Origin of the sequence: Dickeya chrysanthemi NCPPB 402, from assembly GCF_000406105.1 — a bacterium.
GTDB classification, from domain to species: domain Bacteria; phylum Pseudomonadota; class Gammaproteobacteria; order Enterobacterales; family Enterobacteriaceae; genus Dickeya; species Dickeya chrysanthemi.
This window is the reverse complement of record NZ_CM001974.1, coordinates 4140805-4198475: the sequence shown is the minus strand read 5'-3', so window position 1 is coordinate 4198475 and position 57671 is coordinate 4140805. Positions and strand designations below refer to the sequence as shown.

Annotated in this window: 48 protein-coding genes, 1 tRNA gene and 2 pseudogenes (1 of these 51 running past the window's edge); 25 read left to right on the top strand and 26 right to left on the bottom strand. The window is 54.4% G+C overall.

The genetic code is table 11. The features are described 5' to 3' along the window. A protein-coding gene (exbD, locus tag DCH402_RS18545; RefSeq protein WP_015848069.1) for a TonB system transport protein ExbD crosses the window boundary here: on the top strand, positions 1-323 show its 3' portion. 97 nt of this gene lie to the left of the window's left edge; only the last 323 of its 420 coding nucleotides appear in the window; its start codon lies off the left edge, out of view; its stop codon occupies positions 321-323. Between the two features lie 81 nt (positions 324-404). Here the strand turns inward: exbD and DCH402_RS18540 are convergent, their stop codons facing one another. The 5 genes from DCH402_RS18540 to DCH402_RS18520 form a co-directional block, all read right to left on the bottom strand. Next, positions 405-1424 carry a substrate-binding domain-containing protein gene (locus DCH402_RS18540; protein ID WP_040002739.1) on the bottom strand — a complete coding sequence of 340 codons (1020 nt, stop codon included), beginning with the start codon at positions 1422-1424 and terminating at the stop codon, positions 405-407. Positions 1425-1473: 49 nt separating this feature from the next. Then, positions 1474-2886, bottom strand: a complete 1413-nt coding sequence (locus DCH402_RS18535) for a sucrose-6-phosphate hydrolase (RefSeq protein ID WP_040002737.1) — start codon at positions 2884-2886, stop codon at positions 1474-1476. Then, a complete protein-coding gene (locus tag DCH402_RS18530) occupies positions 2886-4256 on the bottom strand; it encodes a sucrose-specific PTS transporter subunit IIBC (RefSeq protein WP_040002735.1) in 1371 nt (456 codons plus the stop codon). Before DCH402_RS18530 ends, DCH402_RS18535 begins: the two co-directional genes overlap by 1 nt. Before the next feature lie 70 nt (positions 4257-4326). Next, entirely contained in the window at positions 4327-5943 is a 1617-nt protein-coding gene (locus tag DCH402_RS18525) for a carbohydrate porin (protein ID WP_081642188.1), read from the bottom strand. 194 nt (positions 5944-6137) lie between these two features. Further along, positions 6138-7061, bottom strand: a complete 924-nt coding sequence (locus DCH402_RS18520; protein ID WP_040002734.1) for an aminoimidazole riboside kinase — start codon at positions 7059-7061, stop codon at positions 6138-6140. Positions 7062-7727: 666 nt separating this feature from the next. Here DCH402_RS18520 and casA point away from each other — a divergent pair. The 3 genes from casA to DCH402_RS18505 all read left to right on the top strand — a co-directional run bounded on the left by casA (position 7728) and on the right by DCH402_RS18505 (position 10399). Beyond that, the gene (casA, locus tag DCH402_RS18515; protein WP_040002732.1) at positions 7728-9254 is read left to right on the top strand and encodes a type I-E CRISPR-associated protein Cse1/CasA; all 1527 of its coding nucleotides are present in this window, start codon (positions 7728-7730) and stop codon (positions 9252-9254) included. A 203-nt stretch (positions 9255-9457) separates the two neighbouring features. Further along, complete coding sequence (locus DCH402_RS18510; RefSeq protein ID WP_233276303.1) at positions 9458-9748, top strand: hypothetical protein; 291 nt, start codon at positions 9458-9460, stop codon at positions 9746-9748. Positions 9749-9946: 198 nt separating this feature from the next. Further along, complete coding sequence (locus tag DCH402_RS18505) at positions 9947-10399, top strand: YhbP family protein (RefSeq protein WP_040002731.1); 453 nt, start codon at positions 9947-9949, stop codon at positions 10397-10399. Positions 10400-10506: 107 nt separating this feature from the next. On the opposite strand, the gene nrdG is transcribed toward DCH402_RS18505, so the two are convergent. Further along, positions 10507-10971 (bottom strand): anaerobic ribonucleoside-triphosphate reductase-activating protein, encoded by a 465-nt coding sequence (gene nrdG / locus DCH402_RS18500; RefSeq protein WP_040002729.1) that lies wholly within the window; start codon positions 10969-10971, stop codon positions 10507-10509. 98 nt (positions 10972-11069) lie between these two features. Further along, positions 11070-13208 carry an anaerobic ribonucleoside-triphosphate reductase gene (gene nrdD, locus DCH402_RS18495; protein ID WP_040002727.1) on the bottom strand — a complete coding sequence of 713 codons (2139 nt, stop codon included), beginning with the start codon at positions 13206-13208 and terminating at the stop codon, positions 11070-11072. Between the two features lie 393 nt (positions 13209-13601). Here nrdD and DCH402_RS18490 point away from each other — a divergent pair, with 393 nt between their 5' ends. The 8 genes and pseudogenes from DCH402_RS18490 to DCH402_RS18460 all read left to right on the top strand — a co-directional run bounded on the left by DCH402_RS18490 (position 13602) and on the right by DCH402_RS18460 (position 21192). Then, entirely contained in the window at positions 13602-14510 is a 909-nt protein-coding gene (locus tag DCH402_RS18490) for a homocysteine S-methyltransferase family protein (RefSeq protein WP_040002725.1), read from the top strand. A gap of 70 nt (positions 14511-14580) precedes the next feature. Continuing rightward, entirely contained in the window at positions 14581-16122 is a 1542-nt protein-coding gene (locus DCH402_RS18485) for an ABC transporter substrate-binding protein (RefSeq protein WP_040002723.1), read from the top strand. Between the two features lie 70 nt (positions 16123-16192). Further along, on the top strand, positions 16193-17137 hold the full coding sequence (locus DCH402_RS18480; RefSeq protein ID WP_015848055.1) for an ABC transporter permease: 945 nt from the start codon (positions 16193-16195) through the stop codon (positions 17135-17137). Between the two features lie 27 nt (positions 17138-17164). Beyond that, complete coding sequence (locus DCH402_RS18475; RefSeq protein ID WP_040002721.1) at positions 17165-17980, top strand: ABC transporter permease; 816 nt, start codon at positions 17165-17167, stop codon at positions 17978-17980. Continuing rightward, a complete protein-coding gene (locus DCH402_RS18470; RefSeq protein WP_040002719.1) occupies positions 17977-19572 on the top strand; it encodes an ABC transporter ATP-binding protein in 1596 nt (531 codons plus the stop codon). Before DCH402_RS18475 ends, DCH402_RS18470 begins: the two co-directional genes overlap by 4 nt. A 103-nt stretch (positions 19573-19675) precedes the next feature. Next, positions 19676-20156 (top strand): annotated as a pseudogene (locus DCH402_RS21745) (Hcp family type VI secretion system effector). A 59-nt stretch (positions 20157-20215) separates the two neighbouring features. Next, positions 20216-20815 (top strand): pesticin C-terminus-like muramidase, encoded by a 600-nt coding sequence (locus DCH402_RS18465; protein WP_040002718.1) that lies wholly within the window; start codon positions 20216-20218, stop codon positions 20813-20815. Then, on the top strand, positions 20812-21192 hold the full coding sequence (locus DCH402_RS18460) for a lysozyme inhibitor LprI family protein (RefSeq protein WP_040002717.1): 381 nt from the start codon (positions 20812-20814) through the stop codon (positions 21190-21192). The genes DCH402_RS18465 and DCH402_RS18460 overlap by 4 nt, the downstream gene beginning before the upstream one ends. Before the next feature lie 118 nt (positions 21193-21310). Here DCH402_RS18460 and DCH402_RS18455 read toward each other — a convergent pair whose 3' ends face one another. The 4 genes from DCH402_RS18455 to DCH402_RS18440 all read right to left on the bottom strand — a co-directional run bounded on the left by DCH402_RS18455 (position 21311) and on the right by DCH402_RS18440 (position 25306). Further along, entirely contained in the window at positions 21311-22045 is a 735-nt protein-coding gene (locus DCH402_RS18455; protein ID WP_040002716.1) for a proteasome-type protease, read from the bottom strand. 80 nt (positions 22046-22125) lie between these two features. Beyond that, on the bottom strand, positions 22126-22947 hold the full coding sequence (locus DCH402_RS18450; RefSeq protein ID WP_040002713.1) for a transglutaminase family protein: 822 nt from the start codon (positions 22945-22947) through the stop codon (positions 22126-22128). After that, the gene (locus DCH402_RS18445) at positions 22944-23873 is read right to left on the bottom strand and encodes an alpha-E domain-containing protein (RefSeq protein WP_040002712.1); all 930 of its coding nucleotides are present in this window, start codon (positions 23871-23873) and stop codon (positions 22944-22946) included. The genes DCH402_RS18450 and DCH402_RS18445 overlap by 4 nt, the downstream gene beginning before the upstream one ends. Further along, on the bottom strand, positions 23867-25306 hold the full coding sequence (locus tag DCH402_RS18440) for a circularly permuted type 2 ATP-grasp protein (RefSeq protein WP_040002711.1): 1440 nt from the start codon (positions 25304-25306) through the stop codon (positions 23867-23869). The genes DCH402_RS18445 and DCH402_RS18440 overlap by 7 nt, the downstream gene beginning before the upstream one ends. Before the next feature lie 443 nt (positions 25307-25749). On the opposite strand from DCH402_RS18440, the gene DCH402_RS18435 reads away from it, so the two are divergent. Beyond that, a complete protein-coding gene (locus DCH402_RS18435; protein ID WP_040002709.1) occupies positions 25750-27441 on the top strand; it encodes an NAD(P)/FAD-dependent oxidoreductase in 1692 nt (563 codons plus the stop codon). Positions 27442-27525: 84 nt separating this feature from the next. Continuing rightward, positions 27526-28866 (top strand): amidase family protein, encoded by a 1341-nt coding sequence (locus DCH402_RS18430; RefSeq protein WP_040002708.1) that lies wholly within the window; start codon positions 27526-27528, stop codon positions 28864-28866. Between the two features lie 361 nt (positions 28867-29227). Here the strand turns inward: DCH402_RS18430 and DCH402_RS18425 are convergent, their stop codons facing one another. The 5 genes from DCH402_RS18425 to pyrB form a co-directional block, all read right to left on the bottom strand. After that, positions 29228-29947 carry an isopentenyl transferase family protein gene (locus DCH402_RS18425; RefSeq protein WP_040002707.1) on the bottom strand — a complete coding sequence of 240 codons (720 nt, stop codon included), beginning with the start codon at positions 29945-29947 and terminating at the stop codon, positions 29228-29230. A 15-nt stretch (positions 29948-29962) separates the two neighbouring features. Further along, a complete protein-coding gene (locus tag DCH402_RS18420; protein ID WP_040002706.1) occupies positions 29963-30472 on the bottom strand; it encodes a hypothetical protein in 510 nt (169 codons plus the stop codon). Between the two features lie 650 nt (positions 30473-31122). Further along, positions 31123-31509 carry a 2-iminobutanoate/2-iminopropanoate deaminase gene (gene ridA, locus DCH402_RS18415; protein WP_040002704.1) on the bottom strand — a complete coding sequence of 129 codons (387 nt, stop codon included), beginning with the start codon at positions 31507-31509 and terminating at the stop codon, positions 31123-31125. A 113-nt stretch (positions 31510-31622) separates the two neighbouring features. Further along, positions 31623-32087, bottom strand: coding sequence for an aspartate carbamoyltransferase regulatory subunit (pyrI, locus tag DCH402_RS18410; protein ID WP_013316086.1), 465 nt, complete (start codon positions 32085-32087; stop codon positions 31623-31625). A gap of 16 nt (positions 32088-32103) precedes the next feature. After that, on the bottom strand, positions 32104-33039 hold the full coding sequence (pyrB, locus tag DCH402_RS18405; RefSeq protein ID WP_040002703.1) for an aspartate carbamoyltransferase: 936 nt from the start codon (positions 33037-33039) through the stop codon (positions 32104-32106). Positions 33040-33451: 412 nt separating this feature from the next. Here pyrB and DCH402_RS18400 point away from each other — a divergent pair, with 412 nt between their 5' ends. Further along, positions 33452-33919, top strand: coding sequence for a YhcH/YjgK/YiaL family protein (locus DCH402_RS18400; RefSeq protein ID WP_040002702.1), 468 nt, complete (start codon positions 33452-33454; stop codon positions 33917-33919). A gap of 221 nt (positions 33920-34140) precedes the next feature. Beyond that, positions 34141-35577 carry a 6-phospho-beta-glucosidase gene (locus DCH402_RS18395; RefSeq protein WP_040002701.1) on the top strand — a complete coding sequence of 479 codons (1437 nt, stop codon included), beginning with the start codon at positions 34141-34143 and terminating at the stop codon, positions 35575-35577. A 95-nt stretch (positions 35578-35672) separates the two neighbouring features. Here DCH402_RS18395 and argF (DCH402_RS18390) read toward each other — a convergent pair whose 3' ends face one another. Continuing rightward, positions 35673-36689 carry an ornithine carbamoyltransferase gene (argF, locus tag DCH402_RS18390; RefSeq protein ID WP_040002699.1) on the bottom strand — a complete coding sequence of 339 codons (1017 nt, stop codon included), beginning with the start codon at positions 36687-36689 and terminating at the stop codon, positions 35673-35675. A 162-nt stretch (positions 36690-36851) separates the two neighbouring features. On the opposite strand from argF (DCH402_RS18390), the gene rraB reads away from it, so the two are divergent. Continuing rightward, positions 36852-37280, top strand: coding sequence for a ribonuclease E inhibitor RraB (gene rraB / locus DCH402_RS18385; protein ID WP_040002698.1), 429 nt, complete (start codon positions 36852-36854; stop codon positions 37278-37280). An 82-nt stretch (positions 37281-37362) separates the two neighbouring features. Here rraB and DCH402_RS18380 read toward each other — a convergent pair whose 3' ends face one another. After that, positions 37363-37866: a GNAT family N-acetyltransferase gene (locus DCH402_RS18380; RefSeq protein ID WP_040002697.1), complete on the bottom strand. Its 504-nt coding sequence runs from the start codon at positions 37864-37866 to the stop codon at positions 37363-37365. Positions 37867-38140: 274 nt separating this feature from the next. Here DCH402_RS18380 and DCH402_RS18375 point away from each other — a divergent pair, with 274 nt between their 5' ends. The 4 genes and pseudogenes from DCH402_RS18375 to DCH402_RS18360 all read left to right on the top strand — a co-directional run bounded on the left by DCH402_RS18375 (position 38141) and on the right by DCH402_RS18360 (position 42475). Next, positions 38141-38728, top strand: coding sequence for a helix-turn-helix domain-containing protein (locus tag DCH402_RS18375; protein ID WP_040002695.1), 588 nt, complete (start codon positions 38141-38143; stop codon positions 38726-38728). 27 nt (positions 38729-38755) lie between these two features. After that, on the top strand, positions 38756-39238 hold the full coding sequence (locus tag DCH402_RS18370; protein ID WP_040002693.1) for a GNAT family N-acetyltransferase: 483 nt from the start codon (positions 38756-38758) through the stop codon (positions 39236-39238). A 283-nt stretch (positions 39239-39521) separates the two neighbouring features. After that, a pseudogene (locus tag DCH402_RS18365) lies at positions 39522-40588 on the top strand (alpha/beta fold hydrolase). A gap of 267 nt (positions 40589-40855) precedes the next feature. Further along, on the top strand, positions 40856-42475 hold the full coding sequence (locus DCH402_RS18360; protein ID WP_040002692.1) for a methyl-accepting chemotaxis protein: 1620 nt from the start codon (positions 40856-40858) through the stop codon (positions 42473-42475). Between the two features lie 214 nt (positions 42476-42689). Here DCH402_RS18360 and DCH402_RS18355 read toward each other — a convergent pair whose 3' ends face one another. The 8 genes from DCH402_RS18355 to pepA form a co-directional block, all read right to left on the bottom strand. Continuing rightward, positions 42690-43193, bottom strand: a complete 504-nt coding sequence (locus tag DCH402_RS18355) for an arginine repressor (protein WP_040002690.1) — start codon at positions 43191-43193, stop codon at positions 42690-42692. Between the two features lie 157 nt (positions 43194-43350). Beyond that, positions 43351-44754, bottom strand: coding sequence for a YfcC family protein (locus DCH402_RS18350; protein ID WP_040002689.1), 1404 nt, complete (start codon positions 44752-44754; stop codon positions 43351-43353). A 108-nt stretch (positions 44755-44862) separates the two neighbouring features. After that, a complete protein-coding gene (argF, locus tag DCH402_RS18345; protein WP_040002688.1) occupies positions 44863-45867 on the bottom strand; it encodes an ornithine carbamoyltransferase in 1005 nt (334 codons plus the stop codon). 99 nt (positions 45868-45966) lie between these two features. Beyond that, positions 45967-46926: a carbamate kinase gene (gene arcC, locus DCH402_RS18340; RefSeq protein ID WP_233276301.1), complete on the bottom strand. Its 960-nt coding sequence runs from the start codon at positions 46924-46926 to the stop codon at positions 45967-45969. Positions 46927-46948: 22 nt separating this feature from the next. Beyond that, positions 46949-48169, bottom strand: a complete 1221-nt coding sequence (arcA, locus tag DCH402_RS18335; protein ID WP_040002687.1) for an arginine deiminase — start codon at positions 48167-48169, stop codon at positions 46949-46951. Between the two features lie 700 nt (positions 48170-48869). Continuing rightward, positions 48870-51737, bottom strand: a complete 2868-nt coding sequence (locus DCH402_RS18330) for a valine--tRNA ligase (RefSeq protein WP_040002686.1) — start codon at positions 51735-51737, stop codon at positions 48870-48872. 13 nt (positions 51738-51750) lie between these two features. Next, positions 51751-52200 carry a DNA polymerase III subunit chi gene (locus tag DCH402_RS18325; RefSeq protein ID WP_040002684.1) on the bottom strand — a complete coding sequence of 150 codons (450 nt, stop codon included), beginning with the start codon at positions 52198-52200 and terminating at the stop codon, positions 51751-51753. Positions 52201-52313: 113 nt separating this feature from the next. Further along, positions 52314-53822 (bottom strand): leucyl aminopeptidase, encoded by a 1509-nt coding sequence (gene pepA / locus DCH402_RS18320; RefSeq protein WP_040002682.1) that lies wholly within the window; start codon positions 53820-53822, stop codon positions 52314-52316. 282 nt (positions 53823-54104) lie between these two features. Between pepA and lptF the strand changes: the two genes are divergently transcribed. The 4 genes from lptF to DCH402_RS18300 form a co-directional block, all read left to right on the top strand. After that, complete coding sequence (gene lptF / locus DCH402_RS18315) at positions 54105-55208, top strand: LPS export ABC transporter permease LptF (protein ID WP_040002680.1); 1104 nt, start codon at positions 54105-54107, stop codon at positions 55206-55208. Between the two features lies 1 nt (position 55209). Continuing rightward, on the top strand, positions 55210-56280 hold the full coding sequence (gene lptG / locus DCH402_RS18310) for an LPS export ABC transporter permease LptG (RefSeq protein ID WP_040002678.1): 1071 nt from the start codon (positions 55210-55212) through the stop codon (positions 56278-56280). Between the two features lie 223 nt (positions 56281-56503). Beyond that, a tRNA-Leu gene (locus DCH402_RS18305) sits at positions 56504-56588 on the top strand. Between the two features lie 217 nt (positions 56589-56805). Continuing rightward, positions 56806-57671: tyrosine-type recombinase/integrase (locus DCH402_RS18300; protein WP_040002676.1), on the top strand; the 866-nt coding region annotated here is incomplete at its 3' end.

Sequence of the window (57671 nt, the reverse complement as noted above, 5' to 3'; positions counted from 1 at the left end):
TCTTCATGGTGGCCGCGCCGCTGGCAACGGTAGACGTGCGGGTCAATTTGCCGGCTTCCAGCGCTACGCCGCAACCGCGCCCGGAAAAACCGGTGTTTCTGACGGTGAAAGCGGATAAACAACTCTATCTGGGTGACGATGCGATTACCGAAGCGACGCTGGCCCAGGTGTTGGAAAGCAAAACGCAGGGTAACAAAGACACCACTATTTTCTTTCAGGCGGACAAAAGCGTCGATTATGAAACCCTGATGCGGGTGATGGATTCGCTGCGTGAAGCGGGGTATCTCAAAATCGGCCTGATGGGGTCGGAGAAAGTGCGCTGAGACGTCTTTGGCCCTGCTGAACAGAACCACCGCCTTGGCGGTGGTTTTTTTATGCGTAAGATTTTGTGGCCGTCGTCACCTTCAGGCTCGAGAGTCAGGATGACGCCAGTGCGGACGGGTGGGGACGTAGATCCGGCTTTCTGTCAGCGGCCGCCCTTCGATAAGCGTCGTGATCATCTCAAAGCTGTTGCGTGCCAGTGTCTCGCAATCCTGAGATACGGTATCGATTTTCATCGTCAGGCAATCGAACAGATAGTGATCGTCGAAGCTGCACAACCGCATGTCGCAATCCATCAGGTTATGCTGATTCAGGTAACGCAAAACCCCTTCCAGCAAACCACAAGCAGCGGTGAATAAGGCGCGGGGCGGACGGCCAAGATGGGCGCACAGTTGGGCGAACATTTCGTAACCGGCGCTGGAATGGTAGTTGCCGTGGATGATCCACTCCGGACGGCACTCAACACCAGCGCGCTCCAGCCCAAGCTGGAAACCGGCCAGCCGGTCGCGGGTCGGTGATATGCGGGATGGCCCGCCGATAAAATAGAATTCGTCCTGGTGCCGCCGCGCAATGTTTTCCACCAGCGCAGCGGTGGATTCCACCGCTTCGGAAACGACCATCGGCAAGTCGGAATCGCCGATGGCCCGGTCGAATTGCAATACCGGCAACTGCTGGTTGATCTTCTGATATTCAGCGTCGCTCAGCATACTGGAGGCAACGATCAGGCCGTCTACCTGACGTTGAATCAAACTGTTGACCGCCATCATTTCCTGACTGGCGTTTTCGTCGGTACAGGCGATCAGCAACTGTAATCCGGCTTCCCGACACAGACACTCCAGCTCGCGCGAGATCATCGCAAAACCGTAGTTGGTCATTTCCGGTACCACCAGCCCCAGCGTGTTGCTTCGGCTGGAGCGCAGAGAACGGGCATGAATGCTGGGTTGGTAGCGTTGTTGTTGCGCCAGCGCCAGCACCCGGTCACGGGTTTCGTCCGAAACGCGGAACTCTTTGCTGCGGCCATTGAGAACCAGACTGGCAGTGGATTTGGATACCCCCGCCAGTCGTGCGATGTCGCTGATTGTGACGCGTTTGGTTGGTTTCACCGTGATATCTTTAGAAAGCAGTGTGCCGCTAACGGCATGAAAAGGAGTCTTATTCTACCACGCATGGTGCTAACAGCCAGTGTTGCAGCGTGATACGACCAGAGCCGCTGAAACTGACCATGGCATCGCAAGTGGGGAAATAACGCGATGACATAACCGCCTGCCCGTGGTTGATAAAAATTTCCACGCTGGAGCGGTCGCACAGGATTTGCAGGTGGTACAGCGGCCCGTTACGCCAGTAACGGTGTTCCGGCTCGTTGGTGCGCCGATTGCGGCGGCTCAGGGTCAAGCGCTCTCCGTCCCAGCACAACACCATCACACCGGCGAAGTTGATTTGAAATTCGCCTTGCGTATCCATCATCAATTCGGCATTGCTGGCGGGTAAGGCCGGCGCATAGTCGGCAACGCCCTGCCACAGATGTTCCAGATGACGTAGGCTTTGCAGCTCGCGCACCGGTTGCTGGTAGATCTGATCATCGCGCAACGTCAGTTCACGCGGGCAGGTCATGGTATGGATCCAGCCGTGGGTGAGCGTCGGCTGGAAAAACTCGTTCTGATCCGGCACGCCCATCCAGCCGAACAGCAGCCGGCGGCCGTCTTCGCTCTGCGTGGTCTGCGGTGCGTAGAATTCGAAGCCTAAATCCAATTCGTGGAAGGCGTGATGAGTGAAACGGCCGTTCTCGTAATCGAGCGAGCCGATGAAATAGCCGGACTGATACGTGTTCAGATAACGCTCTTCTTCCGCCGGCAACCCTTGCGGGCAACAGAGCAACACCTCGCGGTTTTCCAGCGTAAACAGATCCGGGCATTCCCACATGTAACCGAAATCGCCCAGGCCGTTGAGCCGTGAACCGGCGATTTCTCCCAGTAAGTGCCATTGCCGCAGGTCAGCCGACCGGTACAGCAGCACTTTGCCCTGCAAATCCAGGTCCTGGGCTCCCAGCACCATGTACCAGTTATCCTGATGACGCCAGACTTTGGGGTCGCGGACATGGCCGGTATACCCTTCCGGCAATGACAATACCGGGCCGAGTTTATCGAATTCGCCATGTTCATTGGCTTGCGCCAGGCATTGGTACGCGGTGCGTGAGCCGTTGTCATATTTCACGTTGCCGGTATACACCAGCATCAGGGTGTCGTTGTCTACCACGGCGGAACCGGAATAGCAGCCGTGGCTTTCATAGCTTTCAGACGGCACCAGCGCCACAGGTTCATGACGCCAGTGCACCAGATCGGTCGAACTCCAGTGCCCCCAGAATTTGGCGCCGTGGGCGCAGGCGAGCGGGTTCCACTGATAAAACAGATGGTAACACCCCTTGTGCTGGATGAACCCGTTGGGATCGTTCAGCAATCCGACTTGCGGCGACAGATGCCACAGCGGCCGATGGGGATCGAATGCCTGTTTCGAGGAGGCAGACATCAGAGCGCAGGCCATGCGTTTTATCAGATGGATTTCCTTCATTATGCGTTATCCGTTTTGTATTTCAGCAACAGGGAAATGAGGAAGGCGGCACCAAAGGCGATCACCATACCCATCAGATAATTCAGGATAGAACCTGCCTGTACGATAGCGAGCCCTGGAATACCCGTCAGCCCGACCGCCGTCATATTGACGTGATTGGCGACGACCCAGGCACCGCCCAGCGCGCCGCCAGCCAGCCCGGCCAGGAACGGCTTGATGAAACGCAGGTTAATCCCGAAGATCGCCGCTTCGGTAATACCGAGCAGGCAGGATAACGACGACGGCACCGCGATGGCCCTGATTTTGGCATCACGGGTTTTGAAATACACCGCCAGACAGGCACCGCCCTGCGCCACATTCGCCATCGCCCAAATCGGCAGCAGGAAGTTGACGCCGATGGAGGGGTTGCCCAGCAATCCGGCTTCAATCGCGTGGAAACTGTGGTGTACGCCGGTGATGACGATGGCGGAATACAACCCGCCAAACAACAGCCCGGCCAGCCAGCCTGCGTGAGTAATCAGCGTGCTCAGTACGAGGGAAATACCATCGCCCAACATGCGGCCTGCCGGCCCAATCACCAGCATAGCGACGAAGCCGGAAATGATCACCGTCAGGAACGGCGTAACGATAATATCCAGTGCGTTTGGCACCACTTTGCGCAGCCGCTTCTCCACCAGACTCATGAACCATACCGCCAGCAGTACCGGGAATACCGTCCCCTGATAGCCGATCATGGCGAATTCCAGCCCGAACAGATGCATGGTTTTGAAACCACCGGCCACGCCCCAGGCGTTGGTCAACGCCGGGTGAGTCAGGATGCCGCCCAGCGTCGCCCCCAGATAGGGGTTGCCGCCGAATTCGCGCGCAGCGGTAAAGCCGATCAGGATCGGCAAAATGATGAATGCCGCGGAGCTAAACATGTCCAGCATGATGAAAATGGCGCTGCCGGCATCGACCCAGCCATAGGTCTTGATCATGCCGAGCAACCCCATCAACAGGCCGGATGCCACAATCGCCGGGATAATCGGCACGAAAATGTTCGACAACAAGCGGGCCAGGCGTTGCAGCGGATTGAGTTTTTGCGCCGCCAACGTGGCGGCCTCGCTGGTGCTGGCTTCGCTGATCCCGGCGGCCTGGATGAATTCGGCGTAGACCTTGTTTACCAACCCTGAGCCGAAAATAATCTGCATTTGACCGGCGTTCTGGAAGCAGCCTTTGACACCCTCGACACGTTCGATGGCGGCTTTATCGGCCAGGTTGTCATCGTTAAGCACCAACCGCAGGCGGGTAGCGCAGTGCGCGGCGCTGGCGATATTTTCCCGGCCGCCCAGCAAGGGGAGCAGAGATGCCGTAATGGCACGAATATCCATAATGTTCCTCTTTTATCAACAAATCCGTCACCGGCAGCATAAGCCTTGCCGGTGACAGCCGCTTTAACCATTAAAACCAGGTTTCCATCTGGACGCCGAAGGTCCATGCGCCACCGGCTTTGAAACCCGTGGTGCCGAACGCATCGTCGCTGGCGTAATTATCCAGTCGCTTGTCCCAATCCATGTAACTGGCGAATACGCGCAGCTCCGGGCGGCTTAATAAATTGGAGATATCACCCACTTTGAACGTCGGGGCAAAAGTCAGCTTGTAGAATCCGCCGCTGACCTGATTACGCGATAAGTATCCCTGAGGATCCAGATTCATATATTGATAGCTGCCTTCGTACGCCAGTGCGAAGTTTTCCGTGATTTCCTGAATGAAGCGCGCATTAAAGGTGGCCCAGCGGTAATCATCGCCCTGAACGTAACGATCTTTACTGGTTTGCGCCAGAATCGCCGGGGCAAAGCTCCAGGTTTTATTCAGCGCGGTGGTGCCGTAGGTCGCCAGACGCCAGGTATTGGCGTTTTGAGTCAGATTGCCGTCGGAACCGATGGATTTCACTTCACCGCCGAGGCCGTGACCGTACAGCAGCGCCACTTTGGATGTCCCGTCGCGCAGGCCATAGAAGCTGTCGCCGTGCCAGGCGACCAGTGCGTGATAACCCGTGTCGCCGGCATTGGTATTGGTGACATTGCTGCCGTTGTTGCGCCCGATATTTTCCTTCACGTCGTTGTTGCGCGCCCGCAGGCCGCTCAGCATGAACTGGAATGGACCAACGAAGTTATTACTGGTGACGATGTAGTTCTGGATTTCATTATCCAGCGTGGTGATATCGCCAAGGCTGCGGCCATACAGGGATAAGCTGGTTTTCCAGCCGTCCACCGGTTTTACGTCGTAGATACCGCCGCCGGTACCCGCCAGGAATACCACATCGGAATCGATCCAATGAATATCGAAGTTATCGCGGTCGAAGCGTTTACCCGCCCATAGCGTGGTGTCTTTGAAGGCACCGGTGAAGGTCGGCAGCGAGCCCAGTTCCACAAACGCTTCTCGCACGTTCAGATCGCTGGTGCTGGCGGTCCAGTCGTTATAGCTGCGCTGGCCGTCCGCCATCATCACCTTGAAGCGGGTAGTGGCGCCGTTGTCCAGTTTGGTGCGGTGCTCCAGCTTCAGTTCCAGATAGGTGTCGTCTTCGTTGCCCAGTCGGCCGATATGGCCGCCGGTTTCGCCGGCCGGCGTCATGCTGGGGCCGATGTTCGCTTTTGAACTGGTCACGGAGTCATGGATAGCTAGGCCGGAACGGGCGTAACCGTGGAATTCAAAACCGTCGGCAACGTTGCGCTTGTTGGCCAGCGCGTCGGTTTTCAATGCCACTTGCTGGGTCTGCTGTTCGTTTTGTGTAGCGCGCGCCGCGACTTGTTGCGTCTGCTGGGCGACCTGCTGGGTGGTTTGTTCCACCTGCTGGGTTTTCTGCTCGACCTGCGTCGTTCGGGCAGCCAGTTGTTTAGCTTGTTTTTCGGCGGCGTCGGCGCGGGCTTCCGCTTGTTTAGCACGTTGTTCCGCCTGCTGCAAACGCTGCTCCAGCGCGTTCAGACGCGCTTCAATGCTATCAGAAGGGGCTGCCAAGACCTGAGGAGAGCAAAGTGCGAGTCCTACGGCGGCGGCAAGATAACCTGGCTTTATCATGTTGGGTTTCCCTTGGATGGTAAAATGGCTTTTTTTGTTTTGCTAAATTGCTAAACCGGTTATGCGGGGAAAGCTAAATGGCGGAGCCAGACGTTGGCAAGGAATTTTGTGTTCCTGCTGTGCTAACTGTGATCATGACGACAAAAGCTGTTCCCGACGACGAAACACGGCGTACGGGAACAGGTCTGGCGGGGTTATGACGCGGCGGTGAGTTGATGGGCAAACGGCAGGGCCGTCATCGCGCCTTTGGCGGTGGTTGCCAGTGCACCGCAGCGCTGTGCCTGCGTGAGCACTGTCTGCCAGTCGTCGACCTGATACAGGCTATCGTAGCCGGCCAGCGCGGCCAGCATGCCGGCAACAAAGGCGTCGCCGGCACCGGTGGTATCGACCGGTGTGACGCGGTGCGCCAGAAAGTGACGTAACTGGTGATCGTCATGCAGCCAGACGCCGTCGCCACCCTGAGTAATCAGTAACCGTTTGATCGGGTAGCGGGCCATCAGGCGGCTGCTGCCCTGGCGAATATCGTCGCTGCCGCTGAGAAAACGAAATTCCTCTTCCGACAGCTTCACCACGTCTGCCAGCGCCAAGACCTGGTCCAGACTGTCTCTTAACGCCTGTTCGCTGTTCCACAAGTCGGCGCGGATATTCGGATCAAAACTCACCCACCCTTGCGCTGCACGAATCCGGCGTACCGCTTCAAGCGCGGTGCTGCGCGAGGGCTCGCACGACAGGGCGATGGAACAGAGATGCAGCCATTCGCTGCGTTGAAATTCAGGCAGATCAGACGGTTGCAGAAACAGGTCGGCGCTGGGGCGCACCATGAAGGTGAAGGTGCGCTCACCTTGTGCGTCCAGACTGACCACCACGGTGGAGGTCCGGTGTTCCGCGTCCGGTTGCATGTGGCGAATATCCACCTGCTCGCGGGCTAATACATCACGCAGAAAATGACCGAATGCGTCCTCGCCGACACGGCCGATAAAGCCGCTGCGTCCATTCAATCGGGCCACGCCCACCGCAACGTTGGCAGGGGCGCCGCCAGGGCATTTCAAATAGCGCTCTTCGCCTTCAGGGATGAGATCGACCACCGCATCCCCCATTACCCATACTTTGTGAGACATAAGTACACTCTTCATCGGGATAGTGAAATCATCGGAATAGTTAAACTGTTCGCTAAAATAGAAGAAACGGTTTAGCTAATCAACTTGTTGATCGACAATCGGCATGAAAAGCTCAGATTAAGGGGTATGGCGTGAATGGCGGCCCTGCCGATTGGCGTGGGATATATTTTTAAATAATTATTATCACAATCATATTATATTCATTCCTGAATATTATTTTTCAGCTAATAAATATTGATGATGATGTAAGTCGCTTTTTTATTTATAAAAATTATCTTGTCACAGAATATTAATTTTCCATACTTTATAGTGAATCACTCATCAGCCGATGAGCTATGTCGTGTCCGAAGCAGTCTATTTGGCATTGTTGTCCTGGCCTTGTTTTCGTTATTGGGGCCGCGCACAGCCGTTTTCCAGAAATGGAAATGACGTGCTTTATTATTTATTGCCTCTGGCCATGACGAGCTTATCGGTACGCAAGAGCTGTTGATTAACAGCCTCAAAATAATGCGACTGTTTTTCTACAGTTTTTTTTGCTGCTTCAGCAGAGTTGTCCACCGGGAAACATCGGTGCTACTGGCGCGAACTCTGGCCGCGCCGGGGCAGAAAACAATAACAGGAATCATGACGACCTTACGGATGAGGCCTTACTGAAGAGGTAGGTTCATGTTTTCACTGATTGACACACCCTGGTTACCCGCAGTGGGTGCGGACGGACACCGTACCCATATTTCTCTCCGGCAACTGGCCGACGATAGGATTATCGATCTGGCGTGTCCACGGCCTGATTTTCAGGGCGCGGCTTGGCAGTTACTGATTGGCTTGTTGCAAACGGCGTATTCGCCGCCGGATGACGACGGCTGGCAGGCTATCTGGTGCGATGGATTAGGTGACGGCTGGTTAAAAGCACTCGACGGCCTGGCGCCTGCGCTCCGGTTTGGCGGTGAAAAACCGGCATTTATGCAGAGCTTCTCGCCATTGAAGGCTGACAATAATCCGATTTCCGGTTTACTGATCGATGTGCCGGGTAGTCATACTCTCCAGCGTAATAAAGACCACTTCACCAAACGCGATGCCGTAGGGGCCATCTGCCCGCATTGTGCGGCGCTGGCGCTCTACACTCGACAAATCAATGCGCCGTCGGGCGGTGTCGGCGTACGTGGTGATGGCCCGATTACCACGCTGTTGGTGCCTTACGATGCACAAAAACCGGTGCCGCTGTGGCGCAAGCTGTGGGCTAACGTTACCCCCGGCGAGCGTGGGCGTTGTGGTGCCGACGTGTTCCCCTGGTTGGCGTCCACCCGTACCGGCAAGAATGACAATGTGCAGATAACGCCGGAAAATGCACACCCATTGCTCGCGTTCTGGGGTATGCCGTGCCGTATCGAACTCGATTTCAGCCATACTGAATCCGGCCACTGCGATGTGTGCGGCGATAGTGCGGAACATTTGCTGACGCACTACCGCACCCAAAATGATGGCGTACAGTACGCACACTGGCAGCACCCGCTGACGCCTTACCGCTTGTCGAACAAAGACAGCATGTTGCTGGCGTTAAAAGGCCGGCCTGGCGGGCTTGCCTATCGAGATTGGCTGGGGCTGGTTGCCGGCACCCAGGATGCACAGGGGCAAACCGTGCCCGCTCGCGTAGTCAGCCTGAACCAGCAGCGTATGCCGCTGCGCCATAAAGTCGGGATGTGGTGTTTCGGTTACGATATGGACAACATGAAAGCTTGTTGCTGGCACGAGCACCGCGTCCCGGTATGGAAAGATATCACCCCGGAAGTCCGCGACTACCTGCCGCTGGGCTTACAAATGGCACACGACGCTCAGCAACTGCTGCGTCAGTCGGTGAAAGCCGCTTGGCTCAGTTGCCCTAAACAAGAGTCGGACGGCGACTTCAGTTTTATTGATGTGTCGTTCTGGCAAGAGACTGAACAGTTTTTCCGTCAACTCTATCGCTCGATAGCCGGTGGCAAGTGCGCCATTGGTGCGTTGAGTGCCTGGCAGAACCAACTCTACATGTATCTGATTGGCACCTTCGATCGATTGACTTTCGGCAATCTGGATCAGCAACACGACATGACACAGGCGGTAAAAGCGCGCAGCGAGATGGTGAAACTGTTCTATAGCCAGAAGTCGATGAAACAGCTTAAACAATTGCAGCCTCAGGAAGAGGTGGTGAATGGATAAGACCGCCACGTCGCGGGTGGGGCGACCAGCCAGCAGCGATGAAGGCGGAGAAGATCGAACCGTGATTTAAGCAATGATGGAATCAGTATAACGAAAATCCTCGTGGCCGAGCGGCGTAGCGCTGCCCGGCCACGAAGCACCCACGAAAGCAGTAGAGCAATGCAGGAATTGGCTGACCATAGTCAGGAGCTCGGACTCTACTAATGACACACACGCCTTATCCCGTAATATTAGATGCTTGTGTAATTTACCCTTCTGTTCTACGGGATTTATTACTCTACTTGGGGCTAACAGGGCTGTATCAGCCCAAATGGACGGCTACCATCGAGGATGAATGGCAGCGCAATCTACTGGCAAATAGACCGGATTTAACTCCGAAGCAAATCTCTCGGACAAGAGAGCTGATGAATAAGGCGGTTCCTGATGCGATGATTGCAGGCTTCGAACCGCTCATTCCAGGCATCGTACTTCCTGATCCTGATGATCGCCGATAACCCGGCCCACTGGTCAAACCACCAAAATTTCCCTTTCTGTGAAGGTGTTATCCGTTTTTTCTATTCATTACAGGCAAAATCCCGGCGCAGCAGGTCTTTATTTTGCCCGGGAAGTGGCATTATGTGCAGTTCGCGATGACAGGGACTGATACTATCCGGTCAGACAAGGATTAACGACGTTCCCCCCGGAGAGAGGCCGTGGAAGCAGATAATACCTTGGGAGTCATTTCCCGCTATTTAAAGAAGTTGCATGTGTTGACGCTGTGTACCAGCGATGATGACGATTTATGGTGCGCCAACTGCTTTTATGTGTTTGATGATGAACAGATCGCTTTTTACATCATGACGGAGCCGGACACCCGGCATGGCGAGATAATGCGGCGGTGTTCGCGGGTCGCGGGCACGGTGAATGGTCAACCCAAGAGTGTGTTGCTGATTCGGGGCGTGCAGTTTTTGGGAGAAATCCGTCGCTTAAGCGGTGAAGAAGAAACTCAGGCTCGCAACCGTTATAACGTTCGCTTTCCCATCGCGCGCAGCAGCGGTGCGCCGGTCTGGAAGCTGTCGCTCAATGAAATGAAAATGACCGACAACGCGCTGGGTTTTGGCAAGAAGCACCTCTGGCGCCGTGATGCGGTAGCGGAAGCGCTGTAATCCGCCTTGATTTTCATTCGCCTTGATTTTCATTAATCTGCCGCCGGTGGCGCGCAATGCGCCACTCGGTTTGTCTGCGCCGGTCTGTGACAGCGGACCGGCGGTCTTCACCGCAAGTGGTGAATCACTTGGTTGCGGCTACCGCGCCATACCAGCGTCAAATCCCGTAGATCCTGTTCGAATTTGCCGTCCACCAGCACGTTGATCAAGCCTACTACGTCGCGCTGTTCCTGCGTCAGCTCATCCAGCCGGTAGCCGGTCCACATCCAGATGTCTTTACCGGGACATTCGTCATGCACCCGTTGCACCAACCGCAGAATATCGGACACATTTTGCGGATGCAGCGGGTCGCCCCCCGACAACGACAAGCCTTGCAGCGGCAAGTCGGTATTTTGCAGATCGGCGATGATGCGATCTTCCATTTCCGGCGTGAAAGCGTGCCCGGAGTTCAGGCGCCAGGTGCTCTGGTTATAGCAGCCGGGGCACTGGTGCTCGCAGCCTGCCACAAACAGCGTACAGCGCGTTCCCGGGCCATTGACCACATCCACCGGGTAGTATTGATGGTAGTTCATAGCGATGACCGTCCAAAGGGCCGCCCTGAGGGCGGCATCAACCTAACGCCGCAGTCGTGCATGAGGCCGCGCGCCCAGTGGGAGCGCGGCGCAGACTGTCAGCCCAGTTGCCCACTGGCAAGGTGTTTTACCCGGCGTTTAACCTCTTCCTGCTTACCGGCGTTGAACGGACGCGCATCCGGGCTGCCCAGATAGCCGCATACCCGCCGCGTCACCGAGACGCGCGAAGCGTCGTGATTACCGCACTGCGGGCAGGTGAAGCCTTTGCTGGTGCAGGTAAACTCGCCGTTATAGCCGCACTCGTAGCACTCGTCGATCGGCGTATTGGTGCCGTAATAGGGAACTCGGGTGTAGCTGTAGTCCCACACGTCTTCCAGCGCCTTAAGGTTGTGCTGCAGATTGGGATACTCGCCATAACAGATAAAACCGCCATTCGCCAGCGGCGGGTAAGGGGCCTCAAAATCGATCTTCTGGTACGGATTGACCTTTTTTTCCACGTCGAGATGGAAGCTGTTGGTGTAGTAGCCTTTGTCGGTGACGCCGGCTACGACGCCGAATTCAGCGGTATCCAGACGGCAGAAACGGTCGCACAGGTTTTCGCTCGGCGTACTGTACAGGCTGAAACCGTAACCCGTTTCTTCTTTCCAGCTGTCAGTGGCGGCCTTCAAACGGGCAACGATCGCCACCGCTTTCTGCCGCAGGGTGTCATCATCAAACACATGAACCTGATTGCTGAACAAGGCGTTGATGGTTTCATGAACCCCGATATAACCCAGCGAAATAGACGCGCGGCCGTTCTTGAAAATCTCGGCGATATTGTCGTCCGCCTTCAGGCGTACTCCGCAGGCCCCTTCCATATAAAGTATAGGCGCTACGCGCGCTTTTACATTTTCCAGTCGGGCAATTCGCGTCATCAGCGCCTTTTTCGCCAGTAGCAGGCGCTGATCCAGCAATTGCCAGAAGCGCGCTTCATCGCCGTGGGCTTCCAGCGCGATACGCGGCAGGTTAAGGCTGATTACGCCCAAATTATTGCGGCCGTCGTGGATCTGCTCACCGTTTTCTTCATACACGCCAAGGAAACTGCGGCAACCCATCGGCGTCTTGAACGAACCGGTGACTTCCACCACCTGATCGTAATTGAGGATATCCGGGTACATGCGCTTACTGGCACACTCCAGCGCCAGTTGTTTGATGTCGTAATTCGCGTCGCCCGGTTTATGGTTGAGGCCGTCGCGGATGGCGAACACCAGTTTCGGGAACACCGCCGTCTTATGATTTTTGCCAAGCCCGGCGATGCGATTACGCAGGATGGACTCTTGAATCAACCGCGACTGCCAACTGGTGCCCAGCCCGAAACCGAAGGTAACGAACGGCGTCTGGCCGTTGGCGGTGTGCAGGGTGTTGACTTCATACTCCAGCGACTGGAAGGCGTCGTAGCACTCTTTCTCGGTACGGCTGCGGGCGTAGCCTTCGGCATCCGGGATCTGCCATTCGCGGGCCACGGCGCAATGTTTCTCGTGGCTGGCGGTAACGAACGGCGCCAGAATTTCATCAATCCGATTGATGGTGGTGCCGCCATAAATGTGACTGGCGACTTGCGCGATGATCTGCGCGGTGACCGCCGTGGCGGTGGAGATAGACTTCGGCGGCTCGATTTCCGCGTTGCCCATCTTGAAACCTTGCGTCAGCATGCCGTTGAGATCAATCAGCATACAGTTGAACATCGGGAAGAACGGCGAATAGTCGAGGTCGTGGTAGTGAATCTCGCCGCGTTCGTGGGCCAGCACCACGTCGCGCGGCAGAATATGCTGTTTGGCGTAATGTTTGGCGACAATCCCTGCCAGCAGGTCGCGCTGGGTGGGAATGACTTTGCTGTCTTTATTGGCGTTCTCGTTCAGCAGGGCAACATTACTCTGCTCCACCAGTCCGCGGATTTCCTGATTCAACCGCCCCTGACGCTCGCGAGCGACATCGCGGTCGTGGCGGTATTCGATATAGGTGCGCGCCAGTTGCTTGTATTTGCCGGACATCAGCAGATTTTCCACCGCATTTTGGATCTCGCGGATATCTACACGCGCTTTTCCCTGCATCTGCTGAGCGACGGCGCCGGCGACGGTGGCACAGTAGTCCGCGTCATCCACGTTGGCGGCTTTAGCCGCTTTGATGACCGCGTCATTGATTCGGTTTTCGTCAAAAGGTACCTGACATCCGTCCCGTTTAATCACTACTGGTTTCATGTTGTTCCTCGGTGTGTTTCCTTTGTTGGGGTTATCCACAGGCGAAAACCGCGTCTGACAACGAGTGCGGAGGCTGTGGATGGTTTTGTGGATAAACACAATATGTAGGTTCTTGTAAAAGGATAGACACTATATATTGAATTCGCCTGCAGGGTGACCCGGTTTTATTGCGCCAAAATTGACCTGGCTCAAGGAAATTTGAGCATCGTAGAGAAATCAGTCTTGTGTAAATAATGAACAGAAAAGACCAGGCATGATGCGGCCCGCCGCCACTGGCCTGACGACAGTCTGTACTTTTAGCTATCAAGGCATCTAGACATCCATATAGGGTTTTTGTATGGTGGCGGGAAATTTCTTTTATACGATGACGCGATTCGCGATTAAGGAAAGACGATGGCAGACAACGTTCTGATACTGGACGGGGGAATGGGACGTGAGCTGGCTCGCATTGGCGCGCCCTTCCGCCAGCCGGAGTGGTCGGCGCTGGCGTTGATGGAGTCACCGCAACATGTGCGTCAGGTGCACGACAGCTTTATTGCCGCCGGTGCGCAGGTGATTACCAGCAACAGCTATGCGGTGGTGCCTTTCCATATCGGCGACGCGGAGTTTAGCGCACGGGGTCAGGCGCTGGCCGCGTTGGCCGGGCAACTGGCGCGTCAGGCGGCGGATGCCGCATCGCACCCGGTGCGTGTCGCTGGCTCACTGCCGCCGGTGCTGGGTTCTTATCGCCCGGATCTGTTCAACGCCGCCGCCGCGACGCCGATTCTGAAAACGTTGATCGACGCCCTCAATCCTTATGTGGACGTGTGGCTGGCGGAAACCCAAAGCTCGCTGGCGGAGGTGGCGCTGGTGCGTGAGCTGCTGGCGGATGACCCGCGCGAGCTGTGGCTGTCCTTCACTTTGCAGGATGAACTGGACGCCGACGGTCACGCTCGCCTGCGCTCCGGCGAAACCGTGGCGGCTGCGGCACAGCAAGCCGCCCGTCTGGGTGCGGCGAACCTGTTGTTCAACTGTAGCCGCCCGGAAGTGATGGCGCCGGCGGTGGCGCAGGCGCGTGCGACGCTGAACGCGCAGCCTGCCGCGATTGGCGTGGGCGTGTACGCCAACGCGTTCGAGCCGGATGATAATCAGCGCGGTGCGAACGAAGGGCTGAGCCGGTTACGCACCGATACGCACCCGGAAGGCTACCTGCAATGGGCGCAAGAGTGGGTGGCGCAGGGTGCATCGCTGGTTGGCGGCTGCTGCGGCATCGGCCCGGAGCACATCGCCCGTCTGGCACAGGCATTTAACCGTCAGGCGTAAACGCCGACGGCTATTTTTATAACGATAATAATCATCCGTACAGGATGAGCACTCACGAAGGGAACACAACATGAATCGTCGTCATTTTATTAAAAGTGCCTGCGCCTTGTCCGTCGCGGCGGCGGCTACCGGCTGGCCGCTGAGCGCCGCCTGGGGGGCGGACGCCGCCGAACAACCGAAAAAAGGCGGTCACCTGATTGTCGGGGTGGATAATGCCTCCAGCACCGACCGTCTTGACCCGGCGTTTTGGTTTGAAACCTATATGTATTTCGTGGGCTCCCAACTGTTTAATAACCTGCTGGAGCTGGACGAAAAAGGCGAGCTGGTGCCGTCGCTGGCCGAATCCTGGGACAGCAAGGACGGCGGGCGTACCTGGGTGTTGAATATCCGTAAAGGCGTGCAGTTCCATGATGGCCGCACGCTCAGCGCCAAAGACGTGATCTATTCGCTTAACCATCACCGCGGCGAGCAGTCCAGCTCGTCGGTGAAAGGGTATCTGGATCCGGTGGTGGCGATGGACGCGACCGACAGCCATCAAGTGACCATCCGCCTGAGCGAGCCGAACGTGGAGTTCGTCGCGCTGCTGAGCGACGTACACTTCGCCATTACCCCGGAAAACGAGAATTTCGACAAAGGCATCGGCACCGGCGCTTTTATTCTGGAGAGCTTCCAGCCGGGTGTGCGCACGCTGGTGAAACGCAACCCGAATCACTGGAACAGCGCGCGCGGCCATGTCGATTCGGTCGAAACGCTGGCGATGAACGACTCTACCGCCCGGGTGGCGGCGCTGGTGAGCGGGTCGGCGCACATTATCAACCGCGTGAACCCGCGTATCGTCGGGCGCATTCAGAACATGCCGACCTTGCAACTGCTGCGTTCGCGCGACAGCCAGATTTTCACCTTCCCGGGTTTGAGCAATGTGGCGCCGTTTAACAACCAGGATGGCCGACTGGCGCTGAAATACGCCATCGATCGCCAGCAGATTATCGATACCGTGCTGGGCGGCTATGCCAGCGTGGCTAACGATAACCCGATTTTCCCGTCCAATCGTTACTTCGCCAAAGACATTCCCCAGCGTCCGTACGACCCGGAGAAAGCCAAATGGCACTGGCAGAAAGCCGGATTCAGCGGTCCGCTGACGTTGTCCGTCGCCGATGCCGGTTTCCCCGGCGCGGTAGATGCCGGTCAGTTGTATCAGGCGTCGGCGCAGAAAGCCGGTATTCCGCTGAATGTGGAGCGTGTGCCGGATGATGCGTTCTGGGACAATGTATGGATGAAAAAACCGTTCGTTTCCTCTAACTGGTCGGTACGCCCGACTGCCGATGCGCTGCTGTCGCTGGTGTTCACCAGCCAGGCGCCGTGGAACGAATCCGGCTGGAAGAATGATGCGTTCGACCAACTGGTACGTGCGGCACGCGGCGAAGCGAACGAAGAAAAACGTCGCCAAATCTACCATGACATTCAGGTGATGCTGGTGGATCAGAGCAGCGAAATCATCCCGTTGTATGCTGATGCGCTCGACGCCTGCAGTACCAAAGTGAAAGGGCTGAATGCCATTCCGGGCTTCCCGTTGAGCGGCAACCGCGCAGCGGAAAAAGTATGGCTGGCCTGAGGCAGGTAATGTGACGACTCTTCACCGATGGACGGGTCTTGCTCAATGGACTGACCGCTACCCGCTGCTGATGCTGATTCTGCGGCGTCTGCTGGCGGGGGTGGCGATGGTGGCGGTGGTATCGGTGTTGATTTTCGCCGGTATCCAACTGCTGCCGGGCAACGCTGCGACCGCCATTCTCGGGCAGACGGCGACGCCGGAAGCCGTACGAGCGCTCAATGCGCAGTTGGGGCTGGATCAACCGGCGTTTTCCCGTTATCTCGGCTGGTTGTGGGGCGTGCTCGGCGGTGATTTCGGCCAGAGCTTTACCAGCCGTCAGGCTATCGCGCCGGTGCTGGCGTACCGGTTGGAAAACACGCTGTTTCTGGCCGGGTGTACGGCGGTGGTCGCGGTGCCGCTGGCGCTGCTGATAGGCTTTCTGTCGGTGCGTTATCAGGGGAGCTGGCTGGACCGGCTACTCAACCTGTTTACCCGCGTCGCGGTGGCCTTGCCGGAATTTTTCTCCGGCTATTTATTGATTCTGATTTTTTCCATCACCTTGTTCTGGCTGCCGAGCAACAGCAACGTCAGCGACAATATGCCGCTCGGCGCGCATCTGACCGCTATCGCGCTACCGTGCATGACGCTGGTGCTGGCGGTGTTGGGCCACATGAGCAATATGACCCGTGCGGCGCTGATAGGCGCGCAAAATGCCGCTTATGTCGATACGGCATTGCTGAAAGGAATGTCGCCTTCGGCTATCCTGCTGCGCCACGTACTGCCGAATGCCTGGGGGCCGATCATCAACGTTATCGTGCTTAACCTGGCCTACCTGATGGTAGGGGTGGTGATCGTTGAAAGCGTGTTTGTTTACCCGGGGCTGGGGCAGTACATGGTCGATAGCATCAGCAAACGCGATATGCCGGTGATTCAGGGCTGCGCGCTGGTGCTGGCGACGATTTACATCCTGCTGAATCTGCTGGCGGATGTGGTGTCGCTGATGGCGAATCCCCGCTTGCGTCATGCCCGGCGGTAAAGCCGTCAACCGAATGGATATCTGCACATGCCTGCTGTAAAACCTTCCGTGGTGCTTGGCCTGTTGGGGCTGAGCCTGTTTATCGGCGTAGCGCTGTTGGCGCCCTGGATTGCGCCTTACCCGGCCGATAAGGTGGTCGGCGGCGCCTGGCTGGGGCCGATGCCGCAGGCGTGGCTCGGTACCGACAATATCGGGCGCGACCTGTTTTCCCGTTTGATCTGGGGCACCCGCACGTCGTTAGTCGTGACGGCGCTGGCGGCGGCGCTGGCGTTTGTGCTGGGCACCGGGCTGGGTTTTTTGGCGGGAGTGTGCGGCGGCTGGGTCGATCAACTGATTTCCCGCGTCAACGATGTGTTGATGGCGATCCCTACGCTGATTCTGGCGTTGGTGGTACTGGCGATGCTGCCGAAAAGCACCGTGATCATCATTCTGGTTTTAGGGGTGTTGGAAGCCACCCGCGTACTACGGGTGTCGCGCGCGCTGGCAGTGGATATCGCCACGCAGGAGTTTATCGAGGTGGCGCGACTGCGCGGCGAGTCGATGGGGTGGATCCTGTGGCGTGAGATTTTGCCGAATGCACGCAACACGCTGGTGGCGGAGTTCGCACTGCGTTTTATTTTCATTTTACTGTTCCTGTCGGCGCTGTCGTTTCTCGGGCTGGGGATTCAGCCGCCGACCGCCGACTGGGGCGGGCTGGCGCGCGACAACAAAGACGGCATTCTGTTTGGCGTGTGGGCGGCGCTGGTGCCGGGGGCGGCCATCGCCCTGCTGGCGGTGTCGCTCAATGTGGTGGCCGACTGGCTGTTAAGCCGCGATGGGCGTAACTGGCGGAGGCCGTCATGAGTGAGTTGCTGCGGGTTGAACAGTTGTGCGTAGTCGCGGGCGGGCGGGCGCTGGTGCAGGACATCAGCTTTACCCTCAATAAAGGCGAAGTGCTGGGGTTGATTGGCGAGTCCGGTGCGGGTAAGTCCACCATCGGCCAGGCGATTCTTGGTCACTGTCGTCACGGTATGCGTATCGACAGCGGGCATATCTGGTTTCAGAACGACGATAAACACAGCGATCTGGCCGCGTTATCGGAGCGGCAGCTACGGCGGGTGCGCGGTGCGCGCATCGCCTATGTGGCGCAATCCGCCAGTGCGTCGTTCAACCCGGCGCAACGCATCGGTGAGCAGGTGATTGAAACGGCGGTGCGCCACGGTGTGCTATCGCGCCAGCAGGCGATTGCACGGGCAATCGAACTGTTTACCCAATTGTCGTTGCCGGAACCGCAAACCTTCTTCCAGCGTTATCCGCATCAGGTATCCGGCGGGCAGTTGCAGCGGGCAATGATCGCGATGGCGATGTGCTCCGGTCCCGACCTGATCATTTTTGATGAACCCACCACCGCGCTGGACGTCACCACCCAGCTCGGGGTGCTCAATGCCATTGACGAGATCATCCGCCTGACCGGCGTGGCCGCGCTGTATATCAGTCACGATCTGGCGGTGGTGGCGCAAATCAGCCACCGCATCATGGTGTTGCGTCATGGTCGTCAGGTAGAAATCGGCGATACGGCATCGCTGTTGGATAACCCCACTGAAACGTATACCCGCGAACTGTTACAGGCACGCGGCGAACCCAAAGTGCCGCAACCGACGACCGACGACATCCTGCTGGATATCCGCCACCTTGGCGCACGTTATCAGCAGCAACCGGTGTTGCAGGATGTATCGCTGCAACTGGCGCGCGGGCGCACGCTGGCGGTGATCGGCGAGTCTGGGTCGGGCAAATCGACGCTCGGGCGTACTCTGTGCGGGCTGCTGGCACCGGCGGGCGGCGAGATTCGGCTGAATGGCGACGCCTTGCCGCCGAAACTGGCGCAGCGCAATCGCGCTCAACTGCAATCGATCCAGATGATTCACCAGCACCCGGATACGGCGCTCAACCCGCGTTTGCCGGTCGGCGTGCAGATTGAGCGGGCAATGGTATGCCTGACCCAACTAGACGCCACCGCGCGGCGCTTGCGCGTCAGCGATTTGTTGCATCAGGTGGGGTTGCCGGCGGAGATGGCGCAGCGTTACCCCACCGCGCTGTCCGGCGGCCAAAAACAGCGGGTCTGTATTGCCCGGGCGCTGGCGGCGCAGCCGTCGCTGATCGTCTGCGACGAGCCGACCTCGGCGCTGGACCCGCTGGTCGCCCGTGACGTGCTCGCGCTGCTGCGCCTGATCCAGCAGGAAACCGGCGTCGCTTATCTGTTTATCACCCATGATTTGCACGTGGTGCGTGAAGTGGCCGACACCGTGGCGGTGTTGCGTCACGGTCATATTGTCCGGCAAGGCCCGGTGACGGAAGCGCTCTCGCCGCCGCTGGATGACTACACGCAACAACTGCTGCTGGCGGTGCCGGAAATGCGCTGTGGCTGGCTGCGGGACGTGATGGCGCGGGAACGGTGATATCTGGTTTTGTTTGCTTTGCGCGCCATATATTGCAGGATATACTGGGGTGGTTTTCTTATTGTGGATTCTATGATTATCTAAGTAGACAGGGAGCGTTTGTATGTCACACCTTATTTATTTAACCCTAGAGGGAAGCCAACAGGGATTAATCTCTTCCGGTTGTTCAACCTTTGACTCTATTGGGAATCGCTATCAAAGTGGGCATGAGAACCAGATACAAGTATTAGGATTAAGCCACTCTATAACTAGAGAGGATAATATTGCTCATCATCCAATACAACTAACTAAACCGATAGATAAGTCATCACCATTACTTGGTATGTCTATTACCTCCAATGAGAAGCTTGCTGCTAATTTCTTTTTTTTATAGAACGAATTCTGCTGGACAGTTAGAGATTTTCTATGAGCTGAAGCTAATAGATGCAAGAATTGTGGATGTATCATCCTCCTACCCTCACTCTATTAATAGTAATGAAGTTTTGCCATATGAAGTGGTTCGGTTGAAGTACAAGTCAATAGAGTGGTCACATAAAACAGCAGGAACGTCTGGGTATAGTATATGGAATGATGATTATGAGTGATATTTAATAGAGTTAAGGCTGGTTTTTTATAATTAATAGGGAATGTATAGGGAAGTTAAATGGATATTAAAGATGGCTTCTTTACCTTCAATGCCGAGGGGGATGATATTCCTGGTAGTCTCTATTTTTCAAGAAAAATCCATTGGCCAGGTAATCCATCTATTTGTAAGGATATCGCGTCTGGAGTGACAATAGGAAGAGGGTTCGATCTTGGTCAAAGAACTCAAACTGAGTCATATTATCATCTTGTGAGTGCTGGCGTTCCACAAGATAAGGCCATTGCGATCTCAGAAGGCGCAGGGATGCGTGGATGTGAGGCCTCAGCGTTTGTGATACAAAACAGAGATAAAGTCGGCGAAATAACGCATTCTCAGCAAGCTAATCTGTTTAAACTATCATTTTCTATGTATATTACAAGAGCTAAAGGGTTTTATAATAAGTATAAAAATTCCAATGCTGTTTCTTGGGATGATATGAATAGCAGAATGAAAGATGTATTTATTGATATGATCTATCAAGGTGCAATGAGAGTTAGATATGTTCCTTCTTTTGAGAGGAATGTGCCTGAAGATGTCATTCTGCTTATAAAAAACACACCCAGCTTGGCTGCTTATGATAAAAGTAGAAAAAGAATAGTCTATTTGAAGGAGGGGAAATGAAAGTACTAGTGTTTTTTGTTTTATTTTTATCATTTTCATCTCAAGCAAATGAGATTCAATCCTGCTATGACAAAAAGGTGACAGCCTATATTCAGAGTTGTATGGAACTGCTGTCTCATAAAGAGGCTGAAAAATATAATAATATATATCATGGCTTTATAAAAAGTATTCGTCGTGACGATTTGGCTAACTATGATGATTTTATCGCCTCCATTGATGAGGCGAAATTATTCTGGGAGAAATATAGTATTAGTGAGTGTAAGGCTGAAGGATTATTAAATATTAAAGATTCGCCAGCATACTCTATTGCATATAATGAATGTATGGTTAAAGCCTACAGGGAGAGAGTGGCCTTTTATAACAAATACCCTTTCTGAAATTTATAAAGGAATGAGACGTGCCTTGGGCGGTTTTATACCCTAACTCATTACGATAACTCGAATGAGCTAGGGTAGATATGTCATCCTTAAGCCTCCGCCGACGATAGCGTCTGCCTTACGCTTGTGGCGGAAACGGCGGCAGTTGGCGAAAGGTATTCAGCAATCCTTCCGACCAGGCTTTACGGATGGTGGCGAAGTAAGGGTCGTTTTCGGTGATGCGGCGCTGTTCGCTGATATCGAAACTGCCGGCGCGATACATCATCACATCCAGCGGCAGGCCGACCGACAGGTTGCTGCGCAGCGTGGAGTCGATGGAAATCAGCGCGCAGCACATGGCCTGTTCCAATGGGGTATCCATCGTCAACACCCGGTCGATAATCGGTTTACCGTATTTGCTCTCGCCTATCTGAAAGTAAGGGGTGTCGACGGTGGCTTCGATAAAGTTGCCTTCCGGGTAGATGTGGAACAGCCGGGGGGCTTCGTCGCCAATCTGGCCGCCAAGCAACAGGTTGCAGCCGAAATTGGTGCTGCTACCGTTCTGCTGGGCCAGACTGTCGCGGTGGATAACCTCGCGCACGGTTTCACCCACCAGCGTGGCGGCGTCGTACAGGGTACTGGCTTGCATCAGGTTGGGCGTATGTTGGGCGTGGATACGCGCTTTGAGCAGGCTGATAATGCTTTGGGTGGTGGCAAGATTACCCGCCGACTGGATAACTAACACGCGCTCACCTTCCTGATGGAATACGTGGAGCTTTCTGAAGGTTGCGATGTGATCAACCCCCGCATTGGTGCGGGAGTCGGAAGCGAAGACCAGCCCGTCAGACAGACGCATGGCCACACAGTAGGTCATACAACACCTTTTGAGTTAACAACCCTTTTGGTTTAACAAACCGTTTGGTTTAACAAACCGTTTGGGTTAAACAGGACTCACTATTGCTGTTGTTGCACCTGCTGCTGTCGCTCAAACAGGCTCACTTCAGCCTCGGAAAACATCTCTTCACAACCACCGCCGAGACGACTGCCGCGTACCGGGCAGGCATCCAGATAATCCATCCCCACCGCCAGCCGCAAGTGCTGATTGAGCCGGCGGGTATTGTTGGTGATATCAAAGCTGTACCAGCGCTCGTTTAGCCAGGCTTCGGCCCAGGCGTGCATCGCCACGTGTTCGGTATCCCGGCTATAGACGTAACCACTGACGTAACGCGCCGGAATTCGCAGGCTGCGACAGCAGGCCAGAAACACGTGGGTATGATCCTGACATACCCCTTTGCCTTTGGCAAAAGCCGCCGCCGCGGTATCGTGTACCTGCGTGGCGCCGGGAGTATACGGCATTTTCAGCCGTAGTTCCGCCATCAGCGTTTCCAGGCTGCCCGCCGGATCGGCCTCGCGGTAATAGCGCCGGGCAAACTCGCGAATCGGCTCGTCCGCCTCGGTCAGCTCGGTACCGCGCAGGAACACCAGCGGCGACAGCGACTCGCCGCTCTCCTCGGACAGATCTTCTACATTATCGGCGATTTCCACCACGCCCTGAGCGTGGATCAGAATGTCGTGATGAGGATGGTCCAGCGTCAGCACGTGCATCAGGTTGCCGTAAGCATCGGTGGTGGCGACGGCGGATGTCGGCAGGGTCAGTTTCCATTCCCGAATACGCTGGCGAGCAGAACTTTGCGGCGTCAGTCGCAGGTACTGGGTGCTGAACTTCACTTCTTCATCATAGCGGTAGTGCGTCAGGTGGTTGATGGTCAGTTTCATAGCGCCTCCAGATAGGTGTGACGGATGCTGTCAGCCAGTTCGTTGATTTTGGTGAGGAAACGGTTGAGATAGCGTTGCAGGTCGTCGGCCAGTACGTCGTCGATCGAGCTGAAGCGCAGTTCTACGTTCAGCAGGTGGGCCAATCGTTGCGGAATTCGCGCCCGCTCGCTGCCGATCATTTCTAACTGTTGTACAAGGTCGTCCACGCAGGCGTGCAGCGAGCGCGGCACGTCGTTGCGCAGCACCAGCAGTTCGGTGACGGTTTCCCGGCTGATGGGCTGACGGTAAATACTGTGGTACGCCTCGCGCGCGCTCACCGCGCGCAGCAGGGTGTCGAGCCGGTAGTATTCGCGTACCGGGTCCGGGTCGTTGTTGAGTTGCTGATCTTTGATGGTCAGCAATTGGGCGGTAGCGAACGCCCGTTCGATCAGGGTGCCGATGCGGATAAAACACTGGGCGTCGTTGCGCAGCAGGGTGCCGAACATGGCGCCGCGAAACAGGTGCGCGCGCTCTTTCACCCAGTCGAAAAAGGCGTCGATGCCGATCTTGTCCACCCCGGACTGGCGCAGGTTACGGATGTCGATGCGGGTGGTGTTGATGCACTCCCATACCTCGGACGATAGGCTGCCGCGCACCGCGTGGGCGTTGTTCCACGCCATTTCGATGCAACTGTAGATGCTGCTGGGGTTGTGGCTGTCCAGCGCAAAGAAGTTCAGCAGGTTATTCATGGTGAAGCGGGCGTAGCGCTCCTGAAACAGCTCGTGAGTAAACGTCAGGTTGAGCGGCAGCGACAGGTCATGCTGCTGCTGGTTGTGACGCGGCATCATCGACAGCTTGTAGGTGACGTCCAGCACGCGGGCAACACTCTCCGCCCGCTCCAGATAGCGGGCCATCCAATACAGTTCGCTGGCGGTACGGCTTAGCATGATTCGTCCTCCTCCATCACCCAGGTATCTTTGGTGCCGCCCCCTTGCGAAGAGTTCACTACCAGCGAGCCTTCGGTCAGCGCCACGCGGGTCAGCCCGCCGGGTACCAGCCGGATCTCCTCGCCGTACAGCACGAACGGGCGCAGGTCGATGTGGCGCGGCGCCAGCCCTTCCTCGACAAACGTCGGGCAGGTGGAGAGCGCCAGCGTGTCCTGCGCAATGTAGTTGCCGGGGTTGGCCAACAGCCGCCGGCGGAAATCGTCGATTTGCTGGCGGGTGGATTTGGGGCCGACCAGCATGCCGTAGCCGCCCGCGCCGTGAACCTCTTTCACCACCATGCTGTCGAGATGGGCCAGCACGTAGCCGAGGTCGTCGGATTTGCGGCACTGCCAGGTTGGGATATTGCCGAGAATAGGCTCCTCGGACAGGTAAAAACGGATCATCTCCGGTACGTAGGGGTAGATGGATTTGTCGTCCGCCACGCCGGTGCCGATGGCGTTCGCCAGCACCACGCCGCCGGCCCGGTACACCGACAGCAGCCCCGGTACGCCGAGCATCGAATCGGCGCGGAACGCCAGCGGGTCGAGGAACGCGTCGTCGATGCGGCGGTAGATAACATCCACCCGGCACGGGCCTTCGGTGGTGCGCATGTACACCGCACCTTCCTTCACGAACAGGTCGGCGCTTTCCACCAGTTCCACCCCCATTTGCTGGGCGAGGAAGCTGTGCTCGAAATAGGCGCTGTTGAAGCGGCCCGGCGTCATCACCACCACCGTCGGGTCGTCGACGTGGGTGCTTTCCCGCAGGGTCTGCAATAGGTAGCTGGGGTAGCGTTCCACCGGCGCGATGTGCTGGCGGGCGAACAAGTCTGGATAAAGGCGCATCATCATTTTGCGATTTTCCAGCATGTAGGAGACACCGGAGGGCGTGCGCAGGTTGTCTTCCAGCACGTAATAGCGGCCGTCGCTGTTGCGCACCATGTCGATGCCGGTGATGTGGGCGTAGATATTGTTGTGCAGGTCGACGCCTTGCATGCACGGCTGATACTGCTCGTTGGCCAGTACCTGTTCGCGCGGCACAATTCCAACATTGAGTATGTGTTGCTGATGGTAAATATCGTAAAGGAAAGCGTTGAGAGCTTTGACCCGCTGGCGAATGCCAAGATCAAGCATACGCCATTCGTGTGCCGGAATGATGCGCGGCACGCTGTCAAATGGAATCAGGCGCTCGGTGCCGCCTTCTTCACCGTACACGTTAAAGGTAATCCCCACCCGGTGGAACAGCAGTTCCGCCTGCTCTTTCTTCTGGCGGATAGCGTGCTGGTCGGTCTGTTGCAACCATTGCCAGTAGGCGTCGTAGTGCTGGCGTTGCGAGCCTTCTGCGCTGAGCATCTCATCGTAGTAAGGTGCGACCGGAAGCGTCATTTTTATCATTGTCATCCCCTGCATTCCGCTTGATGGAAGATACAACGGAAAATGCAGAAAGCATGCCAGCGTGGCAAATGAGGTGCTTATCGCTAAAGACGACGAAAAATTGCACCGGGTTGGTGCGAATTACCCTGAAGGCTGCGCTATGGCGGGGTGATGAAGCGAAAATAACGCGAGAAGATGGTGCGATGGCAAGAAGAACTGCTACATAGCGTCTTGTTTTTTATCGCCTAAGTCATGACCAGAATTAACGATACGTCAGTGTCAGGCTGGCCGGGAAGCGAAGAACCTGGCGGAGCGTAGCGGCTTGGGTATCCGTTCATCTATTACAGTAAATTTTACAATTGCGAACTATTGCTTGGGATTTATCTTATTTGCTAATAAAAAAATAATTTAAGTTTAAAAACTAAATAAATTGTTAATTTTTTGGTTATTTTTTGGGTGGGAAAATGTCAGAGCCTACTGCATTCTTGGAAAATTCATCATCTTGTGTTGATCTGTTGTATGACTATGCTCCCTTCCTGCAACTCAGTGAGGCTGAAGGTCGCATCGGTTATTTTCCCCCAGGCGTTCCTACGCCGCGGGTTGCGATTGTAGGGGCTGGCATCAGCGGGCTGGTGGCGGCGACCGAGCTGCTGCGGGCCGGCGTCAAAGATATTACGCTGTTTGAGGCTCGTGACCGTCGTGTTGGCGGCAGGGCATGGTCTCAGGTGTTTGATCTGCGCTACCCGCACCTTATCGCTGAGATGGGCGCAATGCGGTTCCCATCCAGTGAGACTTGTTTGTTCCATTACTTGAATCGATTTGACATCACCACTACGGCTTCTTTTCCTGATCCTGGGGTGGTCGATACCGAGCTGCATTATCGTGGCGTCCGCTATATCTGGCCGGCAGGCGATCCCCCACCGTCATTATTCAGCCGTGTTCATGAAGGCTGGCTGGCTTTACTGAATGAAGGTTACCTGCACAATGGTGTGCCTCTTGTTGCGCCAAGAGACATAACGGCCATGCTGAAGTCACATTGTTTTGATAAGGCGCGTACGGCATGGCAAGCCTGGCTGGATGCATTTCGTGATTACTCTTTTTATTCTGCTCTGGTAACAATGTTTACCAGCAATACCCCACCAGGAGGCGTCTCGTGGTGCCGCCCCGATGATTTTGAACTTTTTGGTTCGCTGGGGATCGGGTCTGGTGGTTTCCTGCCCGTCTATCAGGCTGGATTTACTGAAATTTTGCGACTGGTCATCAACGGTTATGAGGATGACCAACGCCTGATTATTGGCGGAATTTCCACGTTGGCTGAGCGGTTGGTAAGTCAGAAGATTGGCGATACCTGTCTAAGCGAGCGTATCTGTTTCAATGAAATAAAACGAATATATAAAGAAAATGGTGAAATAAAACTTGTCTCTGGCAAGGGGCAAACATACGCCTTTGACCGGGTGATTGTTACCAGCAGCACCCGGACCATGCAAATAGTTCACTGCCTGACCGGTGATGAAACCTTTCTGGAGCGCGACATATCTCGTGCTGTTAAAGAAACACACCTGACGGGTTCGTCAAAGCTGTTTATGCTCACCCAGAATAAATTTTGGCTCAAACATTCTCTGCCCGTCACTATCCAGTCTGACGGGTTTATCCGGGGTGTCTATTGTCTTGACTACGAACCTGATAACCCGGATGGCCCAGGGGTGGTTCTGCTGAGTTATACCTGGGAGGATGATGCTCATAAGCTGTTGTCTATCCCTGATAAAAAGCAGCGATGTCAGTATCTTGTTGATGATCTTGCCAAAATACATCCGGAGTTTGCCCGCCACCTTATCCCTGCCGATGGCGACTATGAACGTTATGTTCTGCACCATGACTGGCTGGTCGATCCTTATTCAGCCGGTGCCTTCAAACTCAACTACCCCGGCGAGGATGTTTATTCACAACGCCTGTTCTTTCAATTCAGGAATGTAAATACACCAGAAAAAGATACCGGGTTATATCTGGCGGGATGTGGTTGCTCGTTCACGGGCGGTTGGATTGAAGGTGCTGTGCAGACGGCACTGAACAGTGCCTGTGCCGTTATACGCAGTGCAGGAGGGACGCTTTTACCGGGTAACCCGCTGGATGATATGCACAGTGCTTACTGCTATTAGGTTGTGTCCAGAATAGTTGAGAAATACAGCGCAAGGTTTTAATTGCAAGAGTGGCATGGTTAATCGACGCGTAGGAGGATATGTATGTATTCAGAATATACCCTTGAGTCACTGTGCAGTGATTTACGTCGCGGCACAGTTTCAGCCGCCGACATTCGGCAGCAAGCGCTCAATGCCGAAGCGCAACAGCGTCATTTGAATTGCTTTATCCGAATTGATGATGCCGAAGAGCAATTCGAAAAGGCGAAGGATGTTCATAAAGGCGCACCGCTGTATGGTATCCCGGTTTCTTTCAAGGACAATATTTGTGTTGCCGGACTTCCGGTTACGGTTGGTACACAAGGAATGGCAGATTGTATTGCCACTCATGACGCTGCTATCGTCAGCAAGCTGAAATCACTGGGCGCGGTTGTTGCTGGTAAGAACAACATGAATGAGCTGTGCTTTGGCGTCACATCTTGCGAGCCTTACTGGGGAGCGGTGGAGAACCCCTCTGCGCCCGGATATTCTATTGGCGGCAGCAGCAGTGGTTGTGCCGCCGCAGTGGCGGCCGGTATTGTGCCGGTGGCGATCGGAACGGATACCGGCGGCTCCGCAAGAATACCGGCCTCTTTCTGCGGCATTACCGGCTTCAGGCCCACCAGCGGGCATTGGTCATCGTCCGGAATTATCCCTGTTTCCCACACGAAAGATTCTCCTGGGCTGATAACCCGTACGGCAAATGATGCCCATTTTTTATATACACAACTCTTCAGTGACGAACTGTCTCCCACAGAACAAGGGAATTTCCCCTGCCGGATAGGCCTCCCGCTTTCCATGTGGTCTGAACTGGATGATGACGTTATGACTCATTGTCGGCATGCCATAAACCAACTGGTACTTGCCGGGTTCGAATGCGTAGACGTGGATGATGCGGCGGTTTTTTCTCTTAATAAAACAATAACGTTTACGCTCCCGATTTATGAGTTTTTCATCGATTTCCCTCGCGCATTGCTATCGCTGGGATGGGAAAACAGGATAACCGCGGTGTTTGATAACATCAGTGACAAAAATGTCCGCAATATCATCCACGAGTATTTGGGAGGAGGCCGTATTTCTCCTGCTGATTATGTCTCTGCGGTCAGAAATATTGGCCGGTTGCGGCTGGATATGGATACGCTGTTCAGTACTTACGGCGTTGATATGCTGGTATATCCTACGGTTCCACGTCAGGTTCCGCTTCTGAGCCAGACTGGGCGGCCGGAACTGTTTGCTGAACTCATTCGTAACACCGATTTAGCCAGTAATGCGGCGATGCCTTCTGTCACACTTCCGGTTGCGCCAGAAGGCGCATTACCTGTGGGGCTCAGTTTTGATGCCTCACGTGGAAGAGACAGCTATCTGCTAAACATGGCTGCCCGCATAGAAACCATCATAAAGCCGTAAAGATAAATAAAGAATCTGTCACCCATCACTCAACGATGTGGTGGTACACCATAATAAATCGAATTCAAAAAATTAAAGCGGTATGGTTAAATGAAAAAATATTTACAAGGAGTCAATATGATTTTTGATGCTGGTAGTATTAATGTCCATTATTCTGGACAAAATAGTCATAGGGTATACTCAAAATAATTCGAGCTGCAGGCCAACACGCTGGCGTGTTGAACAACGCAGCGTGCTGCGGCCCCAAAGGCGCGGGGCCCAGGGATGGGCCGAGTAATAACGCCAGCACACCTGCAACGTGAAGTATGACGGGTATAAGGTAGTAATATTGTGATAACAGTTTTCTCTACTCAATAAGTATTCAGTCCTTTAACATCTGCCATGACCATGAGGCAGGGAAACCAGGGAAATTCTTTTCTTGCCATAAAGCGTGTTCGTAATATTCATTGGTAATGAGATCGATGATGTTATCTTTTTCATCGTTATTTAGTTTATCAATAGAGTCAAAATTCATATTATTGTCTTTGCAGTACTGTATTATTATACGATAACCATCAATATCTTCTAATGGTTCAACGGTATGGTGATCCCTGAAAAAAAGACTTGTTTCTTTTAGTGTTGATGGTCTGTCACCTTGTGGATAGATCATCCTGAAAACTCTTTTTTGGGTCTTTTCAATGAAAACTGTTCTGGATGGTGTATGAAATTTTTTTATTAGCCATGAGAAAGATGACCAGTAATCATCGCTTACCATTCTTGTCAGTAATGACACCGAGCCGCCTTCAATGATAACACTTGCGTGTTTTTTTAATAAAGAGGATGTTTTTTGCTTAAGAATCTCATGAGCTTCTTCGGAAGACACAACGCGTTCGGTCAGGTGTTTGGATGGAGTAATATATATCCTTTCTGTTCCTTGCAGTTCACTATGTTCAGGCGCGCCACTCCCGGTCATGATCTCCTGATACCCTTGAAACCGATCCAGCGCTATCACGGGGAAACCATATTTTTTTGCAAGCATGACCGAATGGGTGGTTTTCCCCGTAGATGTCGGTCCCCATAAAAGATAAAGTATCTTGCTCATATTCCCTCCTTTAGGTCAATCTAAGTGGTATTGGTTTTTTCTTGCGTGCAGAAAACCAGTCATAATACGGTTTAAATGTTCATGTAAACCATCTCGCCATTTACCATAAATATCTAACTTGCTGTTATAAATTTGTCCTGGCAGACAAAAACACCACTCATGACTATTTTCTTTGTAAAATATTTCTTTGCTCCATGGCAATCGGCGTACTGCAATTTTTCTTTTTTCCATCGGAGAGGAGGATTCATCAAAATAATCGGGTGATGAAATCATAATACCTTCTATTTTTTCGTTGTTAACATTTTTCATCAGGAATTTGATATTGTCATCACCCATAAAAAGAATAACTTCTTGTTCATAAAGTAATATTTCTTTTTTAATTAGAATGTTGGCTAAAGGTAAAAGCGATAAATTCTCATATGAGAGAGCCTCGGCTATTACAACGCGCTCAAAGAAATCAGGTTTAAACCTGTGCTTCGGGACGTGCCTGACATTTACATTTACATTGAGTGTTATTGTTTTCATGATATATCGCTCTTTTGTTTCACTTTCTTCACGAAAGTAACGCCAATTTCTCTCTATGGGTATATAGGAACATTCTTGTATTAACTCTTTTGAACGCAATATCAAAAGCAGAGCCTCTGCGTCTGCACGTTATTAGGCTGTGTATCGTAATTATTTTTGGTACAATTTAATGCATAATTTAATCATAAGAAGTCTTTTTACTTAGCTCGTTACGATTATCCCTGATAATGCCTGGGTACTGATTTACTCCATGTTATCACCTTAACGAATCGCTTCCAAAGGTGGTCGTTCTTATCTTGAGTACAGACAGGTGATGAGTGGCATATTGGGGTGAGGTGTTCTTTCAAATCGAATAAAAAACCAGCCAGGATGGGCACCGAAAACTCGATTGTACAGAAAACGCAATGTCGTTGTTGAACGCTGCTTTGCGAGGTTAAAGGAAATCGTCGTATCGGCACTCGCTCAGAAAAAACAGCCTGAAACTACCTGTGCATGCTTAAATTGCGCGTCATCCGGTGATGTTTAAGGATAAGAAAGTCAGATTTAAAACTCATCGGATAAACGAAACCCCGGTATCAGCCGGGGTTCGTCTATTCAGGCATGATGACATTTACAATCAATCATCATTCCTGCCTGTGATGCCGGGGAACTTAACCGCGAACCGCGATGGCTTCGATTTCGATTTTCACGTCTTTTGGCAGGCGAGCCACTTCCACGCAAGAGCGGGCCGGGAACGGCGCGTTGTGCTCGGTGAAAAAGGCTTCGTACGCAGCGTTAACTGTGGCGAAGTCGTTTAGATCTTTCACAAACACCGTGGTTTTGACGATGTTGTTCACTTTCAGACCGGCTGCTTCCACAATCGCTCTCACGTTTTCCAGCGACTGGCGAGCCTGCGCGGTAACGTCGTCCGGCACCAGACCGGTTTTCGGGTCTACCGGGATCTGGCCGGAAGTGATGATCATGCTGCCGAGGTCAACACCCTGAACGTAAGGGCCGATAGCGGCCGGGGCCTGTTCCGTACTGATAATGCGTGACATGTTTTCTCCTGATTATGTCTGAAACGATGCGACTCCTGCATTATTCCAAAAAGCCCGCCGTCAGGCCAATGCCGCAACACGATGGACGGCGTTTTCCTGACGGCAATCCGGTATCAATAGCTGTTCAGCACCGCCTGACGCTCGAACTCTTTTTCGCAGTATTTGCATTTCAACTGCACATCGTCACCACGTTGTTTCACGCCGAAGGAGGAACTGACTGGCTCGCTGCGGCTGATGCAGTTGCTGTTAGGGCAGGTCAGCACGCCTTCGATGTGCGACGGCAATTGCGGGTGCAGCTTGCGCACCACTTCGTAATTGTCGATTTGATTGACGGTGGCTTGCGGCGCGTACATCGCCAGTTGGTTGGCCTGCTCTTCGGTCAGAAAGATATTTTCAATCTTGATCAGATCTTTACGGCCCAGATGGTTGGAGGGCAAGTTCAGGCCGATGGTGATGCGCTGGTCGGTGGCGGTCAGCTTGAACAGCGTCAGTAATTTGAAGCCAACCTGCGCCGGAATATGGTCGATCACGGTACCGCGTTTGATGGCTTCTACCTGTAATTTATTGTCGTGAGTCATGCTGTGTACTCCTCTCTCACAGAACCAGTTCGCTGTTCAAAACCAACGCCAGCAGAGCCTGGCGCGCGTAAATACCGTTGCCTGCTTGCTGGAAGTAGTAGGCGTAAGGCGTGCTGTCCACGTCGGTGGTGATTTCATCGATACGCGGCAGCGGATGCAGCACTTTCAGGTTGTCGCGGGCGCTGCCGAGGTCGGCGGCGCGCAGGATAAACTGTGATTTGATATTGATGTACTCCGACGGGTCCAGCCGCTCTTTCTGTACGCGGGTCATGTACAGAATATCCAACTGCGGCACTACTTCTTCAATGCTGGTATGCAGGCTGTAGGGAATATTTTTCTCTTGCAGCATGTTGAGGATGTAATCCGGCATCGCCAGCGCATCCGGCGAAATGAAGTAGAAGCGGTTGCCGTCGAACTTGGCCAGCGCCTGGGTCAGTGAATGGACGGTACGGCCGTATTTCAGGTCGCCGACCATGGCGATATTGATGTTGTTCAGGCGGCCCTGGGTTTCCTGAATGGTGAACAGGTCCAGCAGCGTCTGGGAGGGGTGCTGGTTGGCGCCGTCGCCGGCGTTGAACACCGGCACGCCGCCGGAGAACTCGGTCGCCAGCCGTGCCGCGCCTTCCTGCGGGTGGCGCATCACAATCGCGTCGACATAGTTGCTGATGACCGAAATGGTGTCCGCCAGCGTTTCGCCTTTTTTACCGAGTGAGGTGTTGCTGCTGTCGGCAAAACCGACCACCGAGGCGCCCAGCCGGTGAATGGCGGTTTCAAACGACAGGCGGGTGCGGGTGGAGGCTTCAAAGAAACAGCTGGCAATCACTTTGTGCTTCAGCAGTTCCGGCTGCGGATGCGCTTTCAGACTCGCCGCCACCTTGAGCGTCAGTTCCAGATCGTCGCGGCTGAGATCGTTGATTGAGATGATGTGTCTTTTATATAGCGGATTGACCATGTGGCTATGCTCCCCTCGGTTAGGCCCGGTAAACAAACGGTATGGCTGGCGGCGACAGGACAAAAAAAAGCCCCTCAACGAGGGGCTTTTTTTACAAATCGGTCAGGCAACGGAAGGAAAAACGCCGTCATGCTGCCAACAGGCAGTTGCGGTGCGACACCCACAAAAACAGCAGCGTTAGACATGTTCCCTCCCGGCAAATTGTCCGGAATTATACGCGCCGAAGAGGTGAATTCAAGCAGAAAAATACGCTCTTTTCGCGGTGGGCAATCGGTTGCGGCTGGGTGTTTCGCCGTAAGCTGAAACGCATCGCCCGGATCACTTTTTTACGCCGGCTGGCTGGCGGCTTGTGGCCGACAGGAGTATAAGGAATCAAAACATTGTTTCAGTTTATTTATTTAAAGGAGCGATCATGATCATCGGTAATGTCGACCATCTGGAGCTGGTTCCCTATCTGCCTGCCAAACTGCGTGAGGCGATTGAATATGTGAAGCAGCATATTAATGCCGATACCCCGCTGGGTAAGCACGATATCGACGGCAATAAGGTGTTTGTGCTGGTGTCGAACGATAGCACCGAGCCGTTCGAGAAGCGTCGGGCCGAGTATCACGCCAAATACCTGGATATCCAGATTGTGCTGAACGGCACCGAAGGCATGACCTTCAGCAATCTGCCGGCGGGTAAACCGGACGTCGACTGGCTGGCGGACAAGGACATCGCGTTCCTGCCGGCGGGCGAGCAGGAAAAACAGGTGGTCCTGCAGGCCGGCGATTTCGTGGTGTTCTTCCCCGGTGAAGTGCACAAACCGCTGTGTGCTGTCGGCGAGCCGGCGCATGTACGCAAGGCGGTAGTGAAAATCGACGCTACGCTGGTGCTGTAACCCGACTGCCGAAAGCCGTCACGCCTTACCGGGAGAGTGCGCAATGCGCTCTCCCGCTGTTGTTGAGCTCCTCGCCGTACCATTTCCTCTCCTCCCTTTGCCTGATCTTACCGTATCCCGGCTCCCTGTTATTTGTCCTGACGAGTTTATGAAACCGGTTGCAGAGACGTTCAAGTTGATGCACTCTGAAACCGGTTTCAGTTTCTGTGAGAGGAAAAGGTATGAGTCAATTACCCGCAGGGTTTTTATGGGGCGGTGCGGTAGCGGCGCATCAACTGGAAGGCGGCTGGCATGAAGGCGGCAAAGGTATCAGCGTGGTGGATGTGCTCACTGCCGGCGCCCACGGCAAATTGCGGCGCATCACTGATGGGGTTATTCCCGGCGAATCCTATCCGAACCACGAGGCCATCGACTTCTACCACCGTTATAAAGACGATATCGCGCTGTTTGCGGAAATGGGCTTCAAATGTTTTCGTACCAGTATCGCCTGGACGCGTATTTTCCCCAACGGCGATGAAGCGGAGCCGTGCGAAGCGGGGCTGAAGTTTTACGATAACCTGATCGACGAACTGCTCAAACACGGTATTGAACCGGTGCTGACTCTCAGCCACTTCGAGATGCCGTTGCATCTGGTGCAGCAGTACGACGGTTGGATGAGCCGTAAAACGCTGGATTGCTTTGTGCATTTCGCCGAGACGGTAATCACACGCTATCAGCACAAAGTGAAATACTGGATGACGTTCAACGAGATTAACAACCAGAAGAATGTGTCGGCCGAGATTTTCGGCTGGATGTGTTCTGGGGTGAAATTCCCGCAGAAAGCGCAGCCGGAAGAAGCGATGTATCAGGCGGTGCATCATCAGTTTGTCGCCAGCGCGTTGATCGTGAAAAAAGCGCATGACATCAATCCGGATATCAAAGTGGGTTGCATGTGCGCATTTTTGCCTTACTACCCGTATTCCTGCCATCCGGAAGACGTGATGCTGGCGGCGCAAGCGATGCATGACCGCTTTTACTTTACCGACGTGCAGGTGCGCGGCCACTATCCGGCGTATGCCCGGCGTGAATGGGCACTCAAAGGCTACCATATCCACATGGAGCCGGGAGATGAAGGGATTTTGCAGGAAGGCAAAGCGGATTACATCGGTTTTAGCTATTACATGTCGAACGTGGTGAAACACGATGTGCAGAACCGCATCGACGCCAGCATGGACGGCAGCTCCGAACATTCGATTCCTAATCCGCACCTGAAAGCTAGCGACTGGGGTTGGCAGATTGACCCGACCGGTCTGCGTTATGCGCTGACGACGTTGTATGAGCGTTACGAAGTGCCGCTGTTTATCGTGGAAAACGGGCTGGGTGCGGTGGATAAACCGGATGCGAGCGGCGTGTGTCAGGATGACTACCGTATCGATTACCTGCGTTCCCATATTGAAGCGATGAAGGCGGCGGTGTGGGAAGATGGCGTCGATCTGATGGGGTACACACCGTGGGGCTGTATCGATCTGGTGTCGTTTACCACCGGCGAGATGGCGAAGCGCTACGGTTTCATCCACGTCGACAAGCACGACGACGGCACCGGGACGCTACAACGTACGCCGAAGAAATCGTTCCACTGGTATCAGCGGGTGATCGCCTCGAACGGCGAGGAACTGTAAGCCGCGTCAGGATGGACGTGTGGGCCGATAACGTTGGTTATCCGGCCCATTGTTGAGCCACATCGTCACTGGATGTGGCTCACTGTTTCCACCGTTTACATCTCGACGCTCTGACTTAACGTCGCCACCATCACCGCTTTGATGGTGTGCATGCGGTTTTCCGCCTGATCAAACACAATGCTGTGGGTGGATTCAAACACATCGTTGGTGACTTCCATGCCGTTGTGCAGGCCGTACTGCTCGGCCATTTGTTTGCCGAGGGTGGTCTGATCGTCGTGAAATGCCGGCAGGCAATGCAAAAATTTCACTTGTGGATTGCCGGTGGCGGCGATCATCGCAGCGTTGACCTGATAAGGCCGCAGCAGGTCGATACGCTGTTGCCACACCTCTTTCGGCTCTCCCATCGAGACCCACACATCGGTGTAGATAAAATCCACGCCGTTGACCCCGGCCGCCACGTCTTCCGTCAGCGTAATCGAACCGCCGGTTTTGGCCGCCGCCGCCCGGCACTCCGCCACCAGACCTGCCTCCGGCCAGCAGGCTTTCGGCGCGATTAATCTCAGGTCCAGCCCGGTGATGGCCGCCGCTTCCAGCATACTGTTGCCCATGTTATTGCGGGTGTCGCCCACATAGGCCAGTTTCATGCCCGACAGCGGTTTACCCGGCAGGTGTTCCTGCATGGTCAACAAATCCGCCAGCAACTGGGTTGGGTGGAATTCGTTGGTCAGGCCGTTCCATACCGGCACGCCGGAAAACTCCGCCAGTGTTTCCACCAGCACCTGACCATAACCGCGATACTGGATGCCGTCGTACATACGGCCCAGCACCCGGGCGGTGTCTTTCATCGATTCTTTATGGCCGATCTGGCTGCCGCTGGGGCCGAGATACGTGACCTGAGCGCCCTGATCATACGCAGCAACTTCGAAAGAGCAGCGAGTGCGGGTCGAATCTTTTTCGAAGATGAGTGCGATGTTTTTGCCTTGCAGGTGGCGGGCCTCGGTGCCGTTTTTCTTATTGTTTTTGAGGGTAGCGGCGAGAGTCAGTAGGCTGCTGATTTCAGCGGGCGTGAAATCCATCAGCCGTAAAAAATGGCGCTTATAGAACGGGTTCATCGTTGTCTTCTCCATGTGACTCAACACTGACGGTTGAATTAAAATTCACTTTATATGTGTAAATATTCAAATTCAAGTGTTGAGTTCAACTTTCTGGTGGAGAGAGAGGCTGGCCTGTGGGAAAATAGCCGCCATATTTGCCGCTTTGATGAGGACTGAGACATGGCAAACCGCGAACTGCTGGAAGAACAACGTGAAGAGACCCGCCTGATCATCGAAGAACTGCTGGAGGACGGCAGCGATCCCGATGCGCTCTACACCATCGAACACCATTTCTCAGCCGAGAAGTTTGAAGAACTGGAGAAAGTGGCGGTAGATGCGTTCAAGCTGGGTTATGAAGTGACTGACGCCGAAGAGATGGAAATGGAAGACGGCGTGGTGCTGATGTGCTGTGACGCGATTAGCGAAGTGGCGCTGAACGCCGAGCTTATCGACCAACAGGTGGAGCAACTGCTGGATCTGGCCGAACGTCATGGGGTGAACTATGACGGCTGGGGCACCTATTTCGAAGATCCGAACGGTGAGGACGAAGACGAGTTCGGCGAAGACGAAGACTTCTATGATGAGGATGACGACGGCAAGCGTCATTAATTCTGAGTTGATGTATCGCCCGGCTATCGCCGGGCGATGTGTTTTCAGCGCAGCGAGAGCGGCCGCGCATTCACAACGTGTTTTATAACGTCTTTAACATTCTGACTTCACAATCCACATGGCCGGTGTTGCCCATGGCGTGCGCAATAGGCTCGAACCCCAGCTTTTTATACAGGTGGATCGCGCTGGTCAGGTGCGCCGTCGTCTCCAGGTAACAGCGGCGAAATCCTTGCTCCCGGCCAAATGTTAATGCCAGTTCCGCCAACTGCCGGGCAATGCCCTGGCCGCGCGCCAGCGGCAGAAAATACATTTTCTGTAACTCGCAGACATCCGGCTCACCGCCGGATAGCGGTGCCAGGCCGCCGCCTCCCACCACTTCGCCATTGCACTCAACCACCCAGTAAGCGCTGGCAGGGCGACTGTAGAGTTCGAACAACTGGTCCAGATGCGGGTCGGACACGGTATACCCTTTGTCGGCTGTCAGGCCGAATTCAGCGGAAACCAGACGAATAACACGGGCTATCGCCGCGTTGTCGGTGGCCATAATCGGGCGGGTCAGCAGGGCGATTGGCGCTGAAGTTGTCATGTTGCTCACTCTTATCGGCAGAATCCGGTCAGGTCGAACACGTCGGCAACAGGCTGACGTGCTCCGATGTGATATGCATCGGCGATTATACGCACCGACGTGCCGCCTCAAAACCTGTTATTGATAACGGCGTGTTGTGAAAAGCGCAACCCGAGGGGGAAACAGCAGGTTGTCACCCGAGGGCTGCGGTTTGATGAGATTTCTCTTCGTTTAGATCTTGATAAAAATTCTCATATATGAGATTTTTTATCAAAATTGATATTCAGGATGCGCGATGGAACCTTCTCTTTCTGAAACCGATCGCCTTTGCGAAACGGATCGTCGGCTGGCCGAACGGCTGGCGGCGCTGCGTCGTGAACGCGGCTGGTCGCTCGACGAACTGTCGCAGAGCAGCGGCATCAGCCGGGCGACGTTATCCCGGCTGGAACGCATGGAATCAAGCCCGACGGCGGTATTACTGGGCCGTTTGTGCGCGGTATACGGCTACACGATGTCGAGCCTGCTGGCCGAGGTGGAAATTCAACTGCCGCAAAAATTGAGCGCGGCGCAACAGCCGGTGTGGATTGATCCGGAAACCGGGTTTATCCGTCGTGTCGTTTCCCCGCCGTCCGCTGGCTTTCGTGCCGAAATGATCCACGGCGAGCTGCCGGCCGGGGCGCGTATCGAGTATCACGCGCCGCCGCTGGCCGGGCTGGAACACCATCTGTATGTGTTGGAAGGGCAACTGGTGATGACGCTGGAAGGCGTTATTAACACGCTTGGTCCACAAGACAGCCTGCGCTATCGGTTGTATGGCGCGTCCGGCTTCCATAATCCCGGCCCTGACGCCGTGCGTTATCTGATAGCTATCTGCACCCCCTGAACTTTTTTTGCTACGGAGCTGAAGAGTATGAGCAATACATCCCGACAGGAACCGCTGGTTGTCCGCATTGACGACCTGACGGGTGAGGCAACAAAGGCTCTGGTGGCTTTGCATTTGACGGGAATGCACGAAAACTCACCGCCGGATCAAGTGTTCGCGCTGGATCTATCTGGCTTACAGGCACCTGATATTACTTTCTGGAGCGTCTGGCGTGGTGAGCAGATAGCCGGTATCGGTGCGCTTAAAATGCTGCCGGATGGCAGTGGTGAGCTGAAATCCATGCGTACTCACCCGCAGTGCTTACGTCAGGGCGTCGCCGCGCATCTGTTGGTGCATATTGTGGACGAAGCACGCCGACGCGGCTTGCTGCGCCTGAGTCTGGAAACAGGCCGCGGCCCGGCGTTTGAACCGGCGCTGGCGCTGTATCGTAGGCACGGTTTTGTGAATGGTGAGGTATTCGCTGAGTATACGAGCAGTGAATTCAACCAGTTCCTGCATTTGTCGTTGTGATGACGGCTCGGTTTAGCGTTTTGTTACCTTTGCGCACAGGCGACAATATCGGCAACCGGTGGGTAACGGCTGGCGCTTCTTTGGGGTTGTATTGGGGTGATGGATAGCGCCACAATAATAATTGTTTCAATATTACTGCTTAAAAGTAAATTATATGTCGTGATAACTAAAATCAAAGGCATATAATTATTTTTTTAATCATTAGCCAGCGAGCGTTATTGGGATATTTTACGGGAAACATTAACATTGAACTCCCCGCCTATGATTACGGAAGAGTTGTTCTATGGTTAACCGTGTGTTGTCTGGACTGGCTGGTCTGGTTTTTTGTTCGTTTTTTCTCCTGTTGCCACCGCACAAACGTTACAACCGCAAGAAGGAAATTGGGCCGCCCCTGAGTTCCGATTCCATACCGGCGAAACCGTCAATCATCTCCGTATCCATTATTACACGTTGGGTGACAGTAAAAAGCCGGCGGTATTATTGCTGCACGGCACGAACCAGCCGGTGAGCGCATTATTGGCGGCAGGTTTCGGCGGGGAATTATTCGGCCCTGGTCAGCCGCTGGATATCAGCAAATATTTCATCATTATTCCTGAAAGCATGGGTTCGGGAAAATCCGCCAAACCGTCTGACGGCCTGCGCACTCAATTCCCGCAATATAATTACGATGACATGGTGCTGGCACAATATCGCCTGTTGACGGAAGGGCTCGGTATTACGCATTTGCGTCTGGTGATGGGATATTCGATGGGCGGGATGCATACCTGGATGTGGGGTGAAAAATACCCGGACATGATGGATGCGCTGGTGCCGATGGCATCGCAGCCGAATGAATTGTCTGGCCGTAACTGGATGCTGCGCCGGATGCTGATTGAGACCATCAAGCGCGATCCGGCATGGAAAAACGGTGATTACGCGGTTCAACCGCCGTCGTTGCAGACCGCGAACATCATGTTCAGCATCGCCACCACCGGCGGAACGCTGGCCTATCAGAACAAGGCGCCGACCCGCGCTCTGGCGGATAAACTGGTGGACGAACGTCTGGCGGCACCGGTCACGGCTGACGCCAACGACTTTATTTATATCTGGAATTCCTCGGCGGATTATAACGCTTCGCCGGAATTGAACCGAATCAAGGCGCCGTTGTTGGTGATTAACTCGGCCGATGATGAGCGTAATCCGATTGAAACAGGAATACTGGAAAGTGAATTGAAGAAAATACCGCGTGCCGAATTGTTTTTGATTCCGGCAAGTAAGGAAACCAGCGGTCATGCCACCATGATGTCGGCGAAGTTTTACAAAAATAAATTGGGTGAGTTTTTAGCAGCGGTTCCACCCCGTAATCAATAACAGAATTAACCGTATCGGGCCGATGATGACAACACCATAACGTCGGCCCTTTCCTTTCATGATAATTCCTTTTCATTTTTGTTGCGGTTTATACCCTAAATAATTCGAGTTGCAGGAAGGCGGCAAGTGAGTGAATCCCGATGAGCTTACACAGGTAAGTGATTCGGGTGAGGGAACGCAGCCAACACACCTGCAACTTGAAGTATGACGGGGTTACGTGTGAGTTGAAGCTCATGGTTTTTAATTGACCAAACAGCAGGGACAATTATGTTTCGTAAGATCAAGATCCGTACGACGCTCAGTATTATGGTGTTCTCTCTGGCCGTGTTGTCATTGATTGTGGGCGTGCTGGGGCTGGTCGCCGTTCAGTCGGGGAATAAGTCGTTCGCACATGTGGATACGGTGGTACTGCCGGGGCTGGTGGCGTTGAATGAAAGTTCGGAATTGCTATTACGCGCTCGTCTCGATTTACGTCTGTACGAATCCCTGATGGGGAAAGGGGATAAAGAGGCGGCTAACGTGGCGCTCAAGCGTGCCAGAGGAAAAATCGATGATGCCGGTAAGAAATGGCAGGAATACCTTACTTACCCGCAATACGAGCAGGAGAGGGCCATTTCTTCCGACATGGCGGCCAGGCGCGACACCCTGATGAATGAATTTATCAACCCGGCGTTCACCGCGCTGGAGGCGGGTAATCTGGACGAGTACCGTCAGCGTGCCGGGAAGTCCACCACGTTGTACGCCGATTTTGACGGTGCGGCGAAAAAACTGGTGCAATACAAGCGGCAGAGCATTGACGAGGCGTACAGCGATTCGAACGAACGCGTTAGCCGTATGCAGTTCATTTTGTCGGTGGTGATTGTCTGTGCGCTGGTGCTGGCGGCACTGGCCTGGTCGATTCTGACCAACCTGGTGGTGAAACCGCTCAATCAGGCGATTAGCGTGTTTGGCCGGATTGCGCAAGGCGACCTGCGCGCCAACATTGAGATTCGCGGTCATAATGAAATCGCCCAACTGTTCGGCGCGGTACAGCATATGCGCGACGGGCTGGAAAATATGGTGCGGGCGGTGCGCAACGGTACTGACGCGATTAGCGTCGGCGTTGAGGAGATTGCCTCCGGTAATATCGATTTATCCAGTCGTACTGAACAGCAGGCCGCATCATTAGATGAAACTGCCGCCAGTATGGAGCAGATTCTGTCGACGGTAAGCAACAACGAAGACAACACCCGTAAAGCTAACGATCTGGCGCAGAAAGCCTCGCATTCCGCTTCTCGCGGCGGCGATGTGGTTACCGAAGTCGTCGATACCATGCGTTCCATTCAGCAGAGCTCGGCGCGTATCTCCGATATCGTCGGCGTGATCGACGGCATCGCCTTTCAGACCAACCTGCTGGCGCTGAACGCGGCGGTGGAAGCGGCACGAGCGGGCGAGCAGGGCAAAGGCTTTGCGGTGGTGGCGTCCGAAGTGCGTATGCTGGCGCAACGCAGCGCCACGGCGGCTAAAGAGATCGGCACCATGATCGATAACTCGCTGAGCCGTATCGAGAAAGGCGCCGGGCTGGTGGACGTGGCCGGCAAGACGATGGATGAGATTCTGTCGGATGTCCGCAAAGTGGTGGATATCATGGGCGAGATCATGCTGTCTTCCGGCGAACAAAGCCGGGGAATTTCACAGATCAATATCGCCATTAACCAGATGGACGGCGTAACCCAGCAGAACGCCGGCCTGGTAGCGGAGGTGGCGAGCGCCGCCGGCTCATTGCAGGCACAGGTGACGCATTTGCAGCAGTCGATCGCCAGTTTCCGCATTGGGGATGATAGCCCGCCGTCGCAAGCCAATACGCCCGCATCTCATCGCCACCTCGCCATTACAGGGGCCAGGTAACGATTCGTTCGGGGGAGGAACCCGCGACGATCGGCTATCACGTCGCGAGTCTGGCGAGGAGGAAATAGACAAAGATAGACAAAAGAACCCGGCGGTTGTTGCCGGGTGCACGATCGGTGATTGGTCTGACGTATCTCTATGTCTTTCGTCTTCCTCGTGGCCGGTGTGTTGGCTGCGTGCTATCCGTTTCCGGCCGCCGCCTGCCATCCGGCATCTATTGGGTATATACCGATACCGGTTCAAGCTCCAGCGTATGGAGAATCTGGCGATGTAGCCGCAGAATATTGCGCGTATCCCGCGGGGCGATCCAAACGATGTTGCTGGTGGCGACCACGCCCAATACCTCCGGTAATGCGTGATGATCAATCACCCTGGCAACCGCCCGGGCATACCCGGAGACCACCGAGATCAGGATAAACTCATCGTTGTGCTCAACATGTACCACCATATCGGCAATCGGACGGGAAACATCCGGCTCGGGTTGCGCTTGCGGGCCGAGCGCATAAATTTTCTGCCCTTTGGCGTTTCTGACTTTGACGACTCCAAGCAATCTCAAAAGTCGGGAAATGGTGGACTGACTGATATCCCGGTATCCGTGCCGCTGCATTTCCTGCCTGAGATGTTCCTGAGAACGGTAGCTATTGCCAATAATAAGCTGCTGGCAAAGTGCAAGCTGTGCCTGTTCCTTATCCAATGTGGTTTGAGATTTTTTCACCATAACTACAATCCTGTAGACAATTGAGTGCCAAATTTATAGGAAACAGAGAGTTAGCCACGTCAAATTCATGTATCTGCCATAAAAAAGGGTTCTGAACGGCAATAAAGTTGGTTATATCAGGGAAAAACAGGCCGTTTGTCTGTGGTCCGCCTGGGAATTAGCCATGTGTTCCCAGGCTCAGGCCGACCATCAGCAGCAGGGTTAGCGTTACCAGCAAAGGGGAAACCCACCGCAACCAGCGTACATAAGGCACATGAGAAATCGCCAGCCCCCCCATCACCACCGCAGAGGTGGGTGTAACCAGATTGACCACGCCGGAAGCAGATTGATAAGCCGTAACAACCAGCTCGCGCCCGACGTGAGCGAAATCGGCCAGCGGCGCCATGATAGGCATAGTGAGTACCGCCAGGCCGGAGGATGACGGCACTAAAAAAGAGAGCAGTATTTCCAGCGCGAACATGACGTTGATAAACAACATGGATGACAGGCCGCTCATCGCTATTTCCGCCTGATTGAGAATGGTGTGGGTGATCATGCCGTTATCCATAATCACCACAATGCCGCGCGCGATCCCGATAATCAGTGCCACCCCCAGCAGCTCTCTGGCGCCGTCGATAAAGGTTGAGGTGAGTTCGGCTTCGCTCATGCGTGCAATTAATCCGATGATAATCGATGAGGCTAGAAAGACGCCGGAGATTTCTCCCATCCACCAGCCGCGGACGGACACGCCGTAAATCATGATGGCGAAAGCCAGTGCGAAAAGGGTCAGTACGATTTTGCGTGTTGTCGTGAATGGCAGCAGGTCATGGCTCTTGTTCGCTAAAAAATGCGCGCGATCGGCTTCCCACTGGTCGGCGACCAGCGACGCTGACGGATCGTGCTTCACCTTGCGCGCATAGCGCATGACGTAAGCCACACAAATTAACCAGCCGATAATCAGCATGGCGATGCGTAAACCGATGCCGTCCGTAAAGGTAATGCCGGCAGCATTGGCCGCAATCACGGTAGCGAAGGGGTTGATGGTGGAGCCGAGTGTGCCAATCCCGGCCCCCAGCAGGACGGTTGCCGCCGCCACCACCGAATCAAAACCGGCGGCCAGCATGATCGGGACCATCAGGCTGTAAAAAGGGAGTGATTCTTCCGCCATACCATAGATGGTGCCCCCGGCGGCAAACAGCGCCATCAAAATGGGGATCATCCATTCTTCGCGCCCTGCTAATCTGATGGTGACGCGTTCTATCCCGGCATCAATCGCCCCGGTTTTGGTCACAATGCCAAGAAAGCCGCCGACAATCAGAATGAATAACGCGACATCAATGGCGCCGGCCTCGTTGGTCCGGTGGTTATATAATCCGTCAACCGGCGCCAGCAGCACGTCTGTAATACCTTGCGGCCTGGCCGCCACCGGATGCCAGGTCCCGGCCAGCGGCACCGGTTTACCCAGCTTTTCATTCATGGCCATCTGGTATTGTCCGGCGGGAATAATCCAACTGAGAACCGCCATGCAGGCGATAAGCAGGAACAAAATGGTATAGGCCGAAGGGAATTTGAATGTTTTCATCATTGACTTCCTTGCGCGGTGTGTGGCGCGCTGGTGGGGGTGCAAATCATCGCTAACGGTATGCCGGGGAAGCACAAGGCGCTTTATCTCCCCCGGCCGGCGCCGGGGTTAGCCAGCCAGTGTGGCAACCATGATGGCTTTAATGGTGTGCATACGGTTTTCGGCTTCATCGAAAACAATGGAGTAATCCGATTCGAAAACCTCCTCCGTCACTTCCAGCCCTTTAAGGTGGTAGGTTTGTTCGATTTCACGGCCCATCAGTGTGTGCTCGTTATGAAAAGCGGGCAGGCAGTGCATGAATTTAACCTGCGGGTTACCGGTGGCGTCCACCACGGCGCGGTTGATCTGGTACGGTTTCATCAGACTGACCCGTTCGGCCCAGGCCGCTTTGGGCTCGCCCATGGATACCCACACATCGGTATAGAGAAAATCAACGCCCGCCACCCCCTCATCGACATATTCCGTCAGGGTGATCCGGCCGCCGGTCTGACTGGCGATATCCCGGCACTGTTGAACCAGCTTTTCATCCGGCCAGTAGGCTCGCGGGGCGACCAGCCGGATATCCATGCCCATCTTGGCCGCGCCCACCATCAGCGAATTCCCCATGTTGTTACGGGCATCGCCCAGATAGGCGAAAGCCAACTGGCCGAGTTGCTTGCCGGGCGCGTGCTCCAGCATGGTCATCAGGTCAGCCAGAATTTGTGTCGGGTGGAATTCGTCAGTCAGGCCGTTCCACACGGGGACGCCGGCAAAGCGAGCCAGCTCCTCAACGATCGACTGACCAAATCCGCGGTATTCAATACCGTCGTACATTCTTCCCAGTACACGGGCCGTATCTTTCATGGATTCTTTATGGCCGATTTGTGAACCGCTTGGACCGAGATAGGTGACCTGTGCGCCTTGATCAAAGGCGGCGACCTCAAACGCACAGCGGGTGCGGGTTGAGGTTTTTTCAAAGATCAGCGCAATATTTTTACCGGTTAATTTCGCCTGCTCCGTACCGTTGTATTTCGCTTTTTTCAACGCCATGGCGAGGTTAATCAGGTGCTGAATTTCTGCCGGTGTGAAATCCAGCAATTTAAGAAAATGACGGTTATAAAGATCAATAGACATATTTTTATTCCTTTAAAATCAAATATATAAATAAATTTATTGTTCGGCGGGCGCAAAACATCCCGACCGCTGAATAGCGGCTGATTAACAAAGTGGTATTTATGCGAAACGGATCAGCGTACCTTTTTGCCCGGCCAGAATGGCCGTTCCATCCGTTAGCGAACCGATGCCGGCGACGGCATGGCAGTGATTAACAAACTCACAGGCGGCGGCAATTTTGGGACCCATCGAACCCGCATCGAAAGACATACCGGCAAGATCGCCCGGTGTGACCTTATGTAACGGTTGCTGGGTGGCTTTGCCCCAGTCGAGATAGACCGCATCGGCATCGGTCAGAATAAGTAATGCATCGGCGTGTATTTGACACGCCAGCATGGCCGCAGAAAGGTCCTTATCAATCACCGCTTCGATGCCCGATAACTGCCCGTCGCGGCTGCGGGTGACGGGAACACCGCCTCCACCGTTGCAGATAACCAGATGATTGCGGGCAATCAAGGTACTTATTGCATCGCTTTCGACGATCCGCTGTGGCTGTGGTGAGGGGACGACGCGGCGGAAATACTGGCCGTCGGCTTTCATGGTCCAGCCTTTTTCCCGGCGGATGGCATCAGCTTGTTCCTGCTGATAGACCGGGCCGATATATTTCGTCGGCTGATCGAAGGCAGGATCGCGGGGATCGACCTCCACCTGTGTCAACAACGTACTGATCTCACGTTGCGGCAGCGTGTTTCTGAGCGCTTGTTCTAGCAAATAGCCAATCATCCCCTGACTTTCCGCCCCCAAAATATCCAGCGGGTAGGGGGTCACAGCGGAATAAGCGTTATTTTGTAGTGCCAGCAGGCCGACCTGTGGCCCGTTGCCATGCACCAGTACGACATTCCATTGTTCCGTCAGCTCGGCAATGATCCGGGCGGCCTGAGCAATATTATGCTGCTGAATATCGGCTTCCAGCGGTTCGCCGCGTTTCAGCAACGCGTTGCCTCCCAGCGCGACGATCAGGGTGGGTTTGGTCACGGCGGGTTTTGCCATGTCAGACTTTGTTATGATGGGGTTTGTCATAATCATTCTCCTGTCGGCGGATTCAGATGGCGTCACGTTCCAGTGGGCAGCTCATGCAGCGTGCGCCGCCGCGTCCGCGTCCGAGTTCATCACCCGGAATGGGGAGAACCGTAATACCGGCTTTATCGTATTTTTCGTTGGTCCAGACATTGCGTTCGTACCCGATGACGACGCCGGGGCGTATGGTCAGGACGTTGTTAGCGTCGTTCCATTGTTCACGCTCCGCTTCGAACCGGTCGCCGCCTGTAGTGATCAACCGGACATGATCAATATCGAGCGCCTGCTCAATCGCGGTCAGAAAATGGGGTTCTTCCCGGCGCTTTATGCCGCCATGACCGTCGTCGGTGAGCGTCCAGCACTGTGTTTCCTTGCTGACGATTTCCGGGTAAACCGAGAAGGTATCGACATCAATATGCGTCATGACGGTATCAAGATGCATACAGGCGCGGTGCTTAGGCAGTTCCAGCGCAATGACGCGGCTTGCCTGTTGGTGATGAAATAAGGCTCGCGCCAGAAACTCGACGCCCTGTGGTGTGGTTCGCTCTGACATGCCAATCAGAACTGCGCCACGGCCAATGACCAATACGTCTCCACCTTCTAATGTCGCGTGGTCGTAATTACAGTCATCGTCACCAAAATATTTAATAAACTCACCCTTCGCAAAACGCGGATGCCAGCGATATATTGCCCGGAGATTATTGGTTTCCCGCTGACGCGCGCTTTTTGCCATCGGATTGATTGAAACGCCGTTATATATCCAGCACGAGGTATCCCGGGTGAATAAATGATTGGGAAGAGGATTCATAATAAAATCCGTTGCCTTTTTGGTATCGACAACCATATTGCTGAACGTCTCTGGAATTTCACTGTAGGTCAGGCCGCCGGTCATAATTCTTGCTAGTTGACGATGCGGCTGATCGGCAAGCCAGCCTCGAATATCGGCGGCAAAAGAAGGGCCTAAACGATAATCAGAAATCTGGGTATTTAACAGCCAGCTTTTGGCTGCCGGTAGCGCCAGTGTTTCGGTGAGCAAGTCGGTTAATAATAAAACTTCAACATGTTGCTGACGCAGTAAATCAGAGAATATGTCATGTTCTTTACCCGCACGCTCAACAGACAATACATCATCAAACAATAATTCCTGACAGTTGGATGGAGTTAATCTTTTCAGGCTTAAATTAGGTCGATGTAGCATGACGCTACGTAACTGACCTATCTCTGAACCAACATAATTTTTCTGCATTGTGATTCCTTTTGAAATAAAAAGATAATGCTCACCCGTGGCAAATAATAATTATCAGCCAATTTATTGATGTTTCTTCCTATTGGAGTACGCGGTCATATTAGGTGATGCAGATGCGCTTATTGTGACGGAGATCACATGAAGTGGTTCGCAATGAATAAACAAAATATTTTTTGAGCAAGCGCATTATTTTATTTATTTAGTTGTGAATGACTTTGAATAAATAACGGTGATGGGGTTTTTTATTTGTGAATATTGTTTTTTATTTATATCACTCAAGGTTTTGTTTTTTATATTGCATTGATATTTATATACTTTTTTAAAAGTAAAATAATTAACATGATGTGATGATTAATTATTTTCTATTCACTTTGACTATGGGATTGTTATTCAATGATATGTGCTTTCGCTCGTGAATCGTTTTTGTGATGATTCCGATGTTTTTTTAAATTCTCTAGTCAGAACAGTAAATTAAAATAACAACATCCACGTTATGGATAACCGCTTATTCAGTATTGCTGCATAATAATTTTTTTTAACAGCGGGTTCTCTGGGGGGCAGAGAAATAATCATGCATTCATCCGTTGTTTTGATCGCGGAAAGATAAGGAAGACGGCGGAGGATAAGCCGATTTGGGGATAAAAAAACCACCACCTCAGACGAGGCAGTGGTTTATCGTATGGATAAAACCGGCGAGGATTTACAACGCAGCGATGGTGGCCTGCTGCTCCAGCAGCTTGGTTTTGGCGACTGCGTAACCGTCGCGTTTTTCGCGCTCTTTGGCGACAACCGCTTCCGGTGCGCGTGCGACGAAACCTTCGTTGGACAGCTTGCTGTCGATGCGACCGATTTCCACTTCAAGTTTCGCCACTTCTTTTGCCAGCCTGTCCAGCTCGGCCACTTTATCAATCAAGCCGGCCATCGGGATCAGCAACTCGGCGCCATCCACCAGTTTGGTAACGGAAACCGGGCCTTTGTCGCCGGCCGGCAACAGCGTGATGCTCTCCAGACGCGCCAGCGTCTGAATAAAGCCGAGGTTGTCCCGCACGCGGCGAGTGGCATCGGCGGACGCATCGCGCAGCAGCAGCGTCAGCGGTTTGCTGGGGGCGATGTTCATTTCAGCGCGGATGTTACGCACTGCGATGATCGCCTGCTTGATCCATTCCAGATCGTTAAACGCTTGCTCGTCTTCCAGCGTGGCATCAAAGGCCGGGAACGGTTGCAGCATAATCGTGTCGGCGCTCACGCCTTTCAGCACTTTCACCCGCTGCCAGATGGTTTCGGTAATGAACGGAATGATCGGGTGCGCCAGGCGCAACAATGCTTCCAGCACGGTGACCAGCGTGTGGCGCGTGCCGCGCAGTTCGGCTTCACTGCCGCCGTTCATCACCGGCTTGGTCAGTTCCAGATACCAGTCGCAGAACTGGTTCCAGGTGAACTCATACAGCACGTTAGCGGCCAGATCGAAACGGTAGCCATCCAGCGCTTCACGGTAGGCTTTCACCGTGCGGTTGAATTCCGCCAGAATCCAGCGGTCTGCCAGCGACAGCACTTTCTCGCCACTGTTCTCGCCGCCGTTAAAGCCGCAATCCTGCTCTTCGGTGTTCATCAGCACGAAGCGGCTGGCGTTCCACAGCTTGTTGCAGAAGTTGCGGTACCCTTCCAGACGTTTCATGTCCCAATTGATGTCGCGGCCGGTAGAAGCCAGCGCCGCCAGCGTAAAGCGCAGGGCGTCGGTGCCGTGCGGTTCGATGCCGTTCGGGAACTGTTTTTCGGTTCGTTTGCGGATTTTCTCCGCCAGCTGCGGCTGCATCATGTTGCCGGTGCGTTTTTCCAGCAGCGTTTCGAGCGAAATACCGTCCACCATATCCAGCGGGTCAATCACGTTACCCTTGGATTTGGACATCTTCTGGCCTTCCTCGTCGCGGATCAGGCCAGTCATGTACACGGTATGGAACGGCACCTGCGGCTTGCCGTCTTCATCTTTGATGAAGTGCATGGTCAGCATGATCATGCGGGCAATCCAGAAGAAAATGATGTCGAAACCGCTGACCATCACGCTGCTCGGATGGAAGGCTTTCAGCTCTGGCGTTTGTTCCGGCCAGCCCAGTGTGGAGAAGGTCCACAACCCGGAGGAGAACCAGGTGTCCAGGACGTCTTCGTCCTGACGCAGCGCTACATCCGCGGCCAGATTATTCTCGCGACGGACTTCGGCTTCATCACGGCCGACGTAGACTTTGCCGTTATCGTCGTACCACGCCGGGATGCGATGACCCCACCACAGCTGGCGAGAGATACACCAGTCCTGAATGTCGCGCATCCAACTGAAGTACATGTTTTCGTACTGCTTCGGCACGAACTGGATACGGCCGTCTTCCACCGCTTCCACCGCCGGTTTAGCCAGCACGCCGGCACGAACGTACCACTGGTCGGTCAGCATCGGCTCGATCACCACGCCGCCGCGGTCGCCGTACGGTACGGTCAGGTCGTGCGCTTTAATTTCTTCCAACAGGCCCAGCTCATCAAACGCGGCTACCACGGCTTTGCGAGCGGCGAAACGCTCCAGTCCGCGAAATGCGTCGGGGATGTCGCTGCTGTAGGCGGTGCTGGCTTCGCCGTTGGTGCTGAAGACTTCCGCTTCCTGACGGATATCGCCGTCGAAGGTTAGGATGTTGATCATCGGCAGTTGATGACGCTTGCCGACTTCGTAGTCGTTGAAATCGTGCGCTGGGGTGATCTTCACGCAGCCGGTGCCTTTCTCCATATCGGCGTGTTCGTCGCCGACGATCGGAATGCGGCGACCGACCAGCGGCAGGATCAGGAACTTGCCGATCAGATCTTTATAGCGCGGATCTTCCGGGTTGACCGCTACGCCGGTATCACCCAGCACGGTTTCCGGACGGGTGGTCGCCACCACCAGATACTCTTTGCCGTCGGCGGTTTTCGCACCGTCCGCCAGCGGGTAGCGCAGATGCCACATCGACCCTTTGACATCGCGGTTTTCCACTTCCAGGTCGGAAATGGCGGTACGCAGTTTCGGGTCCCAGTTCACCAGGCGTTTGCCGCGGTAGATCAGGTCTTCCTGATACAGGCGAACAAACACTTCCTTCACCGCGTTGGACAACCCGTCGTCCATGGTGAAACGCTCGCGCTCCCAGTCTACCGAGTTGCCCAGTCGGCGCATCTGGCGGGTAATGGTGCCGCCGGATTCCGCCTTCCACTGCCAGATTTTATCGATGAACGCTTCACGGCCGTAATCGTGGCGGGTTTTGCCTTCTTCGGCGGCGATCTTACGTTCCACGACCATCTGGGTGGCGATACCGGCGTGATCGGTCCCGGCCTGCCACAGGGTGTTTTTACCCTGCATGCGCTGGTAGCGGATCATCGTGTCCATAATGGTTTGCTGGAAAGCATGGCCCATGTGCAGGCTGCCGGTCACGTTGGGCGGCGGGATCATGATGCTGAAGCTTTCTTTGCTGGTGTCGCCGTTGGGCTTGAAGTAGCCCTGTTTTTCCCAGTGCTCGTACAGCGGCTGCTCAATGTCGTGCGGGTTGTATGTCTTTTCCATTATGCTCAAAAAGTCAGTGAGTTGGCGGCGTCGCCGTGGTCAATTGGAAGCCGACGCTGCGATAGGCTTTATAGCGGTCGCGCGCCAACTGTTTCAGAGATTCTTCGTAAGGGACGAAGTCTATCACTTCATGGAAAGCGGTGGCAAAATCTGCGAACTGCGGCATCAGGCTGATTAACAGGTCGCGCGGCGCATTGCCGCGTTTTTGCGGCCACGCCAGCTCCACCGGCGCGCCTTGCCTCGGCCCTTCTCCCGCCAGATTGTGCGGCACGAACGCGTGTGGTTCACGTTGCCACAGCGCTTCATCCAGCTTTAACGCCTGTTGCTCGTCTTCGCAGGCGATCAGCACGCGCTGGCCGGCGCGCCAGCGCGCCGCCGCCAAATCACAAGCGAGCGCTTCGCAGGCGTTCAGTTCGCCGCTGACGCGGTCGCTCTCAATGAGATAGAAGGTCGCGTTTTTCATGATGCTCGCATATCGATGAAGGTCACAGACAGAATAACAAATCCCCGCAAGCGCGGGGATCAGGCCGGAAGGGGATGAATACGCCACCGGCTGGCGGCGGCGATTGCCGATGATTACTCGGCGTCATTCAACCCGGCACGGTTTAACAGGAACTGCGACAGCAACGCTACCGGGCGGCCGGTAGCGCCTTTCGCCTTGCCTGAACGCCAGGCGGTGCCGGCGATATCCAGATGCGCCCAACTGTATTTGCGGGTAAAGCGCGACAGGAAGCACGCGGCGGTAATGGCCCCGCCGGGGCGGCCGCCGATGTTCGCCATATCGGCGAAATTGGAGTCCAACTGTTCCTGATATTCATCGCCCAGCGGCAGACGCCAGGCGCGGTCGCCCGCCTGCTCGGCGGCGCCCAGCAGTTCATGCGCCAGCGGATTATGGTTCGACATCAACCCGGTCAGATGGTGACCCAGTGCGATGACGCACGCGCCGGTCAGGGTGGCGACGTCAATCACCACGTCCGGTTCGAAGCGTTCGACGTAAGTCAGGGTATCGCACAGCACCAGACGGCCTTCGGCATCGGTGTTCAGCACTTCCACCGTTTGGCCGGACATGGTAGTCAGAATATCGCCGGGACGATAAGAGCGGCCATCCACCATATTTTCGCAACCGGCCAGTACGCCGATGATGTTGAGCGGTAACGCCAGTTCCGCCGCCACGCGCATAGCGCCGTAAACCGCAGCAGCACCGCACATGTCGTACTTCATTTCGTCCATGCTGTCGGCGGGTTTGATGGAGATGCCGCCGGCATCAAAGGTCAGACCCTTGCCGACCAGCACGATAGGCTTGCTGGCGCTATCCGGATTACCTTTGTATTCGATAACCGACATCAGCGATTCGTTCTGTGAACCCTGTCCTACCGCCAGGTAGGCGTTCATCCCCAGCTCTTTCATCTGCTGTTCACCGATGACGCGGGTGGTGATCTGATTGTAACCGTCGGCCAATTGGCGCGCCTGCGAGGCCAGATAAGCGGCGTTGCAGATGTTCGGCGGCATATTGCCCAGATCTTTGGCCGCTTTGATGCCGGAGGCGATCGCCAGACCATGCTGGATGGCGCGCTCGCCGGACGTCAGTTCGCGGCGAGTCGGCACATTGAACACCATTTTGCGCAACGGGCGACGCAGCTCGACCTTGTTGGTCTTTAATTGATCAAAGGTATACAGCGTTTCTTTGGCGGTTTCGACCGCCTGACGCACTTTCCAATAGGTGTTGCGGCCTTTTACATGCAATTCGGTCAGAAAACAGACGGCTTCCATCGAACCGGTTTCATTGAGGGCGTTGATGGTTTTCTGAATGACCTGTTTGTACTGGCGCTCATCAAGTTCGCGCTCTTTACCGCAGCCAATCAGCAAAATCCGCTCGGAAAGGATATTGGGCACATGGTGCAACAGCAGGGATTGCCCGACTTTGCCCTCCAGCTCGCCTCGGCGAAGAAGTGCGCTGATGTAACCATCGCTGATTTTATCGAGTTGTTCTGCGATAGGGGACAGCCGACGCGGTTCAAACACGCCGACGACAATGCAGGCACTGCGTTGTTTTTCCGGGCTACCGCTTTTTACGCTGAACTCCATGAACTCTCCTGAATCTTTAAAGACAACAGTGGGATCTACGGCTAGAATGTGATGCTCCGTAATATTTTCCCGCCGTTGCGTTAACATAACCTGTGTTAATCTAAACGACGTAGCGAATCTGTGCGAGGATACTCAGCAGGTTCTGATAAACACCCCACAAACAGGGATGTTTTAATAACGCTTTAGCTACGAAGGTTGCCACAAATGAGTGTAAATGGCGAGTTAGCGAAAAAACTATCGGCTTTCCTGCAAAAATACAAGTTTTCACAGGCGTAATTAAGCGTGATCATCATTCGATATCTGGTAAGGGAAACCTTCAAGAGCCAGGTGGCCATTCTGTTTATCCTGTTACTGATTTTTTTCTGTCAGAAACTGGTGCGGATATTGGGCGCGGCCGTGGACGGCGACATCCCGACGAATCTGGTTTTGTCCCTGCTGGGGCTGGGCGTGCCTGAGATGGCGCAACTGATTTTACCATTGAGTCTGTTCCTCGGGCTGCTGATGACTTTCGGTCGGCTCTATGCGGAAAGCGAAATCACCGTCATGCATGCCTGCGGGCTGAGTAAGAGCGTGTTGCTCAAGGCGGCGCTGTTGCTTTCGTTGCTGACCGCTTCGTTGGCGGCCGCGAATGTACTGTGGCTGAGCCCTTGGTCGTCGCGCCACCAGGATGAAGTGCTGGCACAAGCGCGAGCCAACCCGGGCATGGCGTCGCTGGCGGAAGGCCAGTTCCAGCAGACGCAGGACGGCAACTCGGTGCTGTTCGTCGGTAAGGTGAACGGCAGCGACTTTGAACGGGTTTTTCTGGCGCAATTACATCCGCGTGAGAATACCCGGCCGTCGGTGGTCGTGGCTGATCGCGGCACTGTTGCTGCGCGCGGTGACGGTTCTCAGGTGGTGACGCTCAGTAAAGGCACCCGCTATGAAGGCACGGCGATGTTGCGTGATTTTCGTATCACCGATTTTATCAATTATCAGGCTATCGTTGGTTATCAGCCGGTTGCGGTTGACCCGAGCAACGTTGAACAGATGAGTCTGAAGACGTTGTGGGAGTCTTCGGATATTGCCGCCCGCGCCGAGTTCCACTGGCGGTTAACGCTGATTCTGTCGGTACTGGTGATGGCGGTGATGGTGGTGCCGTTGAGCGTGGTCAACCCGCGTCAGGGCCGGGTGCTGAGTATGTTGCCGGCAATGCTGCTGTATCTGGTGTTTTTCCTGCTGCAAAGTTCGCTGCGATCTAACGCCGGCAAAGGCAAGCTCGACCCGATGGTGTGGATGTGGCTGACCAACCTGGCCTATCTTGCGCTTGCCGTCATCCTGAACCTGTGGGATAGCGTACCGGCGCGTAAATTGCGCGCCAGCCTGAAAGTAGCAAAAGGAGCGGCCTGAGATGTTTCGCGTACTGGACCGCTACATCGGTAAAACCATTTTCAACACCATCATGATGACGTTGTTCATGTTGGTGTCGCTCTCCGGCATCATTAAATTTGTCGATCAATTGCGCAAAGTGGGGCAAGGCGGCTACTCGGTAATGGGAGCCGGGCTGTATACGTTGCTCAGCGTACCAAAAGACATCGAGATCTTTTTCCCGATGGCGGCGCTGCTCGGCGCACTGTTGGGGCTGGGAACGCTGGCGACCCGCAGCGAACTGGTGGTGATGCAGGCATCCGGCTTTACCCGGTTGCAAATTGCCGGTTCCGTCATGAAGACCGCTATTCCGCTGGTGCTGCTGACCATGGCTATCGGCGAATGGGTCGCACCGGCGGGCGAACAAATGGCGCGTAACTACCGTTCACAGATGATGTACGGCGGTTCGATGCTGTCGACGCAAAGTGGCTTGTGGGCTAAAGACGGCAACGATTTCGTCTACATCCAGCGGGTGGCGGGAGAAAGTGAACTGCTGGGCGTCAACATTTATCATTTCGACAAACAGAACAAACTGTTGTCCGTTCGCTATGCCGCCTCTGCCGTGTATGAGAATGGCGGCTGGAAACTGTCTCAGGTTGAGGAGTCCGACCTGAGCGACGGCAAACAGATTGGCGGCAGCCAGACCGTCAGCGGTGAATGGAAAACCAACCTGACGCCGGACAAGCTCGGCGTGGTGGCGCTGGAGCCTGACGCGCTTTCTATCCGCGGCCTGTACGATTACATCAATTACCTGCGCCAGAGTGGGCAGGAGGCGAGCCGTTATCAGCTTAATATGTGGAGTAAACTCTTCGCGCCGCTGTCTGTGGCCGTCATGATGCTGATGGCACTGTCGTTTATCTTCGGTCCGCTGCGCAGTGTACCTGCCGGTATGCGAATCGTGATTGGCATTAGCTTCGGTTTTCTGTTTTACGTGCTGGATCAGATTTTTGGCCCGCTCAGTCTGGTGTACCACATTCCGCCGGTGCTGGGGGCGTTGTTGCCGAGCGCGTTGTTCCTGTTCATTAGCGTTATGCTGCTGCTAAAACGGCGCTAATCTCTCTTTTCACGAAACGGGCGAGCGATAACAGCGCGCCCGTTTTTTTATCTGCATTGCACGACCGATGCTGTAAAACTGCTGTCACGGCAGCACATTACTGCGCTAAAACCACCCTAACGGCGATTTTTTCAGCGCTTGCAACGCCAGACGACGGATTAAGGTTGCACCGAGCCCGCACAACGGTATAATCCACCACGTTTTCCGCAAAGTACTACTTCGTGCCGAAGTGGCGAAATCGGTAGACGCAGTTGATTCAAAATCAACCGTAGAAATACGTGCCGGTTCGAGTCCGGCCTTCGGCACCAAAATTCAAAATCAAGCCACCTTCTGGTGGCTTTTTTTGTATCCGTTATCGTCCGCCGTCTTCCATATATATTTGTTAAATAAAGATTTACTTTGATTTATTGTCTGGGTGGGTTGTGCGTTTTTTCCACAGTGGTCTTTTTGCATCCGTTGTAATCCAGCGGTTGTTGGGGGCATAATCGGGGGCATCTCCACTTCGATAAGATATGTGCCCCCAAAATGAAGCTCAATGCCCGTCAGGTCGAGACTGCCAAGCCCAAAGAGAAAACCTACAAGATGGCGGATGGGGGCGGCTTATATCTTGAAATTACCCCACGCGGTTCAAAATACTGGCGCATGAAGTATCGGCGTCCAGATGACAAGAAAGAGGACCGGCTGGCTTTTGGTGTTTGGCCGACAGTCACCCTGGCTGAGGCTCGCGCTAAACGTGATGAAGCTAAAAAGCTGCTGGTGCAAGGTATTGACCCAAAGGCTGAACAAAAAGAGGCACAGGCTGAAACTGCGGGGGCGTATACCTTTGAGACTATCGCCCGGCAGTGGCACGCCAGCAACAAGCGCTGGGGCGATTATCACCGCGCACGGGTGATTCGTTATCTTGAACTGTACATTTTTCCGCATATTGGCACGGCAGATATCCGTAAACTCAAAACCAGCCATCTGTTAGCGCCGATAAAAGCGGTGGATGCCAGCGGCAAGCACGATGTAGCACAACGCCTGCAACAGCGTGTTACGGCGATTATGCGCTATGCCGTGCAGAACGATTATATTGACTCTAATCCGGCTAGTGATATGAGCGGGGCATTAACGACGACAAAAGCACGGCACTATCCCGCCTTGCCGCCGGAACGTATCCATGAGTTCCTGTCACGGCTTGCGGCTTATCGTGGCCGCCAGATGACACGTATCGCAGTCGAACTCACGTTGCTGACGTTTGTACGTTCCAGTGAGCTTCGTTTTGCCCAATGGCGTGAGTTTGATTTTGATAAGGCTTACTGGCGGGTTCCTGCACAGCGGGAAGCGATCAAGGGTGTGCGCTACTCCTATCGTGGCATGAAGATGAAGGAAGAGCACATCGTGCCGCTCAG

Coding starts and splice junctions, on each gene's coding strand:
- DCH402_RS18535 (WP_040002737.1), bottom strand. CDS start 2,886: ATGAAGGAAATCCATCTGATAAAACGCATGGCCTGCGCTCTGATGTCT.
- DCH402_RS18530 (WP_040002735.1), bottom strand. CDS start 4,256: ATGGATATTCGTGCCATTACGGCATCTCTGCTCCCCTTGCTGGGCGGC.
- DCH402_RS18525 (WP_081642188.1), bottom strand. CDS start 5,943: ATGATAAAGCCAGGTTATCTTGCCGCCGCCGTAGGACTCGCACTTTGC.
- DCH402_RS18520 (WP_040002734.1), bottom strand. CDS start 7,061: ATGTCTCACAAAGTATGGGTAATGGGGGATGCGGTGGTCGATCTCATC.
- casA (WP_040002732.1), top strand. CDS start 7,728: ATGTTTTCACTGATTGACACACCCTGGTTACCCGCAGTGGGTGCGGAC.
- DCH402_RS18510 (WP_233276303.1), top strand. CDS start 9,458: ATGACACACACGCCTTATCCCGTAATATTAGATGCTTGTGTAATTTAC.
- nrdG (WP_040002729.1), bottom strand. CDS start 10,971: ATGAACTACCATCAATACTACCCGGTGGATGTGGTCAATGGCCCGGGA.
- nrdD (WP_040002727.1), bottom strand. CDS start 13,208: ATGAAACCAGTAGTGATTAAACGGGACGGATGTCAGGTACCTTTTGAC.
- DCH402_RS18490 (WP_040002725.1), top strand. CDS start 13,602: ATGGCAGACAACGTTCTGATACTGGACGGGGGAATGGGACGTGAGCTG.
- DCH402_RS18485 (WP_040002723.1), top strand. CDS start 14,581: ATGAATCGTCGTCATTTTATTAAAAGTGCCTGCGCCTTGTCCGTCGCG.
- DCH402_RS18480 (WP_015848055.1), top strand. CDS start 16,193: ATGCTGATTCTGCGGCGTCTGCTGGCGGGGGTGGCGATGGTGGCGGTG.
- DCH402_RS18475 (WP_040002721.1), top strand. CDS start 17,165: ATGCCTGCTGTAAAACCTTCCGTGGTGCTTGGCCTGTTGGGGCTGAGC.
- DCH402_RS18470 (WP_040002719.1), top strand. CDS start 17,977: ATGAGTGAGTTGCTGCGGGTTGAACAGTTGTGCGTAGTCGCGGGCGGG.
- DCH402_RS18465 (WP_040002718.1), top strand. CDS start 20,216: ATGGATATTAAAGATGGCTTCTTTACCTTCAATGCCGAGGGGGATGAT.
- DCH402_RS18460 (WP_040002717.1), top strand. CDS start 20,812: ATGAAAGTACTAGTGTTTTTTGTTTTATTTTTATCATTTTCATCTCAA.
- DCH402_RS18455 (WP_040002716.1), bottom strand. CDS start 22,045: ATGACCTACTGTGTGGCCATGCGTCTGTCTGACGGGCTGGTCTTCGCT.
- DCH402_RS18450 (WP_040002713.1), bottom strand. CDS start 22,947: ATGAAACTGACCATCAACCACCTGACGCACTACCGCTATGATGAAGAA.
- DCH402_RS18445 (WP_040002712.1), bottom strand. CDS start 23,873: ATGCTAAGCCGTACCGCCAGCGAACTGTATTGGATGGCCCGCTATCTG.
- DCH402_RS18440 (WP_040002711.1), bottom strand. CDS start 25,306: ATGATAAAAATGACGCTTCCGGTCGCACCTTACTACGATGAGATGCTC.
- DCH402_RS18435 (WP_040002709.1), top strand. CDS start 25,750: ATGTCAGAGCCTACTGCATTCTTGGAAAATTCATCATCTTGTGTTGAT.
- DCH402_RS18430 (WP_040002708.1), top strand. CDS start 27,526: ATGTATTCAGAATATACCCTTGAGTCACTGTGCAGTGATTTACGTCGC.
- DCH402_RS18425 (WP_040002707.1), bottom strand. CDS start 29,947: ATGAGCAAGATACTTTATCTTTTATGGGGACCGACATCTACGGGGAAA.
- DCH402_RS18420 (WP_040002706.1), bottom strand. CDS start 30,472: ATGAAAACAATAACACTCAATGTAAATGTAAATGTCAGGCACGTCCCG.
- ridA (WP_040002704.1), bottom strand. CDS start 31,509: ATGTCACGCATTATCAGTACGGAACAGGCCCCGGCCGCTATCGGCCCT.
- pyrI (WP_013316086.1), bottom strand. CDS start 32,087: ATGACTCACGACAATAAATTACAGGTAGAAGCCATCAAACGCGGTACC.
- pyrB (WP_040002703.1), bottom strand. CDS start 33,039: ATGGTCAATCCGCTATATAAAAGACACATCATCTCAATCAACGATCTC.
- DCH402_RS18400 (WP_040002702.1), top strand. CDS start 33,452: ATGATCATCGGTAATGTCGACCATCTGGAGCTGGTTCCCTATCTGCCT.
- DCH402_RS18395 (WP_040002701.1), top strand. CDS start 34,141: ATGAGTCAATTACCCGCAGGGTTTTTATGGGGCGGTGCGGTAGCGGCG.
- argF (WP_040002699.1), bottom strand. CDS start 36,689: ATGAACCCGTTCTATAAGCGCCATTTTTTACGGCTGATGGATTTCACG.
- rraB (WP_040002698.1), top strand. CDS start 36,852: ATGGCAAACCGCGAACTGCTGGAAGAACAACGTGAAGAGACCCGCCTG.
- DCH402_RS18380 (WP_040002697.1), bottom strand. CDS start 37,866: ATGACAACTTCAGCGCCAATCGCCCTGCTGACCCGCCCGATTATGGCC.
- DCH402_RS18375 (WP_040002695.1), top strand. CDS start 38,141: ATGGAACCTTCTCTTTCTGAAACCGATCGCCTTTGCGAAACGGATCGT.
- DCH402_RS18370 (WP_040002693.1), top strand. CDS start 38,756: ATGAGCAATACATCCCGACAGGAACCGCTGGTTGTCCGCATTGACGAC.
- DCH402_RS18360 (WP_040002692.1), top strand. CDS start 40,856: ATGTTTCGTAAGATCAAGATCCGTACGACGCTCAGTATTATGGTGTTC.
- DCH402_RS18355 (WP_040002690.1), bottom strand. CDS start 43,193: ATGGTGAAAAAATCTCAAACCACATTGGATAAGGAACAGGCACAGCTT.
- DCH402_RS18350 (WP_040002689.1), bottom strand. CDS start 44,754: ATGAAAACATTCAAATTCCCTTCGGCCTATACCATTTTGTTCCTGCTT.
- argF (WP_040002688.1), bottom strand. CDS start 45,867: ATGTCTATTGATCTTTATAACCGTCATTTTCTTAAATTGCTGGATTTC.
- arcC (WP_233276301.1), bottom strand. CDS start 46,926: ATGACAAACCCCATCATAACAAAGTCTGACATGGCAAAACCCGCCGTG.
- arcA (WP_040002687.1), bottom strand. CDS start 48,169: ATGCAGAAAAATTATGTTGGTTCAGAGATAGGTCAGTTACGTAGCGTC.
- DCH402_RS18330 (WP_040002686.1), bottom strand. CDS start 51,737: ATGGAAAAGACATACAACCCGCACGACATTGAGCAGCCGCTGTACGAG.
- DCH402_RS18325 (WP_040002684.1), bottom strand. CDS start 52,200: ATGAAAAACGCGACCTTCTATCTCATTGAGAGCGACCGCGTCAGCGGC.
- pepA (WP_040002682.1), bottom strand. CDS start 53,822: ATGGAGTTCAGCGTAAAAAGCGGTAGCCCGGAAAAACAACGCAGTGCC.
- lptG (WP_040002678.1), top strand. CDS start 55,210: ATGTTTCGCGTACTGGACCGCTACATCGGTAAAACCATTTTCAACACC.